This is a genomic window from Luteibacter anthropi, assembly GCF_011759365.1.
Classification (GTDB): Bacteria; Pseudomonadota; Gammaproteobacteria; order Xanthomonadales; family Rhodanobacteraceae; genus Luteibacter; species Luteibacter anthropi.
The window spans coordinates 1-54,732 of the sequence record NZ_JAARLZ010000003.1 but is presented as its reverse complement, the minus strand read 5'-3'; the positions used below and the strand labels follow the sequence as shown (position 1 = coordinate 54,732).

The window sequence follows — 54,732 nt, the reverse complement described above, 5'->3', positions numbered from 1 at the left end:
GCGTATTCATCTGCACGCGCCAGGCCCGCTCGAACTGCGGGTCGCCCGAGATGGACGGCGCCTTGATGCCATAGCGTTCACGCGCCCGGCCTACGATAAACACCGTGTAGAACATCAACAGCAGGGTCAGAAGGGTGACGACGGCGGGGAGCTGGCTGGTCATGAAACGATCCGGGGTACGACAACAACCGCGAAGTTTAGCGGTAACCGGTCGTGCGATCATGCCGACAGCGTCTCGCGACGCGCCGAAGGGAGGGAAACACCATGCTCTGGCAGAAAGGCCGTAGAAGCGACAATGTGGAAGACGCGGGCCAGGGCGGGGGCGGGGGACCCTCGTTCGGCGGCCGCGGGCTCGGTATCGGGGGCATCATCATCCTGGCCATCCTTGGCGCGGTCTTCTTCAAAGACCCCACCGCCCTGCTGGGTGACGCCGGCCCGGGCGCCGCCGCATCACCCCAGGCACACGCCAGCCAGCCGGCTGCCGCCAACGACCCACAGGTAGACTTCGTCCGCGCCATCCTCGGCGAAACCGAAGACACCTGGGGCGAGATCTTCTCCGCCAACGGCCAGCGCTACGAGCAGCCTAAGCTGGTGCTGTTCCGGGGCGCCGTCCGCACCGCCTGCGGGTCGGCCTCGTCGGCCGTGGGCCCTTTCTATTGCCCCGGCGACCGCAAGGTCTACCTCGACCTGGGCTTCTTCCAGGAAATGCAGCGCCGATTCAACGAATCGGGCGATTTCGCCCGCGCCTACGTGATCGCCCACGAAGTGGGCCACCACGTGCAGAACCTCGTTGGCGTCTTCGACAAGGTCAACGATGCCCGCCGCCGTGGAGCCCGGATGGAAGGCGCCAACGGCCTGTCCGTTCGCCAGGAACTGCAGGCCGATTGCTTCGCAGGTGTCTGGGCCAATCATTCCCAGCAACGCCAGCACTGGCTTCAGTCCGGCGACATCGAATCGGCATTGCATGCGGCCACGGCGATCGGCGACGATGCGCTGCAAGAGCAGGCGCAGCACCGCGTGGTGCCGGATTCATTCACCCACGGCACCTCCGCACAGCGCGTGCGCTGGTTCAGGACCGGCTTCGATACCGGCGACATCGGCAAGTGCAACACCTTCTCAGGTTCGATCTGATCGTATGACCCACCCCTGCTTGCGCTGCGGCGCTTGCTGCGCGACCTTCCGCGTCGCCTTCCATTGGATGGAAACCGACGAGGCCGGCGGCATCACCCCGGCCTCGCTCACCGAGCACCTCGACCCGCACAGGGTCAATATGCACGGCACCAACCAGAAGGAACCGCGCTGCCGCTCGCTCGTCGGCGAGGTCGGCGTGGCCGCGCATTGCGGCATCTACGAGGTGAGGCCGTCGCCGTGCCACGACCTGAAGCCCGCCTGGGAGGATGGGGCGCCGAGTCCTCAGTGCGACAAGGCCCGTGTGCGGCATGGGATGGAGCCGTTGACGCCGGCGGATTTTCTTCCGCTGGTGTGAAGAGGTTCGTCCCGTACGCAGCGTGTTGTAGGAGCGCGCCTTGCGCGCGACCGGCTGAACGGGAACGATGATGGATCGCGCCATGAACGGTCGCGCGCAGGCGCGCTCCTACAGGGCTGCGGTAGCCCAAAGGTTTCTCCCACGACGACCGTGGGATGGGCCGCCCCCGTCGCCTCGTCCGCCCATTCGCCGAGCGCGAGGGCGATAGGCAAGCCCTGCCTACGAAGCGAACCCCTAAAGAAAAAGCCCGGCTCAGTGGCCGGGCTTTTTCATGACTCAGTAATCGCGCTTGCGACGCGGGGGCTTGCCGCCACCGCTGCCGCCCGGGCGACCGCCCTGGGGGCGGAAGTTGCCACGCGGACGCGGGGCACCGCCGCCGCTGTTGCCGCTCTGTGGCTGTTCGGTGCCGTCCCATTCCTTGATGTGCAGCTGCTGCTGGGCGACCCACACCTTCTTCAGGTGGGTGAAGGTCTCCACCGGCATGCCATCGGGCAGGTCGATCAGGCTGTAATCGTCGCGGATGCTGACGCGGCCGATGAACTTGGCATCGACGCCGCCTTCGTTGGCGATGGCGCCCACGATGTTGCCCGGCTTCACGCCGTGCTCGTGGCCCACTTCGATGCGGTAGGTCTTCTTGCCGGTTTCCGTGACGTGGGGACGCGGCTGGCGCATGCCCTCGCGCACTGGGCGACGGTCGGCGAAATCGCCGTTGTCGCGCGGGCCACGGTGGTCGCGCTCGCGATCGTATTCACGCGGCGGACGCTCGGTGTACTCGCGCTTGGCCGGCGGTTCGAGCAGCAGCGGCTGGTCGCCCTGGGCGATCTTCGCCAGCGCGGCGGCGATCTCGATCGCCGGCACGTTGTGCTCCTGCTCGTACTTCTCGACCAGCTGCTGGAAGAGGCCGAGGTCGCCGGTGGCCAGCGTGTCGGTGATCTTCTGGTTGAACTTGTTGACGCGCGTGTCGTTCACCGCCTCGATGGTGGGCAGCTGCATCTGCTCGATCGGCTGGCGCGTGGCGCGCTCGATCTGGCGCAGCAGGTTGCGCTCGCGCGGGGTGACGAACAGGATCGCCTCGCCGTTGCGGCCCGCGCGACCGGTGCGGCCGATGCGGTGCACATACGACTCGGTGTCGTGCGGGATGTCGTAGTTGAGCACGTGGCTGATGCGGTCCACGTCGAGGCCGCGTGCGGCAACGTCGGTGGCGATCAGGATGTCGAGCTTGCCGTTCTTCAGCTGCTCGATCACGCGTTCACGCTGGGCCTGGGCCATGTCGCCATTGATGGCGGCGGCGGCGAAGCCACGCGCCTGCAGCTTGCTGGCGAGTTCTTCGGTGGCCTGCTTGGTGCGTGCGAACACGATCATCGCGTCGAAGCTTTCGGCTTCGAGGATGCGGGTGAGGGCGTCGAGCTTGTGCACGCCGCTGACCCACCAGTAACGCTGGCGGATGTTCGCCGCGGTGGTGGTCTTGTTCTTGATCGTGACTTCGACCGGGTTGTTCAGGTAGGTCTGCGCGATGCGGCGGATGGGCGCCGGCATGGTCGCGGAGAACAGGGCCACCTGACGGCCTTCCGGCGTGGCCTGGAGCAGCTTCTCGACGTCGTCGATGAAGCCCATGCGCAGCATTTCGTCGGCTTCGTCGAGCACGATGAAGCGCAGCGCCGAGAGATCGAGCGTGCCCTTGTCGAGGTGGTCGATCACACGGCCCGGCGTGCCGACGATGATCTGGGCACCGCGCTTGAGGCCCTGCAGCTGCGGACCGTAGCTCTGGCCGCCGTAGATCGGCAGCACCTGGAAGCCCGGCATGTAGGTGGCGTACTTCTGGAACGCCTCGGCGACCTGGATGGCCAGCTCACGGGTGGGCGCGAGGACCAGGGCCTGGGGCTTGCCCGGCTTGAGGTCGATGCGCGACAGCACCGGGAGGGCGAACGCGGCGGTCTTGCCGGTGCCGGTCTGGGCCTGTCCGATCACGTCGCGGCCGTCGAGCAGCGGCGGAATGGTGGCGGCCTGGATGGGGGAGGGTGTCTCGTAGCCGACTTCGGTCAGGGCGCGGACGACTTTCTCGTCGAGCGCAAGCGCGCTGAAACCGGGCAGGGCCGGAGCGTTGTCTGTATCGGGGGATGTCATGGCGACCTCAGGGGGGGCGCGGCGGCGACCTTCGGCGCCGGGCAGTAATGGCATTGTAGCAGTGAAGCGGATGTTACGCCTTGGTTTTCGAACGTTTTCATGAACACGGTTAGACTTCCCGGTCAGCTTCGGAAGGGATGGCAGGCATGACCAAGATCGAGACGGTCTCCACGCAGCGCTGCTTCGGCGGCACGCAGGGCTTTTATACCCATGCATCGGAGGCCTGTGGCGGCCCCATGCGCTTTGCGGCGTACCTGCCGCCAGCGGCCGGGAAAGGGCCGGTACCGGTGCTCTGGTACCTCGCAGGCCTGACCTGTACGGCAGAGACCTTCACCATCAAGGCGGGCGCCCAGCGCCTGGCGTCGGAGCTGGGTATCGCCCTGGTGATGCCGGATACGAGCCCCCGCGAGACCGGCATCGCCGGCGCCACCGGCGACTGGGAGTTCGGCGAGGGCGCGAGTTTCTACCTCGACGCCACCGAAGCCCCGTGGGCCGACCGTTTTCGCATGTACAGCTACGTGGTGGACGAGCTGCCCCGCGTGGTGGCCGACCACTTCCCGCTGGACATGGGTCGGCAGGGCATCTTCGGCCATTCCATGGGAGGCCATGGCGCGCTGACCATCGCCCTGCGCAACCCCGGCCGCTTCCGCTCGGTGTCCGCCTTCGCGCCCATCGTGGCACCGGCGAAGGTGCCCTGGGGCGAGAAGGCCTTTGCGCGCTATCTCGGTGAGGATCGCAAGGCCTGGAAGCGCTACGACGCTACGGCGCTGGTCAAGGAGGGCGCCCGTTTCGACGGCACGATCCTCATCGACCAGGGCGAGGCGGACAGCTTCCTGCTGAACCAGCTGCAGCCGCAGCGCTTCGAGGCCGCGTGCGAAGACGCGGGCCAGAAGCTTGAGCTGCGCATGCATGCGGGTTACGACCACAGTTATTACTTCATCCAGAGTTTTGTCGAAGATCATCTGCGTCACCATGCGGCAGCGCTGGCGCGATGAGCGAACCGGTACGGATACGCACCCAGCGTACGATCGTGCGATTGCTCGATATCGATGAGGCGGAGCTGCTGCAACGGTATCGCGTGGAAAATCGCGAGCACCTGGCGCCATGGGAACCGTGGCGCACCGAATCGCATTACACGCTGGACGGCGCACGCCTGGCCATCGAGGCCGGGCTGGAAGCCGCACGTGGCGATCGCGGTTATCCCTTCGTCGTGCTCTCGCCCGACAGCAGCGAGATGATCGCCAGCCTCACCTTCGGCAACGTCGTGCGCGGGGTGTTCCAGGCCTGTCATCTCGGCTATGGCATCGCGCACCGTCACGAAGGCCAGGGCCTGATGTACGAGGCCCTTGATGCTGCGATCCGCTATGCATTCGGGCCACTCGATTTCCATCGGGTGATGGCCAACTACATCCCGCGCAACGATCGCAGCGCCCGCCTTCTCGAACGCCTGGGCTTCGAGAAGGAGGGCTACGCCAGGCGTTACCTCAAGATCGACGGTTTGTGGGAGGACCACGTCCTCACCGCGAAGATCCGTTCCGAGGGTTAGGCCTTGTTCGGCGTGGCGGCAGGACCGCCACGACGCTTGCGGCGATGGTTGCGGTTGGCCGTGCCGTCACCGGCGGCGGCCGGGGCGCCATGGCCGTGCGGACGATGCGCGGGACGACCGCCCTGCGCATTACCGCCACCGCCACCCTGACGGCTGCCGCCGCCGCTGCCCTGGCGATTGCCACCGCTGCCTTCGCGCGGTGCGCGCTGCTGCGGCTGGCGCTGCTGCTGCTTCGGACGCGGGGCACCTGCGTCGAGACGCAGCGGCGAGCTGGGCTCGTAACCGGCGATGTTGACCATTTCGAGGTCGGTCTTCAGCAGGCGACGGATGTCGCGCAGCAGGCCGGATTCCTCGTGGCTGACCAGCGAGATCGCCTCGCCCTGCGAACCGGCGCGGCCGGTGCGGCCGATGCGGTGCACGTAGTCTTCGGCCACCATGGGCAGGTCGAAGTTGATCACGACCGGGAGCTGGTCGATGTCGATACCGCGCGCGGCGATGTCGGTGGCCACCAGCACCGTGATGCGGCCGGTCTTGAAGTCGGACAGCGCGCGGGTGCGGGCGTTCTGGCTCTTGTTGCCGTGGATGGCCGCGGCGCGCACGCCGGACACTTCCAGGAAGCGCACGAGCTTGTCGGCGCCGTGCTTGGTGCGGCTGAACACGAGGGTCTGCCGGCGGCTGTCCTGGGCGAGCAGGTGCAGCAGCAGGTCGCGCTTGTTGGCGGCATCCACCGGATGCACGCGATGCGTGATCGTGGTGGCCACGGTGTTGGCCGGCGTGGTGGACACTTCACGCGGATCACGCATGAACTGCTGCGCCAGCGCCTTGATCTCCGGCGCGAAGGTGGCCGAGAACAGCAGGGTCTGCCGCTTCGGCGGCACGGCCGCGAGGATGCGCTTCAGTGCGGGCAGGAAGCCCATGTCGAGCATGCGGTCGGCTTCGTCGAGGATCAGCACCTCGACCTTCGACAGGTCGACCGAGCGCTGCTGCATGTGGTCGATGAGGCGGCCCGGTGTGGCGACGACGATGTCGACACCGCGACGCAGGGCGTGCAGCTGGTTGCCCATGCCCACGCCACCGAAGATGACGGTGCTGGAGATGCGCAGGTGCTTGCCGTAATCGCGCAGGTTGTCCTGCACCTGGGCGGCGAGCTCGCGGGTGGGGGTGAGGATCAGCGCCGTGATGGGGCGACGGCCTTCACGCAGCGGCTGGCCTGCCAGCTTGTGCAACAGGGGCAGGGAGAATGCGGCGGTCTTGCCGGTGCCGGTCTGGGCGGCGGCCATGAGATCGCGGCCGGCCAGCACCTCGGGGATCGCGGCGGCCTGGATGGGGGTGGGCTTTGCGTAACCGGCTTCGGAAAGGGCGCGCAGCAACGCGGGCGCAAGGCCCAGCGACTCGAAGGACATGGATGACTCCTGAGTGACCCGAGCGTTCCCTGGAACCGCGCTGCGAGTTATGAATTCGGCGGCCGCGCAGCGGAATCGCTGGGCTGGCCGGTGTCGCGTGCGCTGGTCGGGGGTGGGGGAACGGGGCGGGCTATAAGCCCGGCCTCAAGCTCCGCAAGGGAGTCGATAGCGGCGGCACGACAGACGGATCTTAACATATTGCGTCGCACAAAGGGGGCTGCCCCCACAGATGCCCCAAAACCCCTGTAGGAGCGCGCCTTGCGCGCGACCGGTATAGCGAAAGCCATGGTGATTTTCGCGATGACCGGTCGCGCGCAAGGCGCGCTCCTACACGGGCTGGCGGGAGGCGGTGAGCAGCCAGCTGTTGTAGGGAGTGCGGCCGTAGAGCGGCTGGAACGAGACCGTAATGCCTTCAGGCTCCAGCGCCTCGCGGATTTCGTCTTCCTGGGGAAAATGCTGCGCACCGCCGGGAATCCAGCCCACGGCCTTGATGAAGCGCTCTTCCCACACGGTGGCGCGAAAACGCCAGGAATCGTCGGCGAGCACCGTGCGCAGGATCAGCACCCCGTCGCCGGCAAGGTGATCCACGGCATAGCGGAGCAGGTCCGGTTGGCGTTCGCGGGGCAGGTAGTGGAGCACGTCGAGCAGGGCAACATGTCCTCTTACGGGCTGCGGCGACGTGGCATCGCTTTCGCGCAGGGTCAGGCTGTCGCCCAGTTCGGCTTCCTCGGCAGCGGCCTGGCCACGGGCGATCTTCGTGCCGTCGTGATCCAGCCCCAGATAGCCGTCCAGCACATCGCAGGCATGCAGGTAGTGACCCAGGATGCCCAGGCCGCAGCCGATGTCGAGCAGCGGCATGCGGCGCCCGGCAATGGCGCGCGCGGTGGCGGCATAAACCGGGTCGCTGGCGAGCTTGCCGCGGATGTAATAGCGGTCGGCAGGTCGGGCGAAACGTGACGCGATCAGTCGTCGCGTCCGGCTGTCTGGGAGCATGGCTCGTCCTTGATGGAGGGTCGGGCGCGATTGGCGCCCGACCGGAACGACATCAGCGTTGCGGCGAAGTGCTCTTGTGGACGTAGGCGTCGTATTCCGCCTTGTCGACGCGACCGTCGTGGTTCTGGTCGGCTTCGTTGAAGTGTGCGCGCAGCGGCTTCAGTGCGTCGATATCCTTGGGCACGTCGCCGCGCGTGATGAAGCCCTTGCCGCTCTTGTCGAGATCGGAGAAAGGCGGCGCACCATTATCTGAGCCAGATCCCGGAACGGCCTGGCTGGCACTGGGCGAAGCGCGAGGGACAGGGGCACCGCTGGCGCCTATCTGTTGCGCGCTGGCGGTACCGGCGAAGAAGACAGCGATCAGGGCGATGGAACCGATGGAGCGGACAGGCTGCATGTAAGTTCTCCCTTGGTCTTGGAAGCTCCCCGAGTGTAGCGGGAGCGTGTCGTCGCTTCGTGGATGAAGCGTGGGCGGCGGCGGTGCTGTGCTAGCCTCGGCGCCGCCGCCAGTTTGAGGAAAATCTGATGCCTTTGCCCGCCGCGCTGCGAGAACTCGATTCCACGCAGCGGCACACCGTGATCGCCGCCTTCCTCGGCTGGACGCTCGATGCCTTCGACTACTTCCTGCTGACCTTCGTCATCCTGGCGGTGGCGCACGAATTCCAGGTACCTCGCGAGGAGGTGACCTACGGCCTGTTTCTCACCCTGGCCGCGCGCCCCATCGGCGCCCTGATCTTCGGCCGGCTGGCCGATCGCTACGGTCGCCGCCCGGTGCTGATGTTCGACATCGTGCTCTTCTCGATACTGGAAGTGGCCTGTGCCTTCGCGCCGTCGCTGGCCGTGCTGCTGGGCCTGCGTTTCGTGTTCGGCATCGCGATGGGCGGCGAGTGGGGCATCGGTGCCTCGCTGGCGATGGAGTCCATTCCCGCGCGTTCGCGTGGCTTCGTTTCCGGACTGCTCCAGAGCGGCTACCCCTGCGGTTTCTTTCTCGCGGCCCTGGTGAACTGGCTGCTGGTGGATCACATCGGCTGGCGTGGCCTGTTCATCGTGGGCGCGGTGCCGGCGCTGCTGGTGCTCTATATCCGCCGCAAGGTGCCGGAATCGCCGGTGTGGGAAGAGCGTCGCTCGCAGGTGCGCGAGAGCGTGTTCGTCTCCATGCGCGGGCACTGGAAGCTTTTCATCTACCTGATGCTGCTGATGGCGGCGTTCAACATGTTCAGCCACGGCTCGCAGGACATGTATCCCACCTTCGTGCAGGAAAGCCTGCATATCCCTGCGGGTTCTTCGCAGGCCTTCCTGCTCACGGCACTGCTCAACCTGGGTGCGCTGGTTGGTGGCCTGAGCTTCGGCTCGCTGTCCGAGCGCATTGGTCGCCGGCGCACCATCATCATCGCGGCCCTGCTGGCGATCCCGGTGATTCCCCTGTGGACCTATGGCGGCTCGCTGCTTCTGCTGGGCCTGGGTGCCTTCCTGATCCAGGTGATGGTGCAGGGGGCCTGGGGCGTGGTGCCTACCCACCTGAACGAACTGTCCCCCGATGCCGTGCGCGGCACTCTGCCGGGCTTTGCCTACCAGATGGGCAACCTGCTGGCGGCCATCACGGCCACGGCGCAGACCTGGCTGGCGGACCTGCGCGGCGGCGATTTCGCCTTCGCCATGTCGGTGTGGATTGCCGCCGTGGCGATCCTGCTGGCCCTGCTGACCTGGCTGGGGCCCGAGGCCCGGGGCGTAGGTTTCGGGAAGAATCGCTGAGGCGACGTGACGGCGACCCGGGCGGCCGCTAAAATGCCCGGTTTTCCTTCGGTAGAAACCAACATGCAGGCTGGCAAGGACAAGGTCATCTCGTTCCACTACACCCTCACCGTGGACGGCCAGCAGGTCGAAAGCTCGGTCGAGGGCGGCGAACCGCTGTGGATCCTGCTGGGCCATGGCCAGCTGATCCCGGGTATGGAAGCCGGCCTGGAAGGCAAGTCGGTCGGCGACAAGTTCGACCTCGAAATCTCCCCGGAGCAGGGCTACGGTCCTCGCCAGGAAGGCCAGACCCAGCGCGTGCCGAAGAAGTACTTCCCGCAGCAGGGCAAGGGCCTCAAGGCCGGCGACACCACCATCCTCTCCCTGAAGGAAGGCGGCCAGCGCGTGGTGGTGGTGCAGAAGGTGGGTTCCAGCGTGGTCGATATCGACCTCAACCACCCGATGGCCGGCAAGACCCTCAACTTCAACATCGACGTGCAGACCGTGCGCGACGCCTCGGAAGAGGAAATCGCCCACGGCCATGCCCACCCGAAGGGCGACGGCGAGCACTGAGCTGTCAGTCTCCAGGGTTATAAAAAACGGCCGGGGAAACCCGGCCGTTTTTTTGTAGGAGCGCGCCTCGCGCGCGACCGGGTTGTCGCGATACCCCCACTTGTAGGAGCGCGCCTTGCGCGCGACCGGGTTGTCGCGATGATCGGTCGCGCGCAAGGCGCGCTCCTACATGGGTTCTCTGGCATGCCTTGGCTTTACGCCCATGACGAGCAGCCACAGCGTAAAGGCGATTTCCCCGAACTGGATCGGTGAGCAGATATCCGACAGTGGCGCTATCCATGCCGGCACCAGAAAGGCCACCACGCTTTGCACGAGGTAGGCCAGCCCGTTGACGAACAGCCAGGCGCCCAGCAGGCGCGGCAGGAAACCCGAGCGATAGACGAGGATCGCCAGCGGCAGCAGCCAGACACCCCAGAAGGCTTCCGAGGCGAACATCACCTGCGTATGCAGGCGCAGGAAGAAAAGGGCCAGCCCTTCGCGCTGGGCCTGGGTAAACGCATCCAGATAGGGCGGGGCGTGAACGAGCATGAGCGCCGCTGCGTCATTGGCGATATTGAAGAAATAGAGCGCAGCGGGAAGCACGCCACCCAGGACGACGAGCATGCCCGCCAGTTCCTCGTTTACGCCCCGCAGCAACCGGCGCAGGGCCAGCGTGATGAAGATCATCAGCATGCCGCAGGCCATGTCGGCCAGGATGCCCATGCGGAACAGGGTTTCGCTGGCGAGGATGTTGCGCGCGGTGGCGGCAGGATCACTGCCGACGATGAGGGTGTCGGGGATATAGAGCAGCCTTACCGGGGCGACGAGCACGAGCAGCAGGAACAACAGGCCGGCAATCCTGGCCTGTTTCGAAGAGGGCGGCATGTCGTATCCCTTCACATGGCAGTGCGCGGGAATTTGCGCTCAACCCATGACGCTGTTGTGTGCCGGAAGTAGGGGGCATTTCCGGCGTCGCGGCTGCGATTCATAAACGAACGGCGCCCAGTGGGCGCCGTCCTGACGTAGCGAAGCAGCGAAGGGGCTTACGCCACGGCCTTGCCGTTCACCGACACGTCCACGTCCACATTGCCGCGCGTGGCGTGCGAGTACGGGCAGACGTCGTGGTGGGCGGTCTTCACGATGTCCTGGGCCACGGCGTCGTCCACACCCGGCAGGCTCACTTCGAGCTTGACCTGGATGGCGAAGCCCGAGCCCTCGCGCGGACCGATACCCACGCTGCTGGCGACCGAGGCGCCGTCGACGTTCACCTTCTTCTGGCTTGCGACGAAGCGCACGGCGCCTTCGAAGCAGGCGGCGTAGCCGGCGGCGAAGAGCTGCTCCGGGTTGCTGCCGCCACCGGCGCCGCCCATTTCCTTCGGCAGGCGCAGCTGCAGGTCGATCAGGCCGTCGTCGCTCTTGACGTGACCTTCGCGACCACCGGCGACCTTGGCGTGGGCGGTGTAGACGATCTTCTGCACTTTCGAGAGGTTGCTCATGTCGTGATCCTTTGTCGTCAGGGGAAGAAGGCATCGGCGGCTGCCGGGCCATGGGGATATATAAGCACGCAATTAAATAGCGTGCAATCTAATTGGCACGCAAAACACTCGTCGTTGCCAACCATTCAGTTAAGGACGCGACGTCCGTAGACGAAGTTGTCCTTCCAGTAGGCGCCGTCGAGGGTGTCGAGTCGTACCGTACCGCCCGAGTTGGGCGCGTGAACGAAGCGGCCCTTGCCGACGTAGACGCCGACATGGGTGACGTGGCTGCGTCCGAAGAAAACGAGATCGCCGCTGGCGAGATCCGTTTCGCGGATCTTGGGCTTGTCGAGCGCGGCCATTTCCGCCGAGGTGCGCGGCAGACGCACGCCGGTGGACGTGAGGTAGATGTAATTGATGAGGCCGCTGCAATCGAAACCGCCCGCAGGGGTGTTTCCGCCCCAGCGATAAGGCGTGCCGACCAGGCCGATGGCGCGGAACAGCACATCGTTGGCCGCATCGGCCGGCGGGGCGAGGGCGGGCTTGGTCGACCAGTTCAGGTTCTTGGCCAGGGGCACGGCCGAAGCGGGGTTGTTGCGCTGGGAGGACGAGGGGCGATGCGGACTGCTGCCACACGCGGCCAGCAGCACCACGCCGGTGGCCAGGGCCAGGGTGCGGAGGTGGCGTAGCGGGTGGTGAGGCATCGTTGAGGCGCGCATCGGCGTTTCCCCTGTCAGGATCGGCACTGGGAGGTTATCAAATCAATGAGTTGCATGGAATACCTCGCAAAGCGCGCGAATTCAGCCTTCGGACAGGCCGCCAGCCGGGGTCCGGCCCGTTAAACTGGGCGGATGGATAGATCCCGAAGCGACGTACTGGTCATGGGCGGCGGCGTGATCGGCCTGGCCTGTGCGCTCTACCTGCTCAAGGCCGGTGCCTCCGTCCGCGTGCTCGAACAGGGGCTGCCCGGCAACGGCAGCTCCCATGGCAACTGCGGCACGATCACCCCCAGCCATGCGGGGCCCCTGACCATGCCGGGCATGGTGGGCACCGCCTTGCGTTCGCTGTTCCGGCGAGATGCGCCGCTCTATGTGAACCCGCGGCCGGACCCGGCTCGCGCGGCCTGGCTGATGGGCTTTGCCCGGCGTTGTACCTGGCGGGATTACCAGCAGGCCGGCGAGGCGCGTGGCGCCATCCTGGCGCGCTCCCGGGCACTGCTGGGCGACCTGATTGCCAACGATGGCCTGTCCTGCGAGTTCGAGGAGGTGGGCGAGCTTTACGCCTATCGCAGCCGGCGCACGATGGACGAGGATCGGGCGCACGTGGATCTGCTGCGTCGCCTTGGCATGGATGTCCGCGTGCTGGGGGCAGATGACGTGCTGGCCCAGGAGCCTGCACTGCGCGAAGGCGTGGTCGGTGGCCTGCTGCATCCGGGCGACGCGCGCCTGCGACCGGATCGTTACGTGGCCGAGCTGGCACGCCGGGTGAGGGAGCTGGGTGGTGCGATCGAGACGGGTGCCCGCGTGGACGAGTTTGTCTTCGATGGCCCACGTGTATCGCATGTGCGCACCACGGGTGGCGTGTTCAGCGGCGAGCGCGTAGTGATGGCGCTGGGTGCATGGTCGCCGCTGATCGGTCGCCTGCTCGACATCCGCCTGCCGATGCAGCCGGGCAAGGGTTATTCGCTCACGTGGGAGCAGCCGCCCGAGCGGCCGCCCCATCATTCGCTTGTGCTGCGCGATGCGGCCGTGTGCGTCACCCCGTGGGCGTCGGGTTATCGCCTGGGCAGCACGATGGAGTTTTCCGGTTTTGCCGAAGGCTTGAACGAGATCCGTCTCGGCGCGCTTCGTCGTGCGGCGGCCACGTACCTGCATGAGCCCGAAGGCCGGGGCGAGGTCACGCCGTGGTGGGGCTGGCGTCCGATGAGCGTGGACGAGGTGCCGATCATCGGGCCGAGTACGCGCTGGTCCAATCTCACCTATGCCACGGCGCACGGCATGCTGGGCATCAGCATGTCGGCGGCCACCGGAGAGCTGGTGGCCAGCCTGTTGGCCGGCCCTGCACCTGCGCTGGACCCGACGCCGTATTCGCCGGGGCGTTTCGGGCTTTGATTGTGGGTGGTTTGTGGGCGTCGCATTTACGAAACACACATCGTATTTGCTAGGGTGACAAGCATCCCCATTCCCCAGGAGCGATGCATGACCGTGGAAGCCTTCGACCTCATCGTGATCGGCGGCGGCTCAGGAGGCCTCGCCACCGCCATCCGGGCTTCGAAGCACGGCGCAAAAGTCGCGCTGCTCGAACCGAAGGATCTGGGCGGCACCTGCGTCAATGTCGGCTGCGTGCCGAAAAAAGCGATGTGGTACGCCGCGCAGATGGCCGAGGCGCAGTACATCGCGGCGGACTACGGTTTCACCGATCAGCCAGGCAAGCTCGACTGGCCGCGTTTCATCGAGCGTCGGCAGGCATACATCGAGCGCATCCACGTGAGCTACCAGCGCGCCCTCGACAACGGTCACATCACGCTAATTCGCGAAACCGGCCGTTTCCTTGCCCCGGGACACATCCAGGCCGGTGATCGCGAACTGAAGGCATCGCATGTCGTCATCGCCACCGGTTCGTCGGCCAATCGCCTCGACAAGCCCGGTTTCGACCTGGGCATGACATCGGATGGTTTCTTCGATCTCAGGGACTGTCCGCGCCGCACCGCCATCGTCGGCGGCGGCTACATCGCCGTGGAGCTGGCAGGCGTGCTGCGCGCGCTCGGCAGCGACGTGGACATGTACGTGCGGGGCCGCCTCATGGGTGGCTTCGACGAAGAGATGGCCTACGGCCTCGGCGACGAGATGCGCCAGCACGGCATCCGCATCCACTACACCTGCGAGATCGACGCCGTGCACGAGAAGGACGGCGTGTTGCTGCTCGACTGCAATCGTGGCGATCATCCCGGCCCGTACGACGCATTGATCTGGGCCGTCGGGCGCCACGCCAATACGGCGTCGCTGGATATCGGGCGCATCGGCCTGGTCACCGACGAGAACGGTCATGTCCTCATCGACGACTGGCAGAACACCAATGTTCCGGGTGTCTACGCGGTGGGCGACGTGACCCAGCGCCTGGCGCTCACGCCGGTAGCCGTCTCGGCGGGGCGCAAGCTGGCGGACCGGCTTTTCGGCGGCAAGAAGGACGCAAAGCTCGACTACGACAACATCCCCAGCGTGGTCTATTCACATCCGCCGCTGGGCACCTGTGGCATGTCGGAAGAGCAGGCACGGGAGCGCTACGGCGCCGACGTGCACCTGTATAAACAATCATTCGTGCCCATGCAGCTTGCGCTGGCGCAGCGGCCCATCACCGCCCGCTTCAAGCTCATCTGCGTGGGCGAGGACTCGCGCATCGTCGGCATGCAGATGCTGGGGCCGGGGGTGGACGAGATGCTCCAGGGCTTCGCCGTGGCGATCAAGATGGGCGCACGAAAATCCGACCTGGACGCCACCATCGCCATTCATCCGACGTCGGCAGAGGAAATGGTGCTGCTGGGCGATCGCGTCCCCGGTTGAGGAGTAAAATGGCCGCCATGGACTCCTATACCCTTCATCGCGGCACCGCGCCGCTCCTGGTCAGCCTGCCGCACAACGGCAGCTTCATTCCCAAGGATATCGAGGCGCGGATGAAGCGCCCGGCACGCCGGTCGGCGGACACCGACTGGCACGTCAAGGAACTCTATGCCGTCGCGAAGGGGCTGGGTGCCAGCATCCTCGTGCCGGTGGCGTCGCGCTATGTGATCGATCTCAATCGCCCTTCGGACGGGCATGCGCTGTATCCGGGCCGCAAGGAGACCGGGCTGGTGCCGACGATCCAGTTCGACGGCAGCGATATCTACCGCCCGGGTGCAGAGCCGGATGCGGAAGAAATTGCCGAGCGCGTGAAGCAGTGGTGGAAGCCTTACCACTCGGCGCTGTTCGATGAACTGCGGCGCCTGCGCAAGAAGCACGGCCGGGCGGTGCTGTGGGAAGGCCACTCCATCCGCAGTCATGTACCGATGCTGTTCGATGGCCGGCTGCCTGATTTCAACCTCGGCACGGCCGATGGAGCCAGCTGCTCGTCGGCGCTGCAGGAGCGCCTGACGACCTTGCTGGGCGAGCAGAACGACTACTCGTGGGTGGCCAACGGCCGCTTCAAGGGCGGCTACATCACGCGACACTATGGCAAGCCCGAAGATGGCATCGATGCCGTGCAGCTGGAGCTGTCCCAGATCAACTACATGGACGAAGACAGCTTCGACTACCTGCCGAAAAAAGCGGCACGCGTACAGGTGCTGATCGAAGCCCTCCTGAAAACCTGCCTCCTGTAGGAGCGCGCCTTGCGCGCGACCGGGCAGAGGGGTGAGCAGCCGCTTCGTAGCGGTCGCGCGCAGGCGCGCTCCTACAGGGGCAGCGTGTGTAGAGGTGCTGCACAAGGCCTGCTTTCTGTAGGAGCGCGCCTTGCGCGCGACCGGGGCAGGGGGGAGTCGCCGCTTCGTAGCGGTCGCGCGCAGGCGCGCTCCTACAGGGGCCGCGTGTGTAGAGGTGCTGCACGAGCCCTGCTTTCTGTAGGAGCGCGCCTTGCGCGCGACCGGGGCAGGGGGGTGAGTCGCCGCTTCGTAGCGGTCGCGCGCAGGCGCGCTCCTACAGGGGCCGCGTGTGTAGAGGTGCTGCACGAGGCCTGCTTTCTGTAGGAGCGCGCCTTGCGCGCGACCGGGGCAGGGGGTGAGCAGCCGCTTCGTAGCGGTCGCACGCAGGCGCGCTCCTACAGGGGCAGCGTTTGTAGAGGTGCTGCACGAGGCCTGCTTTCTGTAGGAGCGCGCCTTGCGCGCGACCGGGGCAGAGGGGTGAGCCGCCGCTTCGTAGCGGTCGCGCGCAGGCGCACTCCTACAGGGGGAGGGCGGCGATGCACTTCAGTTCGATGGCGATGGGGGTTGGCAGGGCGTTGACTTCCACCGTTGTCCGGCAGGCGTCCACGCCCTTGAACGCTTCGGCATAGAGCCGGTTGTAGGTGGCGAAATCGCGCTGCATGTCGGTGAGGAACACCGTGATGTCCACGAGATCCTCCCAGCGCGCACCGCTTGCCTCAAGCACTGCGCGCACGTTGGCGAACACCTGGTGGCACTGCGCTTCGATGTCGTAGGCGATGAGATGGCCGTGGATATCGGTGACGTTGCCGGGAATGCCATTGCTTCCCGGCATGCGCGGGCCGACGCCGGACAGGAACAGCAGGTTGCCGACGCGACGGGCGTGCGGGTACGCGCCGACGGGAGGCGGCGCACGGTCGGCATGGATGATGTCATTGGCCATGGCTGATGCAGACATTCCTGGCTTCGGTGAAGAAACGAAGGGCCTCGAAGCCGCCTTCGCGGCCGACGCCCGACTGCTTGACGCCCCCGAACGGCGTACGCAGGTCGCGAAGCATCCAGCAGTTGACCCATATGATGCCGAATTCAAGTGTTGCCGCGAGGCGATGAGCGCGTGACAGGTTGCTCGTCCACACCGAGGCGGCCAGTCCGTAAGGGGTGCCATTGGCGATGGCCAGCGCCTCGGCCTCGTCATCGAACGGAATCAGGGTGACAACCGGGCCGAAGATCTCTTCCTGGTTCGTGGCCGCTCCCGAGGGAAGGCCTTCGATCACGGTGGGCTCGACGAACCAGCCATCGGCGCAACGGCCATCGACGAGGACCCGGCCGCCGCCGGTGAGGATCGTGCCGCCTTCGGCACGCGCGCGTTCGATGCAGCCGGTGACCTTCTCGAAATGCGCACGGGACACCAAGGCACCCAGATCGCTTCCCGGCACGGACGGATCGCCGACACGCAGTGCGCGGACACGCTCCAGGTAAGCCTCGCGGAAGCGCTGGTAGATGCCGCGCTGGACGAGCAGCCGCGATCCACACAGGCAGATTTCGCCCTGGTTGGCGAAGCCCGAACGGACGATGGTGGCCATCGACGTGTCGGTGAAGTCGAAATCGTCGAAGACGATGGCCGGGTTCTTGCCGCCCAGTTCCAGCGACACCTTTTTCAGTCGTGGCGCCGCGGCGCTGGCGATCGCCACGCCAGTGCGCGTGCTGCCCGTAAAGGAGATGGCCTTGACGCTGTCATGCGTGACGATGGCCTCGCCCACGGCAGGCCCCGTGCCATGCACGATGTTGAACACCCCCGGGGGAAAGCCCGCCTCAGCCACCAGGGTGCCGAGCAGCCACGCCGTGTACGGCGTGATTTCCGAGGGTTTGGACACCACCGTGTTGCCCGCAGCGAGCGCGGGGGCGACCTTCCACGTGAAAAGGTACAACGGCAGGTTCCACGGGCTGATACAGCCCACCACGCCAAGCGGCAGGCGCAGCGTGTAATTGATCGCGCCTTGTTCCATGGCATGCGACTCGCCATGCCACTGGCCGATGGCTGCCGCGAAGAAGCGCAGATTGGCAATGGCACGGGGAATGTCGAGCGAGCGGGCGAGGGCGAGCGGCTTGCCGCTGTCCTGCGATTCGGCGGCAGCGAACGTATCGAGGCGGCTTTCAACAAGATCGGCCAGCCGATAAAGGCAGCGCGCGCGATCCTCGGCGGGCATGGCAGCCCAGCCTGTAGCAGCTTGCGTCGCGGCGGCCACGGCGTCGGCGACGTCGTCGGCATCCGAGTCCGGGCACCGGGCGTAGGCTCTCCCGATGGCCGGATCGACGATGTCGAGATAACGGCCGCCGCGCGGTGTGCGTGCCTGGCCGTCGATGAGGTTGGCGAGCACGAGCATGCGAGGCGTCCTTCAGTTCAGGCTGCGGGTTCGGCCACCATCCACCGCGATGCTGGTGCCGTTGATGTAGCCGGCGGCGGGGCTGGCGAGGAAGGCGAGCAGGGCGGCGACTTCGGCCGGATCGCCGAAACGCGCTGCCGGCACGCTTGCCAGCAGGCCGCGCTCCACTTCGTCACGCGTGCGTCCCGACTTCACGCTGGCTTCCACCAGGGACTCCAGGCGGTCGGTACGGGTGTAGCCGGGCAGCACGTTGTTGACGGTGATGCCGTCTGCCGCGACCTCACCCGACAGTGATTTCGCCCAGCCGGCGACGGCTGCGCGGATCGTGTTGGAGACACCGAGATTGGGAATCGGCTCTTTCACCGAGGTGGAAATCACGTTGAGCACGCGGCCGTAATGCGCATGGCGCATGCCCGGCAGGCAGGCGCTCGTGACGACCTGTGCGGCGACCAGATGCTGGCGGAACACGTTGAGGAAGGCATTCGGCTCGGCGTTCCACAGCGGACCACCCGGAGGGCCGCCGCTGTTGTTCACCACGATGTGCACGGCGTGATCCTTCACTACGCCGGCCACGACGGCAGCGAGTGCGTCGGTGTCGAGCATGTCGGCAGTGACGTGGTCATGCTGCTGGCCAGCGTGCGTGGCAGGCAGCTCCGCTGCCAGTGCCTTGAGCGCGTCGGCCGAGCGGGAGAGCAGGGTGACACTGGCACCGAGTTGCGCAAGCTCGAAGGCGGTGGCGCGACCGATGCCCTGCGATGCGCCGCAAACGAGCGCGTGACGACCGATGAGGCGAAGATCCATGCGAACTCCCTCGGTAGAAGGGCGTCTTCAGCCCTGTTTTATGGCCCACCACTGTAGTGCCATGGCGGCGAGCCAGCACGGCCATGCAAGCCACGGGGTGCGCCGCCACCAACCCTGCCAGCGCGTGAGCGCCGTGTCGTTGAACAGGGCCGGGGCGTCCGAGCGTAGCACGCGACGGATGCGCAGCCAGTTGGCCAGCCCGTTCGGACGACCGGTGTCGGCCTCGATGATGGTTTTCCACTGATCGGGATAGTGCTTGCGCAGGCGCGCGGCGAAACGCCACTGCGCGATCAGGTGCAGCACGAAGAAGGCGATGGCTCCCAGCAGGAGCAGGAGGTACAGGATGACCGTGGTCTGCATGGCTGGATCAGCCGCCCTTCTCTTTCTTTTGCTTGTCGTCGCCGAGCAGGTCGGTGCTGACGACGTCGCGAAGCGTGGAGATCACGCCATTGCCCTGCGGTGCCTTGGAGCACACCGCGTTGCCGATGGCCTTCTTGTAGGTGTCGTTCTGCATGCCCAGGAACAGCACGCCGTCGGGACCATGCTGGATCTTGAAGCTGCCGGCCGAGTTCATCTTCACCGGCGCCTCGGCCGAGAAGGTGGTGGGCGACTGCTCCCAGTAGGTCTGGCTTTTCTGCTGCTTGGTGGAGGAATACACCACCAGGTAGCGGGCTTTCTCGTCATCCACCTTGAACTTGCCGAACGCGCCGGTTGTTTCGCTGGTCCAGCCGATGTATTCGCACAGCTGGATGTCTTCGGAATGCAGCGGCTGGAAAGCGTCGTCCAGAAGTACCAGGGTGGGCGCGAACAGGTAGCTGGAGCTGAGCCAGCGGCCATTGAGCTCGGACTTCATCGCAATGGTGTACGGCAGCTGCGCACCCTGCGGAAGGCGAAAGGCCAGGAAGTAGCTGCGGTCGCCGTTGAGATTGGCGACCGGGCTGTCCTTGCTGAGTTCGAAGCGCTGCGGCTGCCACGGCAGCATGTCCTGGTAGGACAGGTCGGCGAAGCTGCCGCAGCAGGGCGAGGCGTCGTCCAGCGTCTTGCGCGCCTCGTTGATGCTGCTGCTGGGATTCTCGGGCGGCCGGAAGTTCGGCGGCACGATGGTACGGCAGGCGCCCAGGGTGACCAGGGCGGCGGTGAGCAGGACAATACGGGGGGCGGAAGGGAGCATGGTCTCGTCTTGCGAACTCAGAATTCGGCACTCCCTGCCGCACGGGGATACGGGATGGCGTCGCGGATGTTGGCCAGGCCGCAGACGTATACCAGCAGGCGCTCGAAGCCCAGGCCGAAGCCGGCATGGGGCACGGTGCCATAACGGCGCAGGTCGCGGTACCAGTCGTAGGTCTGCTTGTCGAGGTGGAACTGGTCCATGCGGCGGTCGAGGTAGTCCAGGCGCTCCTCGCGCTGGGCACCGCCGATGATCTCGCCAATGCCCGGGGCCAGCACGTCCATGGCGGCCACGGTCTTGCCGTCGTCGTTGAGCCGCATGTAGAACGCCTTGATCTCCTCGGGGTAGTTCATCACGACCACGGGACGGCCCACATGTTCCTCGGCGAGGTAACGTTCGTGCTCGGTCTGGAGGTCGACACCCCAGGCGACGGCGTGCTCGAACTTCTTGCCCGACTTCTGCAGGATCGTGATGGCATCGGTGTAGTCGATGCGCTCGAACGGCTGGGCGATGAAGTTTTCCAGGCGGGCGATGGCGCCCGGCATCACGCGCTCGTCGAAGAACGCCATGTCGTCCGCGCGCTCATCGAGCACGGCCTTGAAGATGCCCTTCAGGAACAGCTCGGCCAAGTCGGCGATGTCGTTGAGGTCGGCGAAGGCCACCTCGGGCTCCACCATCCAGAACTCGGCCAGGTGGCGGGTGGTGTTGGAGTTTTCGGCGCGGAACGTGGGGCCGAAGGTGTACACCTTGCTCATCGCCATGGCATAGCCTTCGACGTTGAGCTGGCCCGACACGGTGAGGAAGGCCTCGCGACCGAAGAAGTCTTTCTTCCAGTCGATGCCGCCCTTGTCGTCACGCGGCAGGTTGGCGAGGTCGAGGGTGGACAGGCGGAACATGTCGCCCGCGCCTTCGGCATCGGAGGTGGTGATGATCGGGGTGTTGATCCAGAAGAAGCCCTGCTCGGTGAGGATGCGGTGGATAGCCGTCATCATCGTGTGGCGCACGCGGGTCACAGCGCCGAACAGGTTGGTGCGCGGGCGCAGGTGGGCGACCTCGCGCAGGAATTCCATGGAGTGCTGCTTGGGCTGGATAGGATAGGTGAGCGGGTTCTCGACGAAACCGGTGACCTCGAGCTTCGTGGCCTGGATCTCGAAGGCCTGGCCCTTGCCCTGCGAGGGCACCAGCTTGCCGGTGGCGATGACGCCTGCGCCGGCCGAGAGGTGCTTCACCTCGGTCTCATAGTTGGAGAGATCGGCGGTGGCAACCACCTGGATGGGGGCGAAGCACGAGCCGTCGCTCACATTAACGAAGGACAGGCCACCCTTGGACTCGCGCAGGGTGCGGACCCAGCCGCGCACCGTGACTTCCTGATCCGCCGCGGCCGTGCCGCCGGCGAGGGCCTGCTTGACGCTTACCACCGTCATCGATTGAAACTCCAGAAGGGGCGCCCTACATAGGCGCATATGAGCCGACCCGGCATGATAGTGTAATGGTCGGTTGAACGGCACCGTCCGCCGTCTGTACCACGCCCGGAATATGCTTTCATGACCATCCAGATCACCCCCGCCGCCTCCGACCGCATGCGCTCCTTCCTCGCGAAGGCCCCCGAGGCGGTGGGCGTGCGTTTTTCGGTGAAGCGGATGGGCTGCTCGGGTTTCGGCTACGTGGTGGACCTGGCCGGCGCCATCGCTGATGACGATGCGGTGCTGGATCTCGACGGCGTGCGTGTCGTGGTCGACCCCAAGAGCCTGCCTCTGGTTGACGGCACGGTCATCGATTTCGAGCGCCAGGGCCTCAACGCCTCGTTCGTCTTCCACAATCCCAACGCCACGGGCGAATGCGGCTGCGGCGAGTCCTTCACGGTCGCCTGATTCCCCCGGTCGCCGGCCCCTGTAGGAGCGCGCCTTGCGCGCGACCGGGGCTGCGGTGGATTCCGGGTATCTGCAACACCGGTCGCGCGCAAGGCGCGCTCCTACAGAAGTAGACAGGCGTTGAGGCAAGGCTTGCCGTAAGCCCCCGTTTCTCCTTACAATGCGCGGCTACCTCTCCATCCGGAGGGGTTTCTTGCCTCACCGGTCACACCCGGGAGGCTGCCATCCCCGAGAGGGGTGCATCCACAAGGAGCCACCATGCGTCATTATGAAGTCGTGTTCCTGGTCCACCCGGACCAGAGCGAACAGGTGCCCGCCATGATCGAGCGTTACAAGACGCTCATCGAAGGCGACAGCGGCAAGATCCACCGTCTCGAAGACTGGGGCCGCCGCCAGCTGGCCTATCCGATCGAGAACCTCGCCAAGGCTCACTACGTGATGCTGAACATCGAGGTTTCCCAGAATGTCCTGAACGAGCTCGAGACGGGTTTCCGTTTCAACGACGCCGTTCTGCGTCACCTGGTCATCCGTCGCGACGAAGCCGACACCGAGCAGTCCTTCATCCTCAAGAGCAAGGAAAAGGACGAGCAGAAGGGTTCGCGTCGCCGTGACGACGATAGCCGCGACAGCGCTGACAACGACAACGATCGCGACAGCGACGACTAATCCGGGGATCTGAAGCCATGTCCAAGTTTTTCCGTCGCCGCAAGTTCTGCCGTTTCACCGCTGAAGGCGTGAAAGAGATCGATTACAAGGATCTCAACACCCTGCGTCAGTACATCACTGAAAACGGCAAGATCGTCCCGAGCCGCATCACCGGTACCAAGGCCCGTTACCAGCGTCAGCTGGCGACCGCTATCAAGCGCGCCCGTTACCTGTCGCTGCTGCCGTACACCGACAACCACGACGTCTGATCCCGTGAAGCACCTGCCGCAAGGTCAGGGGCTTCATCTCAGGCATTTTCGGACAACCGTCCTGGCTGCGCGGGGCCACTCCCGTGCTAACGAAAGAATAGGAATATCCCATGGAACTCATTCTCCTCGAGAAGGTGAAGAACCTCGGCAACCTCGGCGACAAGGTCACTGTCAAGCCGGGTTACGGTCGTAACTTCCTCCTCCCGACCGGCAAGGCCGCTCGCGCCAACGCCGAGAACATCGCTGCGTTCGAAGCCCGTCGCGCCGAATACGAAGCCAAGGCCAAGGAGCAGCTCTCCGGTGCCGAGGGTCGTGCGGCCAAGCTCGAAGGCGTGGAAGTGACGATCGCCGTGAACGCTTCGCCGGAAGGCAAGCTGTTCGGCTCGGTCACCCCGCGTGATATCGCCGAAGCCCTCACCGCGCAGGGTCAGGAAGTCGACAAGAGCGAAGTCATCCAGAGCGAAGGCCCGTTCCGCAATGTCGGCGAGTTCGAAGTCGTCGTCAGCCTGCACGCCGACGTGCAGCAGACGGTCAAGGTCAAGGTCGTCGGCGCGTAAGCACCGCACCACCGCTGATCCTGAGACGGGCGCCCTGGTGGCGCCCGTTTTCTTTGATGGGTGAGGGAAGCCGTCGTTCCAGCGAAAGCTGGACCCCAACGCGGTGCAATCGGTTGTGGCGGCAACCCACCCGAAGCCGTCGTTCCAGCGAAAGCTGGAACCCAGCGCGGTGCAATCGGTTGTCGCGACAGTCCGCCCTGCGTGAAAGCCGATGTAGCGCGTTCGCTGTACTGGTGAACCGGGGCGCTGGGTTCCTGTTTTCACAGGAACGACGGGTAGGTAGGTGGCGGCAACCCACCCGAAGCCGTCGTTCCGGTTTTCATAGGAACGACGGGTAGGTAGGTGGCGGTAACCCGCCCGAAGCCGTCGTTCCAGTTTTCACAGGAATGACGGGTAGGTAGGTGGCGGCAGCCCACCCGAAGCCGTCGTTCCAGCGAAAGCTGGAACCCAGCGCCCCAGTTCCCGGTTTTCGTGAACACGTCACATCGGCCCTTCGCTTCACGCCCAGCCCGCGTATCATCGTCCTCACGCCACCCCGTCCCGGGCCGGCGCCTGCTGCAAACGAGGTAATCCATGTCCTTCAATCCCGAGCGTGGTGAGCGGGGCGAGCGCGGTGAGCGCCGCCGTCGTCGCGAACCTTCGGCCATCGACGCGTTGCGCGTGCCGCCTCATTCCATCGAGGCTGAGCAGGCGGTGCTCGGCGGTCTCATGTTGTCGCCGGATTCGCTGGACAAGGTGGCCGACAAACTTACGGACGAGGATTTCTACCGTCGCGATCATCGCCTGATCTGGCGCGCGATCAACGAGCTGGCCAGCAAGGGCATGCCCTGCGACGCCATCACGCTGGGTGAGTGGTTCCTCTCCAACGACATGGACGAAATGGTGGGCGGCGCCGCCTACCTGATCGAGCTGGCGAACTCGACGCCCAGTGCCGCGAATATCGCGGCCTATGGCGACATCGTCCGTGAGAAATCCGTGCTGCGACAGTTGATCGACGCAGGCACGTCTATCACGGAAGATGGCTTCCGCCCGGAAGGCAAGAGCGTGCAGGAGGTGATGGAGCTCGCCGAGCAGCGCGTGTTCCGCATCGCGGAATCCGGAGCGCGTGGCAAGAAAGATATCGTGTCCATGCGCGAGGCCGTGGGCGAGGCTTTCCGCCAGCTCTCCGAGCGCTACGAAAAGCGCGGTCAGCTCACCGGTTTGTCGACGGGCTTTACCGATCTCGACGAACTGACCTCGGGCCTGCAGCCATCCGATCTCATCATCGTGGCAGCGCGTCCGTCGATGGGTAAGACAGCCTTTGCGCTGAATCTCGCCGAAGCTGCCGCCATGCGCGGGAAGAAGGCGGTAGCCGTGTTCTCCATGGAAATGTCGGCGTCGCAGCTGGCCTTCCGATTGATTTCATCGCTGGGCCGTATTCATGCGCAGCATCTGCGTAACGGCGACCTTGCGGAAGAAGACTGGCCGCGCGTCACCTCGGCGATCACCATGCTGTCCGATGCAAAGATCTTCATCGATGACACGCCCGCGATGTCGCCCGTGGAAATGCGCTCGCGCTCGCGCCGTCTCCAGCGTGAGCATGGCCTGGGCCTCATCGTGATCGACTACCTCCAGCTCATGCAGGTGCCGGGGCACAGCGAAAACCGCGCGACGGAAATCTCGGAGATTTCCCGTGGCCTCAAGGCGCTGGCGAAAGAGCTGAACGTGCCGGTGATCGCGCTGTCGCAGCTCAACCGCTCGCTGGAGCAGCGTGCGGACAAGCGCCCGATGATGTCCGATCTTCGTGAATCCGGCGCTATCGAGCAGGATGCGGACGTGATCATGTTCATCTACCGTGACGAGTACTACAACAAGGAATCGCCGGACAAGGGCCTCGCCGAAATCATCATCGGCAAGCAGCGTAACGGCCCGACGGATACCGTGAAGCTGGCCTTCCTTGGTCACTACACGAAGTTCGAGAACTGGGCGCCCGATTCGTACGTCGGCAGCTTCGAGTAACGCCTTGCAGTCATACATCCCGTCTATGACTGACTGAGATAATCCGCGAAATCCTGCAGCATTTTCAGACTAGTCCTATGTAGTTCGTAGCACCCCAGTCGCTAGCATGCCTGCCTCTTGCGTCGCCTCTCTCCGGAGCGCCCGTACGGGGACAGGCATGACTCAGCGGGCGGACAGGACAGGGACTCATCATGGATTTTTCCATCAGGACCGCGGCCATCACGGCCGTGGCGGTCGGTTGCACCTTCATGCTGGGCGCATGCGACGCTTCGAACCCCTTGGTCAAGCAGGGGCAGCGCGACCGGGAAGCAAAAGAAGCACAGATTCCACACTGCTCGAAGAAGCTCGGCAGTCTTTCGGTCGTGGAGCCCGAAGGCAGCGTTCACTGGTGGACGCAGCAGCAGCTGCCTTCGCCCACGAAGCTCATCAAGGTATTTGTCGCCAAATCCGGGTGTTTCACGCTTGTGGATCGCGGCATGGGCATGAATGCCGCGATGCGTGAGCGTGACCTGGCCGCGGGCGGTGAACTGCGCGGCGGTTCGAACCTCGGCAAAGGCCAGATCAAGGCGGCCGACTATGTGATGGTTCCCGATCTGGTTGCCAGCAACCGTGATGCAGGCGGTGGTGGCATCGGTGCACTCGCCCAGGGGCTCGTCGGTGGGACGACAGGTAAGCTGCTGGGTTCGATCAATATCAATTCCAAGACGGCCGATGTCGTTCTTACCGTTACGGACGTGCGCTCGTCGGAGCAGGTAGCGATGACGGAAGGGCATGGCGAAAAGCACGACATCGGCTTTGGCGCCCAGGGATCCTTCTGGGGCACCTCGGGTCTCGGTGCTGCGGGCGTGGGCGCATACGCCAACACCACGCAAGGCCAGGTCATCACGCTGGCCTATCTCGATGCCTACACGAAGCTGGTCACCGAGCTCGGCGGTCTGCCGGCGAATGCCTCCGCGGCCAACAGTCGACAGACGGGGGCGATGCGGGTGGCCTCGCGCATGACGGCAGCGCCCACGGGGGGTGCGGTGGTGCGTTCGCTGGAGCCGGGGATGATGGTCTATCCCACGGGCAATCGCTCGGGCCTGATGTGGGAAGTGGACGACGAGCATGGCAATCGTGGCTGGGTCTCGTCGGAGAACTTCGACCTCGCACACTGATGCCGTTATGGCGGACGGGCCGCCGTCCGCCATATTCGCGCCATGCGATGGCCCGCTGGTTGCGGCTAGACTGGGCTGTCATTCGCAAGAACCCGGTTGTCCATGAGTCGTACCACTGTCGCCACCATTCATATGGGCGCCTTGCGCCATAACCTTGCCAGGGTGCGCAAGCTCGCAGGCGACGCGAAAGTCATGGCGGTCGTGAAGGCCGATGCATACGGTCACGGCCTCGAACGCGTGGCACGTGCGCTGGATGCCGATGCAGAGGCCTTCGCCGTGGCCGCCATCGCCGATGGCCTGCGCCTTCGCGCGGCAGGGCACAAGCAGCGCATCGTGGTGCTGTCGGGGCCGGACACGCCCTCCGACATCGCTGAAATGCAGCGCCTGCAACTGGATGCGTTGATCCATCACGACGAGCAGTTGCCCTGGCTGGCGAAGGCGGATCCCGTGCGCGGGCGCTTGCGCGTATGGGTCAAGATCGATACGGGCATGCACAGGCTGGGTTTTGCACCGGGCCGGGCCCGCGAGGTGCATGCTGCGCTGCGCGCGATGCCGGCCGTGGATGACGAGGTCGGCCTGATGACGCATTTCGCGTCGTCTGAGGACTTTCAGGGCGAAGACACCGCCTTGCAGATCGCACGCTTTCGTGAAGTTACCGAAGGCTTGTCCGGCCCGCGCGCGCTTTCCAACTCCGCCGCCGTGCTCGGCTGGCCGGATGCGCGGGCCGACTGGGTGCGGACGGGCGGCATTCTCTACGGTCTTTCTGTGGTCGATGGGAAATCAGGTGCGGATTTCGGCTTTCGTTCGGCGATGACGCTTACCACCCGCCTGGTGGCGATCAATCGTCTCGCCAGGGGCGAGCGTGTCGGCTACAACGGCACCTACGAGTGCCCTGAGGACATGGCCGTTGGCGTGGCCGCCATCGGCTATGGCGACGGTTATCCGCGCAGCGCCGCCATCGGCACGCCGGTGCTGGTCAACGGGCTGCGGGCATCCATCGTGGGTCGCGTTTCGATGGATCTCATCACGATCGACCTGCGCAACGTGCCCGCGGCACGGGTGGGTGACCGCGTGACGCTATGGGGCGAAGGCCTGCCGGTCGAGACCGTGGCTGCGGCGGCGGGTACCATCTCCTATGACCTCACCTGTGGCATGACGCGGCGCGTACTCTTCGTCGAAGACGAAAGCTAGGCTGCGTATCGCTTCCTGCGACGGCGACAGGGTATATAGCTTCCTTTCGATCGATCGACGGAATATCCGATGGCCAAGGCGAAAACCGCCTATGTCTGCACCCAATGCGGTGCGGAACACAGCAAATGGCAGGGCCAGTGCGCCGAGTGCGGCGAGTGGAATGTCCTTTCCGAATTCGTGGTGCAGCCTGCGCGCCCGGCCGTGGCCTCCGCGGGGGCGAAGCGTGGGGGCTACGCGGGCGCGGCTGCCGGCGCGCCAAGGATCACGCCGCTCACGGAAGTGCTGCTCACGGCCGAGGCGCGCACGCATACGGGTATCGGCGAGCTCGATCGCGTGCTGGGTGGCGGCCTCGTCGATGGTTCGGTGGTGCTTATCGGTGGCGATCCGGGTATCGGCAAATCCACCCTGCTGCTGCAAATGCTCGGCACGCTGGGCGTGGCGCTGCCCAGTCTCTATGTGACGGGCGAGGAATCCCTGGCCCAGGTGGCCGGCCGTGCTCAGCGCCTCGACCTGCCGCTCGGGCCCCTGCACGCCCTGGCGGAGACTTGCATCGAGCGCATCCTGGAACAGGCAGCTTCCGCGCGCCCGCGGGTGCTGGTCATTGATTCGATCCAGACGATCTGGACCGAACTGCTCACGGCGGCGCCGGGTTCCGTCAGCCAGGTACGCGAGTCGGCGGCCAAGCTCACCCGTTTTGCCAAGGAAACGGGTACGTCGGTCTTCCTAGTGGGACATGTGACGAAGGAGGGCGGTATCGCCGGCCCGCGCGTGCTCGAGCATATGGTCGATGCGGTGCTGTACTTCGAGGGCGAATCCGGCAGTCGTTTCCGTGTGCTGCGTGCCTTCAAGAACCGTTTCGGTGCGGTGAACGAGCTGGGTGTATTCGCCATGTCGGAAAAGGGCCTGCGGGAAGTGCCCAATCCATCCGCGATCTTTCTTTCTGCACACTCCGGACCTACGCCGGGCAGTGCGGTGATGGTGACGCGCGAGGGTACGCGTCCGCTGCTGGTGGAAGTGCAGGCCCTGGTGGACCAGTCGTCGCTGGGCAATCCGCGTCGCGTGGTGCTGGGCCTGGAGCAGAATCGCCTTGCGATGCTTCTGGCCGTGCTGCATCGGCATGGCGGTGTCGCGGCGTATGACCAGGACGTTTTCGTCAACGTGGTGGGTGGCATCCGGGTGCAGGAGACGGCGTCGGATGTGCCGGTGTTGATGGCGGTGCTGTCGAGCCTGCGTGATCGTCCGCTGCCGGAGAAGACGATTGCCTTTGGTGAGGTGGGCCTGTCAGGCGAGATCCGTCCCGTGCCCAATGGCGAAGAGCGCCTGAAAGAAGCGGCGACGCATGGTTTTCGCCGTGCAGTGGTTCCGGCCGCCAACGCGCCGAAGAGGGGCAAGGTGGGCGATATGGAGGTGATTGGCGTGGAGCGGCTGTCGCAGGCGATTGATGCGAGCCGGGAGTAGGTAGGGTGGTTTTGGGATGGGGCTATTCGTTGTGCCTGCGGCTGTTCACCTGCCTGGAGCGGTCGCGCGCAAGGCGCGCTCCTACAGGGGAGGGGCTTTTGTAGGGCGCGCGCGGCGGCTTTTGTAGGAGCGCGCCTCGCGCGCGACCGGTCGAAGCGATTGCCCCCGGATCACGCGTTGCAGACGAATCAGCGGAGTGAAAGCGAAACCGCCATCACAACCGCCTAAGGTGTCCGATGCAGAATCAGCTCCAGCACCATCTTCGTGCCGAAGAACGCCAGCAGCAGGATGCCCATGCCGATCAGGGTGAGGTTCACCGCGCGAATGCCGCGCCAGCCATGACGCCAGCGGCCCCACAGCAGCACCCCGAACACCACCCAGGCCAGGATGGAAAGCACCGTCTTGTGCACGAGGTGCTGGCTGAACAGGTTGCCCACGAACAGGGCGCCGGTAATCAGGGTAAGCGTGAGCAGCACGAAGCCCGCACCGATCAGCCGGAACAGCAGTACTTCGGTGAGGGTGAGCGGGGGCAGGGCGCGCAGCCAGTGGCCGAAGCGGCTGCGGCGCAGGGCGCGCTCCTGGATCGCCAGCAGGATCGCCAGTGCGGCGGCGATGGAGAGGATGCCGAAGGCGAACACGGCGATGGTGACGTGCAGCTCGATCTGCCAGCTCATGGCCTCCGGCGCGGTGCGCGGTGCCAGGAAGGCATCGATGGCCAGGAAGGCGGCCGACAGCGGGAAAATCAGAATGCCCAGGCCTGCCACGGGGCGCGAAAGGTTCACCACCAGGGTTAGCGCCGAGGCGATCCAGGCCACCAGCGACAGGGCTGCGAAGAAGTGCAGGTCGAGCGTGCCGCGATGGGCGCTCAGCAACACCGCAGCATGCGCGAGCGCCGCCAGGCCGGCCAGGGTCATGCCGATACGGGCAAGTGGTTGCGCACCCGTGACCAGCGGCCGCGCGAGCACGCCCGCGGAACACAGGTAAAGGACGATAGCGGCCAGCGAGAGGGCGGTGACGGTCATGGACACGCAGTGTGGCATAGCGGCCAGGTATCGTGAATGCGACACAGTGGCATTTCCTCCGTCCCACCCCTGCACCTGACCACCGACCACAATGCATCGCCTTGCCTTGTAGGAGCGCGCCTCGCGCGCGACCGGGCAGGGCGAAGAGCCTGTTCTGTAGCTGACGACAGACGCCATTGACCCATGCGCACCGCCGGGGGCGGGAACCTCTCGCTCCGGCCGGTCGCGCGCAGGGCACGCTCCTACAGCTATAATCTGGCGTTTTCGCAGCTTATTGCCTGGTCGCCATGTTTGAATCGCTCAGCCAACGCCTCTCCGACACCGTCAACCGCCTGCGTGGTCGTGGCCGGCTGACCGAGGAAAACATCCGTGAAACCCTCCGCGAGGTCCGCATCGCCCTGCTCGAGGCCGACGTGGCCCTGCCGGTGGTGAAGGCGCTGGTCGAGCGCGTGAAGGTGCGTGCCGTCGGCCAGGAGGTGCTGAAGAGCCTGTCGCCGGGCCAGGCGCTGGTGAAGGTCGTCAGTGACGAACTCACCGCCGTCATGGGCGCCGCCAACAGCGAACTGAACCTCGCTGCCCAGCCGCCTGCCGTGGTCCTCATGGCCGGCCTGCAGGGTGCGGGCAAGACCACCACGGTCGGCAAGCTCGCCCGCTTCCTCAAGGAGCGCAAGAAGAAGCGCGTGATGGTGGTCAGCTGCGACGTCTACCGTCCGGCCGCCATCGAGCAACTGCGCACGCTGGCCTCGCAGGTCGAGGTGTCGTTCTTCCCCTCGGAAGCCGGCCAGGACCCCGTGGAAATCGCAAGGGCCGCCGTGGCGGCCGCCCGTCGCGAAGTGATCGACGTGCTGCTGGTGGATACCGCCGGCCGCCTGCATATCGACGAAGCGATGATGCAGGAGATCAAGTCCCTGCATGCCGCCATCGATCCCATCGAAACCCTGTTCGTCGTCGACTCGATGACCGGCCAGGATGCCGCGAACGTCGCCAAGGCCTTCTCCGACGCATTGCCGCTCACCGGCGTGGTACTCACCAAGACCGACGGTGACGCCCGTGGCGGTGCCGCCTTGTCGGTGCGCTATATCACCGGTCGTCCCATCAAGTTCCTGGGCGCGGGCGAGAAGTCCGACGCGCTGGAGCCGTTCCATCCGGATCGCGTGGCGCAGCGCATCCTCGGCATGGGCGATGTCCTGTCGCTGGTCGAGGAAGTGGAGCGCAAGGTCGACCAGGAAAAAGCCCAGAAGCTGGCCGAGAAGGTCATCAAGGGCAAGCGCTTTGATCTCAACGATATGCGAGATCAGCTCGAGCAGATGAACAACATGGGCGGCCTTGCCGGTCTCATGGACAAGCTGCCTGGCATGTCGAGCATCCCTGACAGCGTGAAATCCAAGGTCAACGATGGCGAACTGAAGAAGATGGTCGCCATCATCGGCTCGATGACCAAGAAGGAGCGCCGTCACCCGGATCTCCTGAACGGCTCGCGCAAGGCTCGCGTGGCCCGCGGTTCGGGCACCCAGCCGGCCGATGTGAATCGTCTGCTGAAGCAGTACATGCAGATGGAAAAGATGATGTCCAAGCTGTCCAAGGGCGGCAGCAAGGGCCTTCTGCGCCAGATGCGTGGCGCCATGAAGGGCATGGGCGGCATGGGTGGGATGATGCCGCCGCGCTGATCGCGCCCTTCGGGGCGTCCGCCCAACCCCTTGACGCACCACACACCGACCCCTAAAATTCACCGCTTTACCGCGCCCGCTTCTCGCGCGCGCCTTGCCGATATCCGGCATTCTGGAGCTCGTAACTTATGGTTAAGATTCGTCTTTCGCGCGGTGGCGCCAAGGGCCGTCCGTTTTATCACGTCGTCGTGACCGACCAGCGCGCTCCGCGCGACGGTCGCAACATCGAGCGCGTGGGCTACTACAACCCGGTCGCTTCGGGCGCCGACAAGCGTCTCGAGCTCGACGTCGCCAAGGTCCAGGCCTGGGTCGCCAAGGGTGCGCAGCTGACCGACAAGGTCCGCGCTCTCGTGAAGGAAGCCGGCAAGCTGGCAGCTTGATGTCGACAGGGTCCGTCAAGCGCGTCCGCGTAGGACGCATTGTCGGGCTCCATGGCGTGCAGGGGCAGGTCAAGCTCGAAAGCTGGACCGAGCCCCGCATCCAGATCTTCCGTTACCAGCCCTGGCTGCTCACCGCGCCGGGTATGGAACGGGAGATGAGCGGAATCCGCGGGCACGCGCAGGGCAAGGGCATCGTTGCCTCCCTGCCGGGTATCGAGGATCGCGACCAGGCGGCAACCTTGGTCGGCTGCGAGATCACGGTCTCGCGCGATGCACTGCCGCCGCCCGCACCGGGCGAGTTCTACTGGACAGACCTCGAAAGCCTCGAGGTGGTGACCACGGAAAGCGTCCATCTCGGTCGGGTGAGCCATCTGTTTTCCACCGGCGCCAACGACGTCATGGTGGTAAAGGACGGCGACAGGGAGCGACTGGTTCCGTTCGTCCAGGGCCCTTACGTGCATTCGGTCGATTTCGACGCTGGGCGCATCGTGGTGGACTGGGATCCCGAGTTCTGAACGGCGGCTGCTGAAGATCATGCGTATCGATGTGGTGTCGCTGTTTCCCGATTTCGTCCGCCAGTCGGCCGCGATCGGAGTGGTAGGAAGGGCGCAGCAGCGTGAGCTGCTCCAGGTGGAAGCCTGGAACCCGCGCGATTTCGCCACTGATAATTACCGCACCGTGGATGGCCGCCCGTTTGGTGGCGGACCAGGCATGGTGATGCTGATCGAGCCCTTGCGAGCCACGCTCGCGGCGATTCGAGAAGCGGCACCGGAACCGGTGCATGTTATTTACCTCAGCCCCCAGGGCGAAAGGTTGACGCAGAAAAAGGCCGAAGCGCTGGCGAAAATGCCGCGAATTGCCCTGATCTGCGGACGTTACGAGGGTGTGGATGAACGCCTGATCGAGCACGAGGTCGACGAAGAGCTTTCAATCGGCGATTATGTGCTGTCTGGCGGAGAGCTCGGCGCAGCGGTGGTTATCGATGCGGTGGGTCGTCTGCAGGAAGGCGCGTTGAACGACGTGCAGTCCGCCCAGCAGGATTCGTTCTCGGACGGTCTTCTGGATTGCCCGCATTACACCCGTCCCGTGCATCACGATGCGTGGGGCGGCGTGCCGGAGGTGCTGCTTTCCGGCGATCACGCGGCTATTCGCCGCTGGCGTCGCAAGCAGTCGCTGGGTCGTACCTGGCTACGCCGGCCGGACCTACTAACGCAGCGTGCACTCGATGATGAATCGCGGGCATTGCTGGATGAATTCCGCCGTGAGTATGCACGGCCAAACGGAGCGGCCGGTAACGACCGCTGCAACACAAATTGACAGGTGCGTCATGAACAAACTCCTCCAACAGTTCGAAGCCGAGCAGATCATCCGCCAGCTGCCGGATTTCGGCCCTGGCGACACCGTGGTCGTGAATGTGAAGGTGAAGGAAGGTAACCGCGAGCGCGTCCAGGCGTTCGAGGGCATCGTCATCGCCAAGCGCAGCCGCGGTCTGCACTCCGCCTTCACCGTGCGCAAGATCTCGCACGGCACCGGCGTCGAGCGCGTGTTCCAGTCCCACAGCCGTGCCATCGACTCGGTCGAAGTCAAGCGCAAGGGCAAGGTCCGCGGCGCGAAGCTGTACTACCTGCGTGGTCTGGAAGGCAAGGCTGCCCGCATCAAGGAAGACGTGGCCGCCGCCGCTGCCGCCAAGGCCGCGAAGAAGGCTGCTGCCGCGACTGCCGCCGCCGAATAATCCGGCCGGAAGCATCGCTTCAAACGAAAGCCCGCGAGCGATCGCGGGCTTTTCGTTTTTCCCGGCCCCGCCTGTCAAAGCGCTCCGACAGGCCTTACCTTAGGGAAATCCCCCCACCGGAGTTCCCCGCATGAGCAAGTTCCGCACCGAACGCGACAGCATGGGCGAGTTGAAGGTACCCGCCAAGGCACTTTATGGCGCCCAGACCCAGCGGGCGGTGGACAACTTCCCCATTTCCGGCCTGGCCATGCCGCGCGAGTTCATCCGTGCACTGGGCCTCATCAAGTCGGCGGCGGCAGAGGCGAACGTCAAGCTGGGGCATCTCGACAAGGCAGCCGCCAAGGCGATTCGCGAGGCGGCGGCGAAGGTGGCAACCGGGGAGGTCGATGAGCATTTCCCTATCGATGTCTTCCAGACCGGCTCGGGCACCAGCTCGAACATGAATGCCAACGAGGTGATTGCCCACCTCGCCGAGGCGGCCGGCAACAAGGTGCATCCGAACGATCACGTCAACGCAGGGCAGAGCTCCAACGACGTCATTCCCACGGCCATTCTGGTGAGCGCAACGCTGGCCACCAGCGAAAAGCTGCTGCCGGCGCTGAAGCATCTGCGCAAGACGATCGACACGCGGGCCAAGGAGCTGAAGAAGGTCGTCAAGACTGGCCGCACCCATCTCATGGACGCCATGCCGATCACCTTTGGCCAGGAATTGTCCGGCTGGTCGGCACAGATCGAAGCTGCGGAAGAGCGCATCGGCGACACGCTGAAGCGCACGCGTCGCCTGCCGCAGGGTGGCAGCGCCGTGGGTACCGGCATCAATGCCGATCCGAAGTTCGGTCCCGCCGTGGCGGTGGAGCTGACTAAGCTCACGGGCGTGAAGTTCGAGTCGTCCGACAATTATTTTGCCGGCATGGCGGCACAGGACGCTCCCGTGGAGTTGTCCGGTCAGTTGCGCGCGCTGGCGGTGGCCGTGATGAAGATTTCCAACGACCTGCGCTGGATGAATTCCGGCCCGCTGGCGGGCCTGGGCGAGATCGAGCTGCCGGCCTTGCAGCCGGGCTCGTCGATCATGCCGGGCAAGGTGAATCCGGTGGTTCCCGAGGCGGCCACGATGGTCGCGGCGCAGGTCATCGGCAACGACGCGACCATCGCCATCGGCGGGCAGTCGGGCAATTTCCAGCTCAATGTCATGCTGCCGGTGATTGCCTACAACCTGCTGCAGTCGATCGAGATCCTGGCAAACGTGTGTGTGCTGCTCGCCGACAAGGCCATCGCCGGTTTCAAGGTGAACGAGGATCACGTGCGCGAGGCGCTGGACAAGAATCCGATCCTGGTCACGGCCCTGAATCCCGTCATCGGCTACGAAAAGGGTGCGGCCACGGCCAAGCAGGCCTACAAGGAGAAGCGTCCCATCCTCGACGTGGCCCTCGAAACCACGGGCCTTTCGAAGGCCGAGCTGGCAAAGCTGCTCGACCCCTCCACCCTCACCAAGGGCGGCATCCACGGCGGCAGCTAAACCCCTTCTGTAGGAGCGCGCCTGCGCGCGACCGGTAGTGCGGAACGATGGATTCATTCGCGACAACCGGTCGCGCGCAGGCGCGCTCCTACAGGTGGGAGTGTTATCGGCGTTACCTCTCCGGTAGCGGCGCGTCGGGTCACGGTCGCGCGCAAGGCGCGCTCCTGCATTGGGCGGTGTCGGCGGCGATCAGCCTGTGTTGCCTCCTGCAGCGGCCTGGGTGGGGGAGTGGTAACCTTGGCCGTTTCCCGATTCACTGAATAGCCTTATGCGCATCGCACTTGGCGTCGAATATGACGGCACCGACTTCCTCGGCTGGCAGCGCCTCAGCCATGGCAAGACCGTGCAGGGCGCCCTCGAAGATGCCTTGGCCCGGGTGGCGGACATGCCTGTCGAGGTGACGGCCGCCGGCCGTACCGATGCCGGGGTGCATGGTCGCTGCCAGGTGGTGCACTTCGATACCGATGTCGCCCGCGACATGCGTGGCTGGGTGCTGGGTGCCTGTTCGAACCTTCCGCGCAGCGTGGCGGTGACCTGGGCGCAGCCGGTGGCCGATGACTTCCATGCGCGCTTCTCTGCGCGTGCCCGGCAGTATCGTTATCGCCTGCTTCCCCGTTACGTGCGTCCCGCGCTCGATGCCCGCTTCGTCGCCTGGGAGCGCAAGCCACTGGATGCAAGCCGCATGCACGAGGCAGCGCAGGCGCTTATCGGCGAACATGATTTCTCGGCTTTTCGTGCCGTCTCCTGCCAGGCGGCGCATGCGCGCCGCAACGTGCGTTCCATTCGCGTCTTCCGCGACGATATCCATGTCGTGGTGGAGATCGAGGCCAATGCCTTCCTGCATCACATGGTGCGCAATATCGTCGGCTCGCTGATTCCGATCGGACGTGGCGAGCAGGAAACCGGCTGGATGGCCAAACTGCTGGCAGGCCAGGATCGCGAGGTGGCCGGGGCCACCGCTCCGGCGGAAGGCCTGACCTTCCTTGGCCCCAGGTACGAAGCCCACTGGGGCCTGCCGCCCGAGGTGACGCTGTGACGCGGCTCAAGTATTGCGGATTCACCCGCATCGACGATGTGCAGTTCGCCGCCCGGTTGGGCGTCGATGCCGTCGGATTCGTCATGACCCGGCGCAGTCGGCGTTTCGTCGATCCCGTGTCGGCCGCTGCCTTGCGCGATGCCGTGCCGCCATTCGTCACGACGGTGGCACTCGTGATGGACGACGAGCGCGACTACATCGACGAGGTGATTCGTGTATTGCGCCCGGACATGCTCCAGTTCCACGGCGACGAAGCGGACGACTTCTGCGCCTCGTTCGGCGTGCGCTACCTGAAGGCGGTGGCCATGGGGGAGGGGGCTTCCGCCCTGCCGCGGTTGCGCGCGTATCCGCGTGCCGCCGGACTCCTGCTCGATGGCCACGGCCTGGGCGAGCTGGGTGGCAGCGGCCAGCGCTTCGACTGGTCGCTGATGCCCACGGACCTGACCCAGCCGCTGATCCTCGCCGGAGGCCTCACCCCGGACAACGTGGGCGAGGCCATCCGCACGGCCCGCCCTTGGGGCGTGGACGTTTCCAGTGGCATCGAGACATCGCCGGGGATCAAGGATGGGGCTAAGATGGAGCGGTTCATCACCGCCGTACGCGCCCTCCCCAGCGCCTGACGCGGCACCCAGAAGGTAGACCAAAGGCAATGACCGAGATCGCGGATTTCCACGCCTATCCCGACGCCCACGGGCGCTTCGGCGACTTCGGCGGCATCTATGTGGCCGAGACGCTCATGGAGCCGCTCGCCGAACTCACCGCCGCGTACGAAAAGCTGCGTAACGATCCGGCCTTCATCGCCGAACTCGATCGTGACCTCAAGCACTACGTGGGTCGTCCCAGCCCGGTGTATCACGCCGAGCGACTGTCGCAGCACGTCGGCGGCGCGCGCATCGTGCTCAAGCGCGAAGACCTGAACCACACGGGTGCGCACAAGATCAACAACACCGTGGGCCAGGCACTCGTGGCCCGGTACATGGGCAAGCCCCGCATCATCGCCGAGACCGGCGCCGGCCAGCATGGCGTCGCCAGTGCCACCGTGGCCGCGCGCCTGGGCCTGAAGTGCGTCGTCTACATGGGCGCCACCGATATCGAGCGGCAGAAGATCAACGTCTACCGCATGCGCCTGCTCGGCGCCGAGGTGGTGCCGGTGACCTCGGGCTCGAAGACGCTGAAGGACGCCCTGAACGAGGCGATGCGCGACTGGGTCACGAATGTCGCGGACACCTTCTACATCATCGGCACCGTTGCCGGTCCGCATCCGTATCCGCAGATGGTGCGCGACTTCAACGCCATCGTGGGTCGCGAGGCCCGCGCCCAGGTGCTGGAGCAGTTCGGTCGCCTGCCGGATGTCATCACGGCCTGCGTCGGCGGTGGTTCCAACGCCATCGGCCTGTTCCACGCCTTCCTCAACGATCGCGACGTGCGCATCGTCGGGGCCGAGGCGGCGGGTGACGGCATCGAGACCGGTCGTCATGCGGCCTCGCTCGCAGCCGGCCGTCCGGGCGTACTGCACGGCAATCGCACCTATGTGCTCTCGGACGCCAACGGCCAGATCATCGAGACGCACTCGGTGTCGGCCGGCCTGGATTACCCGGGCGTGGGCCCGGAGCATGCCTTCCTGAAGGACGCCGGCCGTGCCGAGTACGTCGGCATCACCGACGACGAGGCGCTTGAAGCGTTCCATCTGCTGGCGCGCACCGAAGGCATTCTTCCGGCGCTGGAATCCAGCCATGCCATCGCGCAGGCGATCAAGCTGGCCCGCGAGCTGCCGAAGGACGGCATCGTCCTCGCGAACCTGTCCGGTCGTGGCGACAAGGACGTTCACACCATTGCCGCCCGCGAAGGAATCGAACTCTGATGAGCCGCATCGAACGCCGTTTCGCGGCACTGAAGTCGGCCGGTCGCACCGGCCTGGTCACCTTCGTCACCGCCGGCGACCCGTCGCCGGAGCACGTGGTGTCCCTGCTGCACGGCCTGGTGGCCAGCGGCGTGGACCTGATCGAACTGGGCGTGCCGTTCTCGGACCCGATGGCCGATGGCCCGGTGATCCAGCATGCGTCCGAACGAGCCATCGCCAGGGGCGTGGGCCTGGCCAATGTCCTGGCCTGGATCGCGGCATTTCGTGAGACGGACAACGAGACACCCATCGTGCTGATGGGTTACCTCAATCCGGTCGAGATGTACGGTTACGCGACGTTCGCCGAAGATGCGGTCGAAGCCGGTGTGGATGGCGTCCTGATGGTGGATTGCCCGCTGGAGGAATCGCACGTACTCCAGCCGCTCAAGGATGCCGGTCTCGACCAGATCCTGCTGGCCTCGCCCACCACGGCGGAGCGTCGCCTGGGCCGCCTCTGCGAGGCGGCTGCCGGCTTCCTGTACTATGTGTCGTTCAACGGCATCACCGGTGCCGCCCAGCTCAGCACCGGGGATATCGCCGAGCGGGTGGCGGGTATTCGCGCCCGGTCGAAAGCACCGGTGGCGGTCGGCTTCGGCGTTCGTGATGCCGCGTCGGCGAAAGCCATTGGCGAATTCGCCGATGCCGTGGTGATCGGCAGTGCCCTGGTCCAGCGTCTCGATGGCGCGACCTCGGCAGAAGACGCCGTCGGCAGGGCTCGGGAATTTCTCGTCCCCATCCGCGCTGCGCTCGACGCGCGCTGAGCGGTGGGCGGGTTGGTACAGATATTCGGAGAGACACGATGAACTGGCTGCAAAAGATCATGACGCCCAAGTCCCGCGCTCCGGGCGCGGCGGGCGGCAAGGGCAAGGTGCCCGAAGGCGTCTGGGAGAAGTGCGGCGGCTGCGGCACCGTGCTGTACAAGCCGGAGCTGGAAAAGTCGCTCATGGTCTGCCCCAAGTGCGGCCATCATCATGCGATCTCGGCGCGTGCGCGCCTGGGCGCGTTCTTCGACACGGGCAGCACCACCGAGCTGTGGCCGAAGCTGGAAGCCGTGGATGCGCTGAAGTTCCGCGACCAGAAGAAGTACAAGGACCGCCTCGCCGCGGCGCAGAAGTCCACGGGCGAGAAGGACGCGCTGGTCGCGATGTCCGGCACGCTGCTGGAGCGCCCGCTGGTGGCGGTCGCGTTCGAGTATTCCTTCATTGGCGGTTCGATGGGTTCGGTGGTGGGCGAGAAGTTCGCCCGTGCGGCCGAGAAGGCTCTGGCCGAGAAGTCGGCGCTGGTGTGTTTTGCCGCCACGGGCGGCGCGCGCATGCAGGAAGGCCTGTTCTCGCTGATGCAGATGGCGAAGACCTCGGCCGCCCTGGCTCGCATGCGCGACGCGGGTATTCCGTATATCTCGGTGCTTACGCATCCGACCACGGGTGGCGTGTCTGCCAGCCTGGGCATGCTGGGCGATATCAACGTGGCCGAGCCGAAGGCGCTGATCGGTTTCGCCGGCCCGCGCGTGATCGAGCAGACGGTGCGCGAGACGTTGCCGGAAGGTTTCCAGCGTTCGGAATTCCTGGTGGATCACGGCGCGGTCGACGTCATCGTGGATCGTCGTGAGATGCGCGAGAAGCTGGGCGACATGCTCGGCATCATGCAGAAGGCGCCGCGCGTCGCGGCTTGAGGGTTCGCTCTGTAAGGGTGGGCTCGCCTTCCGGCCTCGCGCTCGGCGCCTGCTGCGTGCTCGCTTAGAGGCGGCGGGGCGGCCCTTGGCGCTCCGGCCTGCGGTGTCCCTCGGGAAACGTAATCGCGGCGTGTTGTAGGAGCGCGCCTGCGCGCGACCGTTCATGGCGCAACCATCACGGCCCCCGCTCCACCGGTCGCGCGCAAGGCGCGCTCCTACACGTTTACGGTGCCGCGAGGCCGGACGATGCACGCCGTTGTAGGAGCGCGCCTGCGCGCGACCGTTCGTGGCGCAACCAACACGGCTCTCGCTCCACCGGTCGCGCGCAAGGCGCGCTCCTACAGGTTTACGGTGCCGCGAGGCCGGACGATGCACGCCGTTGTAGGAGCGCGCCTGCGCGCGACCATTCATGGCGCAACCAACACGGCTCTCGCTCCACCGGTCGCGCGCAAGGCGCGCTCCTACAGGTTTACGGTGCCGCGAGGCCGGACGATGCACGCCGTTGTAGGAGCGCGCCTGCGCGCGACCGTTCGTGGCGCAACCATCACGGCTCCCGCTCCACCGGTCGCGCGCGAGGCGCGCTCCTACAGGTCTACGGTGCCGCGAGGCCGGACGATGCACGCCGTTGTAGGAGCGCGCCTGCGCGCGACCATTCGTGGCGCAACCCATCACCGTTCCCGCTCCACCGGTCGCGCGCTAGGCGCGCTCCTACAGGGTGGCGGGGGTGCCGAATCGGGGCACATCCGTGTGTGCTTCTTCCCGACAATCCGCCGGCCGGGTAGGGGTGGCCCTTTCAACGTATGCGACGTCCGCTCTGCCGGCGCAGTCCTTTCATCCATGAAACTGTGCAAGGGGAGTGTCCAGATGATCGTTGAATCCATGCGTGCCTCGCAGCCTGCCCGTCGTGCCGCGTTCTGGCGTTCGAATGCCTGTGCCGACAGCCCGGCAGGTGCTTTGTTCGCGAACGAGTTTGCCGAGGCGGATATCGTCGGCGGTACGGATATCGTCGTGACCGATTGTGTGATGTGTACCGGTTCCATCGACGCGCGCACGCGTCACATCCAGTGCGGTGCATGATCGTCATCTAATGGCGTGAGGCGGCACTTGCCGATTACGCATATAACTTTTCGCTATATGTGCGTAACCACGTAACCATCGCTGGTGCCTGCAAAAAGTTTCCTTCGAAACGACATGCTTCCGTTGAGGACATGCCGCGTCCTCTTGTGAACCTTCCGCAGACGTGAAATGAATCGGGAGGGTTGTCGGGACGATGGTCGATACATCGCAAGTGACCCGTCGCCATGCCGTTCTGTCAGCACCACCACGGAAGTTCAGTTTTTCCATTAACGAAACTGTGCATAAGGGAGTGTCCGGATGAGCAATGAAATGGGCTTTTCGTCGAAGTCGGTCAGCCGCGCCGCCGAGTGGCGCAAGCAGGCCGGTAACGGCAACCCGGCAGGCGATCTGTTCGCCAACGCGTTTGCCGAGGCGGATATCGTCGGTGGTACCGAGATCGCGGTGACCGATTGCGCGATGTGTACGGGCTCGATCAAGACCACCAAGATCACGCAGTGCGCCTGATCGGCACCGTATGACATCCGGCATGGATGCTGATTTCAGCGAATCGCTGGGCTGCCTGGTGGCCGATGCGTCGGCTCACCTGGCAGCCCGGCTCGAAGCGGTGCAGGGGCTGTCGGCCAGCGAGCGAGGTGTTATCCATCGCAGCGTGCACGACACCGCGGTGGCCAGCCTGCATGGAAAACTCTGCCGTGTGCTCCTGCTGGAGCTGCATGCCGCAGCCGAAGACGGCCTGCTTCTGGCCCCGGACAGCGTGGCGCGCTGGCATGAATTCATTGCGTTGTCCTCGGCGCCGGCCTACTGGCGTGGTCTGGACGAGCATTACCCCACCATGGCCGGTCGCATACGCACGGTGGTGGACGCACGCTTTGCACGTGGGCTGGAGCTGGCCGAACGCTTTGCGGCCGATCGGATGGCTTTGCGGGAGCTGGCGGGTAACCCGCTTGGCGAACTCACCGGACTGGAGCTTGGCGCAGGCGACAGCCACGCAGGCGGCCAGACGGTGGCCTTGCTTCGTTGCGAACAGGGGCGCGTGGTGTACAAGCCGCGCTCGGTGGCCATCGATGTCGAGTTGCAGCTCTTTATCGACCAGCTCGGCGTGCCGACGTCGATGCGCGTGCCGGATGCACTTGAGCGCGACGGTTACGGCTGGACGGCATTTGTAGAGCACGTGTATGCCGCAGGCACGGACGAACTGCGCTCGTTCTATCGCGGCACCGGCGAATGGCTGGCCTTGATGCGCCTGCTGGGCGGCACCGACCTGCACGCCGAGAATCTCATTGCGCACGGACCCTGTCCGTTCGTTATCGATTGCGAAACCCTGTTTACGCCCCGTGTCGAGGCGAAGCCTTCGGGCATGGGTGAGGCCCATGACCGCGCGGTGGCGATGATCGACGGCACCGTGCTGGCGATGGGCATGTTGCCCGGTCGCGGGGGCGGCCTTGGCTGGCGTGGCGTGGATACCTCGGGTATCGGTGCTTTGCCCGGCGAGCAGCCGAAACTTCTCGTGTCGGCGATGGTGGATGGCGGTACGGATCGTGCCCGTTTGGGTACGGTGTCGGTCGAGGTGGAGGGTGCGCGCAATCATCCTGGCGAGCAGCCGGAGCTTTCGCGCTACTGGCCCGATGTGCTTGCCGGTTTCGATGCTCTGACGGCAACGCTGCGCGAGCTGGACGCCCGTAACGAACTGGCGTCCCGTTTGCGCGCGTTTGATCGCTGCCTGGTGCGAGTGGTGCTGCGTGCCACGGAAACGTATGCCGAGCTGGCCCGCATGCTCTGGCATCCGGTCTCGTTGCACGATGCCGATACGGCCAGCGCGCATGCGGCATCCCTGTTGCGCAAGTCGGGGGAGATCCGTGCGCTGTCTCCGGATGACGATGTCGTCATCGCCGCCGAGATCGCCGATCTGCTCGATGGCGACATCCCTTATTTTTCCACGTTGGTTTCGCACGGACGCCTGGATGGCCCCCGTGGTACGCACTGGCTTGCACCGCGGCAGCTTGCCGACGAGGCGCTTGCGCACTGGCGTGCAGCGGATCTGGAACTGGAGCGCCGGGTGATTCACGGTGCGCTTGCGAGCGCCTATGCAGGCGATGGCTGGGTGGCGACGGAGCGGTCGCTGCGCGTGGTCGAGCCACGGCGGGACGACCTGGATGTCCGTCGTCGCTCGCTCGCCGCTTCCGTGATGCGATCACTGGCATCGCGCGCGATACGGGCAAATGACGGCAGTGCCGCATGGATTGCGTCGGTGCTGGGGCCTAACGGGCGCAGCGTGCAACCGTTGGCGCAGGATCTTTACGGCGGCCTTTCGGGGCTTGCCTTGCTGACAACGGGTTATACCGTCGAGATGGAAGCCGGGCGGGCGGATGCAGTCGATGGTGTGGCGGCGTTGCGCGATGCCGTGGTGCATGCGATGCGCATGACGCAGGCAGAGCTGTTCGTGCGCCGGACGCGTGTTGCGCGTCCGCGACCAACGCCACCGGGCGGCTATATCGGGCTCGGCTCGCAGATGTGGACATGGCTTTCGCTCGATGAGCTCGGTGTCACGAAGGGCGAGGGCGTCGAGCGTGCGCGCGAGCTGGCCACGCTGATGACGGAAGCGGTCGAAGCGGATGACATCGATGATCTGCTTACCGGTTCAGCGGGCGGGATCGTGCCTTTGTTGAGGCTTTACCGCTCCAGTGGCGAGGTTACCTACCTCGATATGGCGGGAACCATCGGCAATCGCCTCTGTGATCGCGCAAGGGTGCTCGATGGCAAGGCGTGCTGGCCGCACGAGCGCTGGGCCGACGGCCTCGGCGGATTTGGCCACGGCGTGACCGGCATCGGCTGGGCGTTGCACAAGCTGGCGGTGGCCAACGGCAACCCTCGGCATCTGGCGATGGCGCAGGCGGCCTTTGCCTTCGAGGATGCCTTGTTCGATGAAGCCGAAGGCAACTGGCGCGACATGCGTGGCGTCGGCGTGGACAAGTTTTCGGTGGCCTGGTGTCACGGGGCGGCAGGTATCGCGCTGGCCCGGGTGGACCTGGGCTTCTCCGGCAACCATCAGCAACGAAAGACCTTGCAGCGCGCAGCGCACACGCTATGGCACAAGGGCATGGGTGCCAATCATCACGGTCTTTGCCACGGTGACCTGGGTACGTGGGAGTTGCTCGATCACGCGTTGAAACAGGGCTGGGCGCCGCAGGACATGACGCGCGAGTCGCTTGAGGCCGCGATCATGGGGAGCCTGGAAACGCATGGTCCCTATTGCGGCATGCTGGGCGAGGCATTGTCACCCGGGCTGATGGCCGGTGTCGGCGGCATCGCCTACCAATTGCTGCGCATGGACCCCCGCTGCACCTTGCCGTCGGTGTTGTTGCCCACGGATCACTGGCAGGCTCAGAGCAGGATGCGTTCTACCCACAGCGACAGCGTGCCCAGCGTCCCGCCGATGACGGTCGCCGCGGCGACATCGCTGGGGTAGTGCAGGCCGAGCACCACGCGCGAGGCGCCGATCAGCGCGGCAAAGCCGATCAGGAAAGGAGCCAGCACCGGGTAATGCGCCACGGCGACCACGGTGAAGGACACGGCCTGGAGTGTGTGGCCGGACGGAAAACTGAATTCGTCCAGCGGCGGCACATGGGCGATCACGCCCGGGCAGGCGCGGAACGGTCGTGGGCGCTTGGTCCAGCGCTTGAGCACGCGGTAGAGCATGAGCGCGGTCAGGCCGGTGACAGCCATCTGCGCGGCCACGGCCACGCCGTGCCAGCCGCCGACCAGCGCGATGACGGTCATCAGCGCATACCAGAACACACCGTCGCCGAGCCGGCTGACGATGCCGAAGAACACGCCGATGGCGCGGCGCGCGCCCCAGCGGTTGGCAGCCACGCACATGCGCGAATCGAGGTTACGCCGCGACGGCGGTACGTTCATGGACGTTCTCCCCGGCCAGTGACTGCATGATGGATTCGAATTCGGTGATGACGGAGTCAGGCGAGAGGCCTGCCACCGATGCACGTGCAGCATGGCCCATGGTCTGGCGGGCGGTGATGTCGGCGCCCAGGGCGGCGGCGCGTTCGATCAGGCCGGCTTCGTTGCCCGGTGCCACGCGGATGCCGTTCTGGCCGTTACGGATGAATTCCTTAGCAGCCGCTTCGGCGTAAGCCACCACGGGCACACCGGAGGCCATGGCTTCCAGCACCACGTTGCCGAAGGTCTCGGTGAGGCTGGGGAAGACGAAGAGATCGGCGCTGGCGTACCAGGCGGCCAGTTCGTCGCCGCGACGAGTGCCGGCGAAGAGGATGTCCGGGTTCGCGGCTTCCAGTGCCGCGCGCTCGGGGCCATCGCCCACGATCACACAGCGTGCGTTTGGTACGCGGCGGGCGAGGGCGCGATAGGCCTCGATCACGACGTGCAGGTTCTTCTCGGGCGCCACGCGGCCCACGCTCAGCACAACCGGCGTGGCGGCGTCGGCGCCCCATGAGAGGCGCAGGTCGTCATCGCGACGACCGGGCTGGAAGCGCAGCGTGTCCACCGCGCGACGCAGCACGCGCACGTTATGCACGCCGAGGTCGTTGAGCTCGCCGGCGAGTTGCCCCGTGGGCACCAGGGTGACCTGGGCGCGGCGATGGAAGCGGGCTAGATAGCGGCGAACCAGCGGCGTGAGCGCCCCGAAACCGTAATGACCCACGTAGAAGTCGAAGCGCGTATGAAAACCGGTGGCGACCGGGATGCCGAGGCGGCGCGCCGCACTGACGGCACTCCAGCCCAGGGGGCCTTCCGTGGCCACATAGATCGCATCCGGGCGTTCGGCGCGCCAGCGGCGCTCGATGCGGAACCGGGAAGGGAAGCCGAAGCGCAGTCCCGCATAGCGGGGGACGGCGGCACCCTCGACGGCAAGAACGTCCATGCCTGCCTCGGAGAGGGGCGGCGTGTTCGGGTGGACGGGGCGGATGAGGTCGACGTCGTGACCCTTGCGGATGAGTCCGCGGGCCAGCGACTGGACGGTGAGGGAGACCCCGTTGACGTCCGGTGCATAGGTCTCGGTGACGATGCCGACTCGCATGGCGGTGACCCTTCTGGCCCTGGCTTGAGCCATGGTCGCGCCGGGGCGTGTCCGCGCCGTTATCAGGGCATGACCGCCATATGACAGGCATCCCCGAAAACGGCCAGGCAAGCCGTGTAGGAGCGCTCCTCGCGCGCGACCGGTGAGACCCTGACTTCCCTGTTCCGGACCGGTCGCGCGCAAAGCGCGCTCCTACACGGTAAAATCGTTCTCTTGTCCGAGATCGATGACCCACGATGACCGTCCGCACCCGTTTTGCCCCCAGTCCCACCGGCTACCTCCACATCGGCGGTGCCCGCACGGCGCTGTATTGCTGGCTGGAGGCCCGCCGCCGCGGTGGCGAATTCATCCTGCGCATCGAGGACACGGATCGCGAGCGCTCCACCGACGAGGCCGTGCAGGCGATTCTCGATGGCATGAGCTGGCTGGGCCTGGCCCATGACGAGGGCCCGTACTACCAGACCCTGCGCATGGACCGTTACCGCGAAGTGGCCGACCAGCTGCTGCGCGAGGGCAAGGCCTACTACGCCTACGAGACCAAGGACGAGATCGAGGCCATGCGCAACAAGGCGATGGCCGACGGCGTGAAGCCGCGCTACAACGGCTATTACCGTGATCGCAACGAGCCGTACCGCGACGATCCGAACCGGGTCATCCGCTTCAAGAACCCCACCTCGGGCAGCGTCGTGTTCGACGACAAGGTGAAGGGGCGTATCGAGTGGTCGAACGAAGAGCTCGACGACCTCGTGATCTTCCGTTCGGATGGCTTTCCCACCTACAACTTCGCGGTGGTGGTCGACGACATCGACATGGGCATCACCGAGGTGATCCGTGGCGATGACCACGTGAACAACACCCCGCGCCAGATCAACATCTACAAGGCGCTGGGCGCCGCGGTGCCGGAGTTCGCGCACCTGCCGATGATCCTGGGCCCGGATGGGCAGAAGCTGTCCAAGCGCCATGGCGCGGTCAGCGTGATGCAGTACCGCGACGACGGCTTCCTGCCGCATGCGCTGCTGAACTACCTGGTGCGCCTGGGCTGGTCGCATGGCGACCAGGAAATCTTCTCGGTCGACGACATGAAGACGCTCTTCGACGTGTCCGACGTGAACAAGGCGGCCTCGCGCTTCGACGTGACCAAGCTGTCCTGGCTCAATCAGCACTACCTCAAGACCGACGACCCGGCGACGCTCGGTACCGAGCTGGCCTGGCACCTGCAGAAGATCGGCATCGACCCGGCATCCGGCCCGAACCCTGCCGACGTCGTGGTGGCGTTGCGTGACCGCGTGCAGACCTTTGTGGACATGGCCGAGCGCGCGAAGATCTGGTACGGCCCGATCGTCGAGTGGGACGACAAGGCTATCGAGAAGCACCTTCGCACCGAATCCGCACCGGCCGCGCTGGAGAAGGCGAAGGCCGAACTGGCCGCGCTGCCGGAGTGGACACCGGAAGCCGTGCATGGCGCTGTCGAACGGGTGGCCGCTGCGCTGGAACTGGGCATGGGCAAGGTTGCCGCGCCGCTGCGCGTGGCGATGACCGGTACCCAGGTGTCGCCGTCCATCGAGCACACGATCTACCTGGCCGGCCGCGAAGGCGCGCTGGGCCGCATCGACGACGCCCTGTCCAGGGCCAAATCCTGATTTGTAGGAGCGCGCCTTGCGCGCGACCGGTTCGTAGCGGGTAGTTCATGGCTCCGGGCCGGTCGCGCGCAAGGCGCGCTCCTACAGGGATTCGCTGATGAATGACCTTCTCGCCAGAGCCCTCCAGGGCGTCGACCCCGACGACCCCGGCGCCTCCGTGAAGATCTTCCTGAACCTCATGGCCCTGGTGCCATGGGGGCAGCTGATCCTCTGGCAGGTGGTGTTCATCGTGGTGGGCGCCCTGCTTGGCTGGTGGAAAGGCCGCTTCGCGGCTACGGTGCTCGCCTCGCTGGTGCTGGGGCCTTTCGGCTGGGCCGTGCCTTTCCTGCCGCGCCGCCCCGTGTCGCCGCCGCCCTTGCCGGGCTCGAAAAAACGCTGATGTGCCCTCATGTTAGGATGGCGCACACGAGGATATCGATGTGACTACTTCCGCAGCCCGCCGCCATACGCACCATCACGACGACCCGCGTGATTTCATCGCCGCCGTCGAAAAGGCCTCCGAAGAGCGGGGCCTTCGGCTCACGCCGCTCCGCCGCGAGGTGCTCGAGCTGGTGGCCAGTGCCGGCAAGCCGGTAAAGGCTTACGACCTGCTCGACAAGCTGCGCGAGAAGCACGGCAATGCGGCGCCACCCACGGTGTATCGCGCGCTCGATTTCCTGCTGGAGCACGGCTTCATCCACAAGCTGGAGTCGATCAACTCCTTTGTCTCGTGCCATCACCCGGCCGAGCAGCACCAGGTGCCGTTCCTCATCTGCGACAAGTGCCAGTGCGCGCAGGAAGTGTGCGACGAGCGCGTGGCCGATCTGATCGAGGCGCAGGCGAAGGCGTTCGGTTTCCGTCCCCTGGCGCAGACGTTGGAAGTACACGGGATCTGCAAGAACTGTCGTTGATGTTGCCTGTGCGGTCGCGCGCAAGGCGTGTTCCTACGGGGCAACCTGCAACTTGCATTGCGTCGCAAATACGGTCGCGCGCAGGCGCGCTCCTACAGGGTAACGGAGAGCCGGGATCGGGCCGCTGGTGTAGGAGCGCGCCTGCGCGCGACCGTACTGGCGACCACTCCGGATACACGAAAAAGGCGCGGGGCGTCGCATTGCGCGACGCCCCGCTTGGTGTTCCGGCCGACCCAGGGAGGGAGGAGGGTAGGCCGACCGGGAACTCAGAAGTAGGCGCGTACGCCTACGGACACGTTGCGGCCCGGTAGCGGCGCCACATCCTTGAACAGCGACGTGGCGGGACGGGCCGTCTTGTTGGTGAGGTTGTTGCCGTCGACGAAGGCCTCCCACTGGCTGCGTTCTTCGTTGACGAAGGTCCAGGCAAAGTGGGCATTCACCAGCGTGTAGCCGGCGGTGTCGGTTTCGAAGGCGGCGATCTTGTCCTGCTTCATGTAGCGCACGGCACCCAGGCTGGCGCGCAGGCTGTCGGCACTCCAGCTCAGCGTCGAGCCCACACGACCGGCCGGAATGCGCGGCACGTTGCCCGCGCCGTCCGACAGCGTGGCGCGCACGGTGTCGCCGAACACGCGCAGGTCCCAGTGGCCCGAGGGGCCCTTGGCGAGGTGGAACGTCGCTTCCGCCTCGGCGCCACGGAAGGTCGCATCGTTCTGCGACCACACGCGCACGGGCAGGTTGTCTTCCACTTCGCCGGTGTCGGCCAGATAGATGAAGTTCTTGTACTTGTTGTAGTACACGGCCACCTTGCCCTCGACCACGTCGCCGTGGAAGTGCAGGCCCAGCTCCGCCTGGTTCGACTTTTCCTTCTGCAGGTCGCTGCCGATCTCGAACGTGTTCGATGCCTCGTGCGGGCCATTGGCGAACAGCTCTTCTTCCGACGGCGCGCGCTCGGCGTGATCGAGGTTCAGCGACACATGCCACTGCTCGGCAAAGCGCCAGGCCACGCCGGCAGAGAGGCTGTTGGGGTTGTAGTTGCGCTTCGGTCCGTTGTCCGGGTCCACACTCTGCTTGTCGCGACGCAGGCCCAGGTCCACCTTCACCGGGCCGAACTCGCGCTGCTCGGTGAGGAACACGCCCACGCCCTTGGTGGTGGTGGCGGGCACGAAGGTTTCCTCGCCCACGGCGGAGAACTTGCGGTGCTGGGTCTGCACGCCGAAGGCGCCTTCCCAGCCGGCGATGGGTTCGTGGGTGACGACCAGGCGACCCTGGTTGCTGTCCGTGGAGAACGTGGTGCCCGGGGTGCTGCCTTCGTACTCCACGTGCTGGTAGGCGCCGTGGCCGAGGTTGAACTCGATCTTGCTGATGCCTTCGAAGGGCTTAACGAGGCCGCCCTTCAGGTTGTAATTGGTCTGCGCCATCTTGATGTGGACCGGGTCTTCGCCTTCTTCCGGGTTGCCCGGTTCGGCGGGGCTGCCGTAGAGATCCATGAAGCGCGAGATCGACAGGCCCAGGTAGCCCCACGAGCCCAGCACCGATGCGCCGACCGATCCGGAGGTGGTCTTCACGGCGCTGTTCTGCAACGTGCCGCCGGGAATGTCGTAATCACCGTTGTCGCGATGCATGCCATCGACGTGCAGGGCGAACTGGTCGTTGCCGGCGTCCATGCGGAACAGGCCGGTCTTGCCGTCTGATACGGAGTCATGGCGCACTTCGGCACGGCCGGTGAAGCCGTTTTCCGGGGCCTTTTCCGGCACGCGACCATCCACGACGTTCACCACGCCGCCAATGGCGCCCGAACCGTAGAGCAGGGTGGCCGGGCCCTTCAGCACTTCGATCTGGTCGGCGAGAAATGGCTCAAGGGTGACCGCGTGGTCCTGGCTTACGTTGGAGACGTCCTGCGAGGACAGGCCGTTTTCCAGCACGGCCACGCGCGGGCCATCGAGGCCACGGATGATCGGCCGCCCTACGGCGGTACCCAGCGCGGAGGTCTGCACGCCGGGAATCGAGGATACGGTTTCGCCCAGGGAGACGCCCTTGGCATCGTCCAGGGCCGAGCCGGCGAGGACGGCCACGGGGGCCACGATCTGGTCGGCGCTCTGGCCCAGGGGCACGGCGTTGACGACGATGCCGTCGAGCTTGTCGGCGTGCTTGCGTGACTTGCCCTGGCTTTCCTTCGCAGTGCCGGTCGGCGCCGTGGCGTCCTGGAGCGCGTCGTCGGCCATGGCCGGCAGGGCCGGTCCGAACGTCGCGGCGAGGGTCAGGGCGAAGAAGGTTCTGCGCATCGGGGGTGTCGCTCCACATTCAGGTTTGCAATGTTATAAAGTAGCATCACTTGCCTATACCTGTGCAACTAGTCACGCTATGCATGTCATGAGCCAGTCCCCTGTCGATCCCGAAGTCCCTCGCCGCTGGTGGCACGCCGCCGACAGGCTGGGCGCCACGGCGTCCTTTCTTTGCGCCATCCACTGTGCCGTGTTGCCGTTCGTGATCGCGCTGCTGCCGGTGCTGGGGCTGTCGTTCCTGGCAGACCACCGCTTCGAAGCGGGTTTCGTCGCCTTTGCCAGCGTGCTGGCCTCCATGGCGCTCATTTCCGGGTATCGCCGCCACCGTCGCCGCCTGCCGTTGTTGCTGGCCACGCCGGGCCTGGTGCTGCTTCTGCTGGGCGTCACCTTCCTGCATGGCAACACGCCGCTGCTGCACAGCGTGCTGGTCACCTGCGGCGGCCTGCTTGTCGCTTCGGCGCATTTCGTGAACCTGCGCGTCGACCGCAGCGGTCACGCCGGACACATCCACGGGCCGTCCTGCGTCCACCCGTGATTGTGTAACCGGCGGCCGATTGCCTAGCCTTCTACCCATGGCACACCACCACGACCACTCGCACGCCGGCCACTCGCACGGCGCGCACGATCACGGGCAGGGTCATGACCACGATCATGACCACCTCGCCGGCACCAGCGAACGCAAGCTGCTCATCGCCTTCGTCCTCACCACGCTGATGCTGGTGGTAGAGGCGGCCGGCGGCTTCGTTTCCGGTTCGCTGGCGTTGCTTGCCGACGCAGGCCACATGCTGGTCGACGCCCTGGCCCTGCTGCTGGCATTTCTCGGCGCGCGTTTTGCCGCGCGACCGGCGGATTCGCGGCGTACCTATGGCTACGGCCGCATCGAGGTGCTGGCGGGCTTCGTCAATTCACTCACGCAGTTCGGCCTGGTGGCCTTCATCGTTTTCGAGGCCGTGCAGCGCCTGTTTGCACCGCAGCCGATCCTGTCGGGAGTGATGTTCATCGTTGCCCTGATCGGCCTGCTGGCCAATGTCTTTGTGCTTCGCCTGCTGCACGGGCACGACCCGGAAGACGTGAACGTGGCCGGTGCCAGCCTGCATGTGCTGGGCGACCTGCTGGGTTCGGTCGCCGCCGTGCTGGCTGCCCTGGCGGTGCGCTGGATGGGCTGGCTCTGGGCCGACCCGGTGCTGTCGATCCTGGTATCGCTGCTGATCCTGCGCAGCGCATGGTCGCTGGTGCGTCGTTCAGGCCATATCCTGCTCGAAGGCACGCCCGAGGGTCTCAATCTCGCGGAGATCGAGCGCGAACTGGCCCAGGCCGATCCGGACATCACCAGCATCCACCATGTGCATGTCTGGCAGGTCACGGCGGGCTCGCGCATGGCGACTTTGCACGCCGAACTGCGCCCCGACGCCGATCCGGCCCGCGTGCTGCGGGCCCTGAAGACCATGCTCAGCGAACGCTGGCGCGTGGGCCACGCCACCATCCAGTTCGACCCGGGTCACTGCCCGGACGAGCTGGAGGGCTGCGGCAAGGGCGGCTCCCACGTTCATTGAACGGGTCTTGCGCTTTACGTGGCCGCTGATACGATGACCGGCCGTTTCCTCCATCATTACGCATCAAGGAGTTTCCCCATGGGCAAGGGCGATCGTCGCACCCGTCGCGGCAAGATCTACCGTTCCAGCTATGGCAACGCCCGTCCGCACGTCGACGTCGTGACCGGCGCCGCTGTGGCCAAGCCGGCTTCGGCCAAGGCTGCCACCAAGAAGGCTGCCCCGCGCAAGAAGGCCTGAGGCCTTCTTCGCGTGAGACGAAAAGCCCCTGCGCAAGCGGGGCTTTTTGTTTGCGGGACTCCTGTAGGAGCGCGCCTGCGCGCGACCATTTGAAACGGTGCGCTCCGTAGCAAAACCAAGCGCCCCAGCGAAGGAGTGGTAGCCGCTCGCATCGGCGATGCGTGTGCTCCGTAGAAACGTCGGCCTTTGTGGGTTTCCGCTCCGTAGCTGGGGCTCGCCTTTCGGCCTCGCATCGGCGCTCATACGTGGCGAAGCAGAGGCGACGGGGGCGGCCCTTGGCGCTCCGGCCTGCGGTGTCCCTCGGGAAAGGAGGAGCCGCTGCGCGGCTCAGTGTCTTATGGCTTCGCCCCTTCGGGCCCGGGGAGCGGGCGGGGTTTTTCGACTCGGCTCCTGCCTCGGCGAAAAAGGCCGGCCATCCTGGCCGGCCCCCTTCGGGCCTTTTCCGCCCGCTCCCCTCACCTCCATCAAGTCGCGCCAAGGGCCGCCCCCGCCGCCTCTCCCCAACGTGATCGCGACTTGTTGTAGGAGCGCGCCTGCGCGCGACCGATTGTCGCGAACACCATCATCGTTTCGATACCACCGGTCGCGCGCAAGGCGCGCTCCTACAGGGATACGGTGTCGTCAGGCGCATCGCTACCGCGACATCCCCCAAAGCCAGACCGCCCCCAGCGACGCGCCCACCAATCCCGCACTCGCCGCTTCAAACACCATCCCCGGCCATACCTCCCGCGGCAGCAAACACCCGTGCGCCGCCATATCCCCCACGGCAAACGACCCGGCGATAAACGCCACAAACGACAACACCGAAAACATCCGCGCCCCCGTCGCCAGCGAACACCTCTGGCCATAACTGCTCATGTAGATAAGCAGGTTCACCACCAGCAACACCAGCGCGACACCCACTTCCCACAGCCCCACGATCATTTCGCCCCTCCCAGCGCACGCACCTCATCCCACATGCGCCGCACGTTCGCCTGCCTGGTGCATTGCAGGCCCATGCGATAGAGCACGTTGACACCCGACATCGCCCGGGCCACACAGCGTTGATTCGGCAATTCGGTTTCGGCCATGTATTCGGTCAGCACCGACTGCATCGCCTCGGCATACGCCTGCCACGCGGTCGCGTCATTCATCAACGTATCCATGCTGGCCTCGACATTCAGGCCAAAGCTCCCCTCGCCGAGGACGCCTTCGTCTTTCGGATCACTCATGGTTTGGTTTTTCCCTGGTACGCCGCTTCCGAGCGGGGCACGCCAAGGGCCGTGCCCCTCATCGACTCGGGCGACGAGATCTCACGATTCCCGCGTTTTGTCCGGTTTTCTCATAGGCAGGGCGCTACGCGCCGGGTAGGACGGCAGAGCCAGAAATGGTGAGGAATCAGGACGAACGCGGGCGTTAGCCGCGTCCTGACGAGCGTTTAGGACGTCCCTGGACCGTCCGGGACAGACGGTGGGTGTGAGAATGCCTTAAGATTTGGCACAGCCATGATCAACTCCTATTCGGTTGGTTCTGGTCAGCGGGTCAGGGGTGCTCGATACACCTCTGGCTCGCGTCTTTCTCGATACGTCGAGCGATGGTTGTCTGCCGAGCCGTCAACGAACGAGCAGACAACGCGCACACCGTACCAAATTGCGCACGCGTTTGGATATGGAAGGATTCTGAAAAATCGCCACCACACGCTCGTCGTTCCTGCGCACGCAGGAACCCAGCGCCTCGGTTTGCCAGCAAACACGATGACATTGCATCGGCTTTGGCACCGATCGTTTCGATATCCATCCAGCGCCACACAATCCCTGTAGGAGCGCGCCTTGCGCGCGACCGGATGCATCGAAACGATGAAGATGTTCGCGACAACCGGTCGCGCGCAGGCGCGCTCCTACAC

General features: G+C 65.5%; 57 protein-coding genes (1 of these 57 only partly in view). 37 read left to right on the top strand and 20 right to left on the bottom strand.

Translation table 11 applies throughout. From position 1 onward, the window contains the following. Positions 1–163, bottom strand: the 5' end (the start) of a protein-coding gene (locus tag HBF25_RS05680) for an MAPEG family protein (protein WP_166946996.1). It extends 278 nt beyond the left edge of the window; the window shows 163 of its 441 coding nt (coding positions 1–163); it begins with the start codon at positions 161–163; its stop codon lies off the left edge, out of view. Positions 164–264: 101 nt separating this feature from the next. On the opposite strand from HBF25_RS05680, the gene ypfJ reads away from it, so the two are divergent. Beyond that, positions 265–1,131 carry a KPN_02809 family neutral zinc metallopeptidase gene (ypfJ, locus tag HBF25_RS05675; RefSeq protein ID WP_166946995.1) on the top strand — a complete coding sequence of 289 codons (867 nt, stop codon included), beginning with the start codon at positions 265–267 and terminating at the stop codon, positions 1,129–1,131. 4 nt (positions 1,132–1,135) lie between these two features. After that, positions 1,136–1,486 carry a YkgJ family cysteine cluster protein gene (locus tag HBF25_RS05670; protein ID WP_166946994.1) on the top strand — a complete coding sequence of 117 codons (351 nt, stop codon included), beginning with the start codon at positions 1,136–1,138 and terminating at the stop codon, positions 1,484–1,486. 276 nt (positions 1,487–1,762) lie between these two features. On the opposite strand, the gene HBF25_RS05665 is transcribed toward HBF25_RS05670, so the two are convergent. Next, positions 1,763–3,610 (bottom strand): DEAD/DEAH box helicase, encoded by a 1,848-nt coding sequence (locus tag HBF25_RS05665; RefSeq protein WP_166946993.1) that lies wholly within the window; start codon positions 3,608–3,610, stop codon positions 1,763–1,765. A 146-nt stretch (positions 3,611–3,756) separates the two neighbouring features. Here HBF25_RS05665 and fghA point away from each other — a divergent pair, with 146 nt between their 5' ends. Together fghA and rimJ are read left to right on the top strand one after the other, a co-directional pair. Beyond that, the gene (gene fghA, locus HBF25_RS05660; protein ID WP_166946992.1) at positions 3,757–4,605 is read left to right on the top strand and encodes an S-formylglutathione hydrolase; all 849 of its coding nucleotides are present in this window, start codon (positions 3,757–3,759) and stop codon (positions 4,603–4,605) included. Beyond that, the gene (rimJ, locus tag HBF25_RS05655) at positions 4,602–5,156 is read left to right on the top strand and encodes a ribosomal protein S5-alanine N-acetyltransferase (protein WP_166946991.1); all 555 of its coding nucleotides are present in this window, start codon (positions 4,602–4,604) and stop codon (positions 5,154–5,156) included. The genes fghA and rimJ overlap by 4 nt, the downstream gene beginning before the upstream one ends. Here the strand turns inward: rimJ and HBF25_RS05650 are convergent. The 3 genes from HBF25_RS05650 to HBF25_RS05640 all read right to left on the bottom strand — a co-directional run bounded on the left by HBF25_RS05650 (position 5,153) and on the right by HBF25_RS05640 (position 7,949). Beyond that, complete coding sequence (locus HBF25_RS05650) at positions 5,153–6,559, bottom strand: DEAD/DEAH box helicase (RefSeq protein ID WP_166946990.1); 1,407 nt, start codon at positions 6,557–6,559, stop codon at positions 5,153–5,155. The genes rimJ and HBF25_RS05650 overlap by 4 nt on opposite strands. A gap of 327 nt (positions 6,560–6,886) precedes the next feature. Further along, positions 6,887–7,552 carry an SAM-dependent methyltransferase gene (locus HBF25_RS05645; protein WP_166946989.1) on the bottom strand — a complete coding sequence of 222 codons (666 nt, stop codon included), beginning with the start codon at positions 7,550–7,552 and terminating at the stop codon, positions 6,887–6,889. A gap of 52 nt (positions 7,553–7,604) precedes the next feature. After that, the gene (locus HBF25_RS05640; protein ID WP_166946988.1) at positions 7,605–7,949 is read right to left on the bottom strand and encodes an EF-hand domain-containing protein; all 345 of its coding nucleotides are present in this window, start codon (positions 7,947–7,949) and stop codon (positions 7,605–7,607) included. A gap of 128 nt (positions 7,950–8,077) precedes the next feature. Between HBF25_RS05640 and HBF25_RS05635 the strand changes: the two genes are divergently transcribed. Both HBF25_RS05635 and HBF25_RS05630 read left to right on the top strand, forming a co-directional pair. Continuing rightward, entirely contained in the window at positions 8,078–9,304 is a 1,227-nt protein-coding gene (locus tag HBF25_RS05635; RefSeq protein WP_166946987.1) for an MFS transporter, read from the top strand. A gap of 63 nt (positions 9,305–9,367) precedes the next feature. Further along, on the top strand, positions 9,368–9,856 hold the full coding sequence (locus HBF25_RS05630; RefSeq protein WP_166947322.1) for an FKBP-type peptidyl-prolyl cis-trans isomerase: 489 nt from the start codon (positions 9,368–9,370) through the stop codon (positions 9,854–9,856). Positions 9,857–10,021: 165 nt separating this feature from the next. On the opposite strand, the gene HBF25_RS05625 is transcribed toward HBF25_RS05630, so the two are convergent. The 3 genes from HBF25_RS05625 to HBF25_RS05615 all read right to left on the bottom strand — a co-directional run bounded on the left by HBF25_RS05625 (position 10,022) and on the right by HBF25_RS05615 (position 12,029). Further along, entirely contained in the window at positions 10,022–10,720 is a 699-nt protein-coding gene (locus HBF25_RS05625) for a DUF4386 domain-containing protein (protein WP_166946986.1), read from the bottom strand. A gap of 158 nt (positions 10,721–10,878) precedes the next feature. Continuing rightward, complete coding sequence (locus HBF25_RS05620) at positions 10,879–11,331, bottom strand: organic hydroperoxide resistance protein (RefSeq protein WP_166946985.1); 453 nt, start codon at positions 11,329–11,331, stop codon at positions 10,879–10,881. Positions 11,332–11,456: 125 nt separating this feature from the next. After that, positions 11,457–12,029, bottom strand: a complete 573-nt coding sequence (locus tag HBF25_RS05615) for a C40 family peptidase (RefSeq protein ID WP_243853094.1) — start codon at positions 12,027–12,029, stop codon at positions 11,457–11,459. Between the two features lie 132 nt (positions 12,030–12,161). On the opposite strand from HBF25_RS05615, the gene HBF25_RS05610 reads away from it, so the two are divergent. From HBF25_RS05610 to hutG, 3 genes are all read left to right on the top strand, one after another. Continuing rightward, positions 12,162–13,421: an NAD(P)/FAD-dependent oxidoreductase gene (locus HBF25_RS05610; RefSeq protein WP_166946984.1), complete on the top strand. Its 1,260-nt coding sequence runs from the start codon at positions 12,162–12,164 to the stop codon at positions 13,419–13,421. An 87-nt stretch (positions 13,422–13,508) separates the two neighbouring features. Further along, positions 13,509–14,870 carry a glutathione-disulfide reductase gene (gene gorA, locus HBF25_RS05605; protein WP_166946983.1) on the top strand — a complete coding sequence of 454 codons (1,362 nt, stop codon included), beginning with the start codon at positions 13,509–13,511 and terminating at the stop codon, positions 14,868–14,870. A gap of 17 nt (positions 14,871–14,887) precedes the next feature. After that, positions 14,888–15,664 (top strand): N-formylglutamate deformylase, encoded by a 777-nt coding sequence (gene hutG / locus HBF25_RS05600; protein WP_166946982.1) that lies wholly within the window; start codon positions 14,888–14,890, stop codon positions 15,662–15,664. A 556-nt stretch (positions 15,665–16,220) separates the two neighbouring features. Here the strand turns inward: hutG and HBF25_RS05595 are convergent. Genes HBF25_RS05595 through asnS form a run of 6 tightly spaced genes read right to left on the bottom strand, consistent with a single transcriptional unit; the run spans position 16,221 to position 21,477 of the window. After that, positions 16,221–16,643 carry a RidA family protein gene (locus tag HBF25_RS05595; protein ID WP_166946981.1) on the bottom strand — a complete coding sequence of 141 codons (423 nt, stop codon included), beginning with the start codon at positions 16,641–16,643 and terminating at the stop codon, positions 16,221–16,223. Further along, on the bottom strand, positions 16,633–18,084 hold the full coding sequence (locus HBF25_RS05590) for an aldehyde dehydrogenase (protein WP_166946980.1): 1,452 nt from the start codon (positions 18,082–18,084) through the stop codon (positions 16,633–16,635). The genes HBF25_RS05595 and HBF25_RS05590 overlap by 11 nt, the downstream gene beginning before the upstream one ends. A 12-nt stretch (positions 18,085–18,096) precedes the next feature. Next, entirely contained in the window at positions 18,097–18,885 is a 789-nt protein-coding gene (locus HBF25_RS05585; protein WP_166946979.1) for an SDR family oxidoreductase, read from the bottom strand. A 27-nt stretch (positions 18,886–18,912) separates the two neighbouring features. Then, the gene (locus HBF25_RS05580; protein WP_166946978.1) at positions 18,913–19,245 is read right to left on the bottom strand and encodes a hypothetical protein; all 333 of its coding nucleotides are present in this window, start codon (positions 19,243–19,245) and stop codon (positions 18,913–18,915) included. A gap of 7 nt (positions 19,246–19,252) precedes the next feature. Beyond that, the gene (locus HBF25_RS05575; protein WP_166946977.1) at positions 19,253–20,056 is read right to left on the bottom strand and encodes a MalM family protein; all 804 of its coding nucleotides are present in this window, start codon (positions 20,054–20,056) and stop codon (positions 19,253–19,255) included. A gap of 17 nt (positions 20,057–20,073) precedes the next feature. Continuing rightward, positions 20,074–21,477 carry an asparagine--tRNA ligase gene (asnS, locus tag HBF25_RS05570; RefSeq protein WP_166946976.1) on the bottom strand — a complete coding sequence of 468 codons (1,404 nt, stop codon included), beginning with the start codon at positions 21,475–21,477 and terminating at the stop codon, positions 20,074–20,076. A 120-nt stretch (positions 21,478–21,597) separates the two neighbouring features. On the opposite strand from asnS, the gene HBF25_RS05565 reads away from it, so the two are divergent. The 8 genes from HBF25_RS05565 to radA all read left to right on the top strand — a co-directional run bounded on the left by HBF25_RS05565 (position 21,598) and on the right by radA (position 29,199). Further along, positions 21,598–21,924, top strand: a complete 327-nt coding sequence (locus HBF25_RS05565) for a HesB/IscA family protein (protein ID WP_166946975.1) — start codon at positions 21,598–21,600, stop codon at positions 21,922–21,924. Positions 21,925–22,182: 258 nt separating this feature from the next. Then, positions 22,183–22,590 carry a 30S ribosomal protein S6 gene (rpsF, locus tag HBF25_RS05560; RefSeq protein ID WP_166946974.1) on the top strand — a complete coding sequence of 136 codons (408 nt, stop codon included), beginning with the start codon at positions 22,183–22,185 and terminating at the stop codon, positions 22,588–22,590. Positions 22,591–22,607: 17 nt separating this feature from the next. Further along, positions 22,608–22,838, top strand: coding sequence for a 30S ribosomal protein S18 (gene rpsR / locus HBF25_RS05555; RefSeq protein WP_166946973.1), 231 nt, complete (start codon positions 22,608–22,610; stop codon positions 22,836–22,838). Between the two features lie 110 nt (positions 22,839–22,948). Continuing rightward, complete coding sequence (rplI, locus tag HBF25_RS05550) at positions 22,949–23,395, top strand: 50S ribosomal protein L9 (RefSeq protein WP_166946972.1); 447 nt, start codon at positions 22,949–22,951, stop codon at positions 23,393–23,395. A gap of 573 nt (positions 23,396–23,968) precedes the next feature. After that, positions 23,969–25,393, top strand: coding sequence for a replicative DNA helicase (locus tag HBF25_RS05545; RefSeq protein ID WP_166946971.1), 1,425 nt, complete (start codon positions 23,969–23,971; stop codon positions 25,391–25,393). Positions 25,394–25,584: 191 nt separating this feature from the next. Continuing rightward, positions 25,585–26,550: a CsgG/HfaB family protein gene (locus HBF25_RS05540; protein ID WP_166946970.1), complete on the top strand. Its 966-nt coding sequence runs from the start codon at positions 25,585–25,587 to the stop codon at positions 26,548–26,550. Positions 26,551–26,652: 102 nt separating this feature from the next. Then, positions 26,653–27,741, top strand: coding sequence for an alanine racemase (gene alr, locus HBF25_RS05535; RefSeq protein WP_166946969.1), 1,089 nt, complete (start codon positions 26,653–26,655; stop codon positions 27,739–27,741). 69 nt (positions 27,742–27,810) lie between these two features. Further along, entirely contained in the window at positions 27,811–29,199 is a 1,389-nt protein-coding gene (radA, locus tag HBF25_RS05530; protein WP_166946968.1) for a DNA repair protein RadA, read from the top strand. A gap of 224 nt (positions 29,200–29,423) precedes the next feature. On the opposite strand, the gene HBF25_RS05525 is transcribed toward radA, so the two are convergent. Then, complete coding sequence (locus tag HBF25_RS05525; protein WP_166946967.1) at positions 29,424–30,221, bottom strand: cytochrome C assembly family protein; 798 nt, start codon at positions 30,219–30,221, stop codon at positions 29,424–29,426. 287 nt (positions 30,222–30,508) lie between these two features. Between HBF25_RS05525 and ffh the strand changes: the two genes are divergently transcribed. From ffh to HBF25_RS05455, 14 genes are all read left to right on the top strand, one after another. Beyond that, complete coding sequence (gene ffh / locus HBF25_RS05520) at positions 30,509–31,888, top strand: signal recognition particle protein (RefSeq protein WP_166946966.1); 1,380 nt, start codon at positions 30,509–30,511, stop codon at positions 31,886–31,888. A 128-nt stretch (positions 31,889–32,016) separates the two neighbouring features. Then, positions 32,017–32,268 (top strand): 30S ribosomal protein S16, encoded by a 252-nt coding sequence (rpsP, locus tag HBF25_RS05515; protein ID WP_166699047.1) that lies wholly within the window; start codon positions 32,017–32,019, stop codon positions 32,266–32,268. Beyond that, positions 32,268–32,783 (top strand): ribosome maturation factor RimM, encoded by a 516-nt coding sequence (gene rimM, locus HBF25_RS05510; protein WP_166946965.1) that lies wholly within the window; start codon positions 32,268–32,270, stop codon positions 32,781–32,783. The genes rpsP and rimM overlap by 1 nt, the downstream gene beginning before the upstream one ends. Positions 32,784–32,802: 19 nt before the next feature. Further along, entirely contained in the window at positions 32,803–33,585 is a 783-nt protein-coding gene (gene trmD, locus HBF25_RS05505; RefSeq protein WP_166946964.1) for a tRNA (guanosine(37)-N1)-methyltransferase TrmD, read from the top strand. Between the two features lie 10 nt (positions 33,586–33,595). Further along, entirely contained in the window at positions 33,596–34,000 is a 405-nt protein-coding gene (rplS, locus tag HBF25_RS05500) for a 50S ribosomal protein L19 (protein WP_166946963.1), read from the top strand. A gap of 130 nt (positions 34,001–34,130) precedes the next feature. Continuing rightward, positions 34,131–35,516 carry a class II fumarate hydratase gene (locus tag HBF25_RS05495; protein ID WP_166946962.1) on the top strand — a complete coding sequence of 462 codons (1,386 nt, stop codon included), beginning with the start codon at positions 34,131–34,133 and terminating at the stop codon, positions 35,514–35,516. Positions 35,517–35,784: 268 nt separating this feature from the next. After that, positions 35,785–36,552 (top strand): tRNA pseudouridine(38-40) synthase TruA, encoded by a 768-nt coding sequence (gene truA / locus HBF25_RS05490; protein WP_166946961.1) that lies wholly within the window; start codon positions 35,785–35,787, stop codon positions 36,550–36,552. Beyond that, positions 36,549–37,172: a phosphoribosylanthranilate isomerase gene (locus tag HBF25_RS05485; protein ID WP_166946960.1), complete on the top strand. Its 624-nt coding sequence runs from the start codon at positions 36,549–36,551 to the stop codon at positions 37,170–37,172. The genes truA and HBF25_RS05485 overlap by 4 nt, the downstream gene beginning before the upstream one ends. Before the next feature lie 29 nt (positions 37,173–37,201). Then, a complete protein-coding gene (gene trpB, locus HBF25_RS05480) occupies positions 37,202–38,413 on the top strand; it encodes a tryptophan synthase subunit beta (protein WP_166946959.1) in 1,212 nt (403 codons plus the stop codon). Beyond that, positions 38,413–39,213, top strand: a complete 801-nt coding sequence (trpA, locus tag HBF25_RS05475; RefSeq protein ID WP_166946958.1) for a tryptophan synthase subunit alpha — start codon at positions 38,413–38,415, stop codon at positions 39,211–39,213. The genes trpB and trpA overlap by 1 nt, the downstream gene beginning before the upstream one ends. Before the next feature lie 38 nt (positions 39,214–39,251). After that, positions 39,252–40,124 (top strand): acetyl-CoA carboxylase, carboxyltransferase subunit beta, encoded by an 873-nt coding sequence (gene accD, locus HBF25_RS05470; protein WP_166946957.1) that lies wholly within the window; start codon positions 39,252–39,254, stop codon positions 40,122–40,124. A gap of 864 nt (positions 40,125–40,988) precedes the next feature. Continuing rightward, the gene (locus HBF25_RS05465) at positions 40,989–41,201 is read left to right on the top strand and encodes a DUF6229 family protein (protein ID WP_166946956.1); all 213 of its coding nucleotides are present in this window, start codon (positions 40,989–40,991) and stop codon (positions 41,199–41,201) included. A 297-nt stretch (positions 41,202–41,498) separates the two neighbouring features. After that, on the top strand, positions 41,499–41,705 hold the full coding sequence (locus tag HBF25_RS05460; RefSeq protein WP_166946955.1) for a DUF6229 family protein: 207 nt from the start codon (positions 41,499–41,501) through the stop codon (positions 41,703–41,705). 22 nt (positions 41,706–41,727) lie between these two features. Further along, positions 41,728–44,667, top strand: a complete 2,940-nt coding sequence (locus HBF25_RS05455) for a type 2 lanthipeptide synthetase LanM family protein (protein WP_208392442.1) — start codon at positions 41,728–41,730, stop codon at positions 44,665–44,667. On the opposite strand, the gene HBF25_RS05450 is transcribed toward HBF25_RS05455, so the two are convergent. Both HBF25_RS05450 and HBF25_RS05445 read right to left on the bottom strand, forming a co-directional pair. Continuing rightward, positions 44,583–45,116 carry a phosphatase PAP2 family protein gene (locus HBF25_RS05450; RefSeq protein ID WP_166946953.1) on the bottom strand — a complete coding sequence of 178 codons (534 nt, stop codon included), beginning with the start codon at positions 45,114–45,116 and terminating at the stop codon, positions 44,583–44,585. The two genes, HBF25_RS05455 and HBF25_RS05450, sit on opposite strands and share 85 nt — an antisense overlap. Then, entirely contained in the window at positions 45,091–46,248 is a 1,158-nt protein-coding gene (locus HBF25_RS05445) for a glycosyltransferase family 4 protein (RefSeq protein WP_166946952.1), read from the bottom strand. Before HBF25_RS05445 ends, HBF25_RS05450 begins: the two co-directional genes overlap by 26 nt. Before the next feature lie 236 nt (positions 46,249–46,484). On the opposite strand from HBF25_RS05445, the gene gltX reads away from it, so the two are divergent. From gltX to HBF25_RS05430, 3 genes are all read left to right on the top strand, one after another. Then, positions 46,485–47,888 (top strand): glutamate--tRNA ligase, encoded by a 1,404-nt coding sequence (gene gltX / locus HBF25_RS05440; protein WP_166946951.1) that lies wholly within the window; start codon positions 46,485–46,487, stop codon positions 47,886–47,888. A 97-nt stretch (positions 47,889–47,985) separates the two neighbouring features. Continuing rightward, positions 47,986–48,267 (top strand): hypothetical protein, encoded by a 282-nt coding sequence (locus HBF25_RS05435; protein ID WP_166946950.1) that lies wholly within the window; start codon positions 47,986–47,988, stop codon positions 48,265–48,267. Positions 48,268–48,307: 40 nt separating this feature from the next. Further along, complete coding sequence (locus tag HBF25_RS05430; RefSeq protein WP_250877588.1) at positions 48,308–48,778, top strand: transcriptional repressor; 471 nt, start codon at positions 48,308–48,310, stop codon at positions 48,776–48,778. Between the two features lie 266 nt (positions 48,779–49,044). Here HBF25_RS05430 and HBF25_RS05425 read toward each other — a convergent pair whose 3' ends face one another. Further along, the gene (locus HBF25_RS05425; protein WP_166946949.1) at positions 49,045–51,060 is read right to left on the bottom strand and encodes a TonB-dependent receptor domain-containing protein; all 2,016 of its coding nucleotides are present in this window, start codon (positions 51,058–51,060) and stop codon (positions 49,045–49,047) included. An 88-nt stretch (positions 51,061–51,148) separates the two neighbouring features. Between HBF25_RS05425 and HBF25_RS05420 the strand changes: the two genes are divergently transcribed. The 3 genes from HBF25_RS05420 (at position 51,149) to HBF25_RS05410 (ending at position 52,850) form a co-directional block, all read left to right on the top strand. Further along, positions 51,149–51,595 carry a MerC domain-containing protein gene (locus HBF25_RS05420; RefSeq protein ID WP_166946948.1) on the top strand — a complete coding sequence of 149 codons (447 nt, stop codon included), beginning with the start codon at positions 51,149–51,151 and terminating at the stop codon, positions 51,593–51,595. Between the two features lie 37 nt (positions 51,596–51,632). Beyond that, positions 51,633–52,613, top strand: a complete 981-nt coding sequence (locus HBF25_RS05415; RefSeq protein ID WP_166946947.1) for a cation diffusion facilitator family transporter — start codon at positions 51,633–51,635, stop codon at positions 52,611–52,613. 78 nt (positions 52,614–52,691) lie between these two features. Continuing rightward, the gene (locus tag HBF25_RS05410; RefSeq protein WP_166946946.1) at positions 52,692–52,850 is read left to right on the top strand and encodes a 30S ribosomal protein THX; all 159 of its coding nucleotides are present in this window, start codon (positions 52,692–52,694) and stop codon (positions 52,848–52,850) included. 633 nt (positions 52,851–53,483) lie between these two features. Here the strand turns inward: HBF25_RS05410 and HBF25_RS05405 are convergent. Further along, a complete protein-coding gene (locus HBF25_RS05405) occupies positions 53,484–53,774 on the bottom strand; it encodes a hypothetical protein (protein WP_166946945.1) in 291 nt (96 codons plus the stop codon). Then, entirely contained in the window at positions 53,771–54,061 is a 291-nt protein-coding gene (locus HBF25_RS05400) for a hypothetical protein (RefSeq protein ID WP_166946003.1), read from the bottom strand. The genes HBF25_RS05405 and HBF25_RS05400 overlap by 4 nt, the downstream gene beginning before the upstream one ends. Between the last annotated feature and the right edge of the window lie 671 nt (positions 54,062–54,732).

What these genes read in the sequence shown, in the direction of transcription:
- HBF25_RS05575 (WP_166946977.1), bottom strand. Translation starts at nt 20,056, where the DNA reads ATGCTCCCTTCCGCCCCCCGTATTGTCCTGCTCACCGCCGCCCTGGTC.
- asnS (WP_166946976.1), bottom strand. Translation starts at nt 21,477, where the DNA reads ATGACGGTGGTAAGCGTCAAGCAGGCCCTCGCCGGCGGCACGGCCGCG.
- rplS (WP_166946963.1), top strand. Translation starts at nt 33,596, where the DNA reads ATGAACAAACTCCTCCAACAGTTCGAAGCCGAGCAGATCATCCGCCAG.
- HBF25_RS05640 (WP_166946988.1), bottom strand. Translation starts at nt 7,949, where the DNA reads ATGCAGCCTGTCCGCTCCATCGGTTCCATCGCCCTGATCGCTGTCTTC.
- HBF25_RS05625 (WP_166946986.1), bottom strand. Translation starts at nt 10,720, where the DNA reads ATGCCGCCCTCTTCGAAACAGGCCAGGATTGCCGGCCTGTTGTTCCTG.
- HBF25_RS05620 (WP_166946985.1), bottom strand. Translation starts at nt 11,331, where the DNA reads ATGAGCAACCTCTCGAAAGTGCAGAAGATCGTCTACACCGCCCACGCC.
- HBF25_RS05410 (WP_166946946.1), top strand. Translation starts at nt 52,692, where the DNA reads ATGGGCAAGGGCGATCGTCGCACCCGTCGCGGCAAGATCTACCGTTCC.
- rimJ (WP_166946991.1), top strand. Translation starts at nt 4,602, where the DNA reads ATGAGCGAACCGGTACGGATACGCACCCAGCGTACGATCGTGCGATTG.
- HBF25_RS05635 (WP_166946987.1), top strand. Translation starts at nt 8,078, where the DNA reads ATGCCTTTGCCCGCCGCGCTGCGAGAACTCGATTCCACGCAGCGGCAC.
- HBF25_RS05650 (WP_166946990.1), bottom strand. Translation starts at nt 6,559, where the DNA reads ATGTCCTTCGAGTCGCTGGGCCTTGCGCCCGCGTTGCTGCGCGCCCTT.
- HBF25_RS05670 (WP_166946994.1), top strand. Translation starts at nt 1,136, where the DNA reads ATGACCCACCCCTGCTTGCGCTGCGGCGCTTGCTGCGCGACCTTCCGC.
- HBF25_RS05540 (WP_166946970.1), top strand. Translation starts at nt 25,585, where the DNA reads ATGGATTTTTCCATCAGGACCGCGGCCATCACGGCCGTGGCGGTCGGT.
- HBF25_RS05415 (WP_166946947.1), top strand. Translation starts at nt 51,633, where the DNA reads ATGGCACACCACCACGACCACTCGCACGCCGGCCACTCGCACGGCGCG.
- accD (WP_166946957.1), top strand. Translation starts at nt 39,252, where the DNA reads ATGAACTGGCTGCAAAAGATCATGACGCCCAAGTCCCGCGCTCCGGGC.
- HBF25_RS05595 (WP_166946981.1), bottom strand. Translation starts at nt 16,643, where the DNA reads ATGGCCAATGACATCATCCATGCCGACCGTGCGCCGCCTCCCGTCGGC.
- rpsF (WP_166946974.1), top strand. Translation starts at nt 22,183, where the DNA reads ATGCGTCATTATGAAGTCGTGTTCCTGGTCCACCCGGACCAGAGCGAA.
- HBF25_RS05465 (WP_166946956.1), top strand. Translation starts at nt 40,989, where the DNA reads ATGATCGTTGAATCCATGCGTGCCTCGCAGCCTGCCCGTCGTGCCGCG.
- rpsP (WP_166699047.1), top strand. Translation starts at nt 32,017, where the DNA reads ATGGTTAAGATTCGTCTTTCGCGCGGTGGCGCCAAGGGCCGTCCGTTT.
- radA (WP_166946968.1), top strand. Translation starts at nt 27,811, where the DNA reads ATGGCCAAGGCGAAAACCGCCTATGTCTGCACCCAATGCGGTGCGGAA.
- HBF25_RS05565 (WP_166946975.1), top strand. Translation starts at nt 21,598, where the DNA reads ATGACCATCCAGATCACCCCCGCCGCCTCCGACCGCATGCGCTCCTTC.
- fghA (WP_166946992.1), top strand. Translation starts at nt 3,757, where the DNA reads ATGACCAAGATCGAGACGGTCTCCACGCAGCGCTGCTTCGGCGGCACG.
- truA (WP_166946961.1), top strand. Translation starts at nt 35,785, where the DNA reads ATGCGCATCGCACTTGGCGTCGAATATGACGGCACCGACTTCCTCGGC.
- rimM (WP_166946965.1), top strand. Translation starts at nt 32,268, where the DNA reads ATGTCGACAGGGTCCGTCAAGCGCGTCCGCGTAGGACGCATTGTCGGG.
- HBF25_RS05450 (WP_166946953.1), bottom strand. Translation starts at nt 45,116, where the DNA reads ATGAACGTACCGCCGTCGCGGCGTAACCTCGATTCGCGCATGTGCGTG.
- gltX (WP_166946951.1), top strand. Translation starts at nt 46,485, where the DNA reads ATGACCGTCCGCACCCGTTTTGCCCCCAGTCCCACCGGCTACCTCCAC.
- HBF25_RS05615 (WP_243853094.1), bottom strand. Translation starts at nt 12,029, where the DNA reads ATGCGCGCCTCAACGATGCCTCACCACCCGCTACGCCACCTCCGCACC.
- alr (WP_166946969.1), top strand. Translation starts at nt 26,653, where the DNA reads ATGAGTCGTACCACTGTCGCCACCATTCATATGGGCGCCTTGCGCCAT.
- HBF25_RS05425 (WP_166946949.1), bottom strand. Translation starts at nt 51,060, where the DNA reads ATGCGCAGAACCTTCTTCGCCCTGACCCTCGCCGCGACGTTCGGACCG.
- HBF25_RS05545 (WP_166946971.1), top strand. Translation starts at nt 23,969, where the DNA reads ATGTCCTTCAATCCCGAGCGTGGTGAGCGGGGCGAGCGCGGTGAGCGC.
- HBF25_RS05525 (WP_166946967.1), bottom strand. Translation starts at nt 30,221, where the DNA reads ATGACCGTCACCGCCCTCTCGCTGGCCGCTATCGTCCTTTACCTGTGT.
- trpB (WP_166946959.1), top strand. Translation starts at nt 37,202, where the DNA reads ATGACCGAGATCGCGGATTTCCACGCCTATCCCGACGCCCACGGGCGC.
- HBF25_RS05610 (WP_166946984.1), top strand. Translation starts at nt 12,162, where the DNA reads ATGGATAGATCCCGAAGCGACGTACTGGTCATGGGCGGCGGCGTGATC.
- HBF25_RS05420 (WP_166946948.1), top strand. Translation starts at nt 51,149, where the DNA reads ATGAGCCAGTCCCCTGTCGATCCCGAAGTCCCTCGCCGCTGGTGGCAC.
- HBF25_RS05590 (WP_166946980.1), bottom strand. Translation starts at nt 18,084, where the DNA reads ATGCTCGTGCTCGCCAACCTCATCGACGGCCAGGCACGCACACCGCGC.
- HBF25_RS05435 (WP_166946950.1), top strand. Translation starts at nt 47,986, where the DNA reads ATGAATGACCTTCTCGCCAGAGCCCTCCAGGGCGTCGACCCCGACGAC.
- ffh (WP_166946966.1), top strand. Translation starts at nt 30,509, where the DNA reads ATGTTTGAATCGCTCAGCCAACGCCTCTCCGACACCGTCAACCGCCTG.
- gorA (WP_166946983.1), top strand. Translation starts at nt 13,509, where the DNA reads ATGACCGTGGAAGCCTTCGACCTCATCGTGATCGGCGGCGGCTCAGGA.
- trmD (WP_166946964.1), top strand. Translation starts at nt 32,803, where the DNA reads ATGCGTATCGATGTGGTGTCGCTGTTTCCCGATTTCGTCCGCCAGTCG.
- HBF25_RS05495 (WP_166946962.1), top strand. Translation starts at nt 34,131, where the DNA reads ATGAGCAAGTTCCGCACCGAACGCGACAGCATGGGCGAGTTGAAGGTA.
- HBF25_RS05400 (WP_166946003.1), bottom strand. Translation starts at nt 54,061, where the DNA reads ATGAGTGATCCGAAAGACGAAGGCGTCCTCGGCGAGGGGAGCTTTGGC.
- HBF25_RS05405 (WP_166946945.1), bottom strand. Translation starts at nt 53,774, where the DNA reads ATGATCGTGGGGCTGTGGGAAGTGGGTGTCGCGCTGGTGTTGCTGGTG.
- hutG (WP_166946982.1), top strand. Translation starts at nt 14,888, where the DNA reads ATGGACTCCTATACCCTTCATCGCGGCACCGCGCCGCTCCTGGTCAGC.
- HBF25_RS05645 (WP_166946989.1), bottom strand. Translation starts at nt 7,552, where the DNA reads ATGCTCCCAGACAGCCGGACGCGACGACTGATCGCGTCACGTTTCGCC.
- HBF25_RS05445 (WP_166946952.1), bottom strand. Translation starts at nt 46,248, where the DNA reads ATGCGAGTCGGCATCGTCACCGAGACCTATGCACCGGACGTCAACGGG.
- HBF25_RS05580 (WP_166946978.1), bottom strand. Translation starts at nt 19,245, where the DNA reads ATGCAGACCACGGTCATCCTGTACCTCCTGCTCCTGCTGGGAGCCATC.
- HBF25_RS05665 (WP_166946993.1), bottom strand. Translation starts at nt 3,610, where the DNA reads ATGACATCCCCCGATACAGACAACGCTCCGGCCCTGCCCGGTTTCAGC.
- HBF25_RS05585 (WP_166946979.1), bottom strand. Translation starts at nt 18,885, where the DNA reads ATGGATCTTCGCCTCATCGGTCGTCACGCGCTCGTTTGCGGCGCATCG.
- rplI (WP_166946972.1), top strand. Translation starts at nt 22,949, where the DNA reads ATGGAACTCATTCTCCTCGAGAAGGTGAAGAACCTCGGCAACCTCGGC.
- HBF25_RS05455 (WP_208392442.1), top strand. Translation starts at nt 41,728, where the DNA reads ATGGATGCTGATTTCAGCGAATCGCTGGGCTGCCTGGTGGCCGATGCG.
- trpA (WP_166946958.1), top strand. Translation starts at nt 38,413, where the DNA reads ATGAGCCGCATCGAACGCCGTTTCGCGGCACTGAAGTCGGCCGGTCGC.
- rpsR (WP_166946973.1), top strand. Translation starts at nt 22,608, where the DNA reads ATGTCCAAGTTTTTCCGTCGCCGCAAGTTCTGCCGTTTCACCGCTGAA.
- HBF25_RS05630 (WP_166947322.1), top strand. Translation starts at nt 9,368, where the DNA reads ATGCAGGCTGGCAAGGACAAGGTCATCTCGTTCCACTACACCCTCACC.
- HBF25_RS05460 (WP_166946955.1), top strand. Translation starts at nt 41,499, where the DNA reads ATGAGCAATGAAATGGGCTTTTCGTCGAAGTCGGTCAGCCGCGCCGCC.
- ypfJ (WP_166946995.1), top strand. Translation starts at nt 265, where the DNA reads ATGCTCTGGCAGAAAGGCCGTAGAAGCGACAATGTGGAAGACGCGGGC.